At 46.7% G+C, this 47,163-nt stretch carries 48 protein-coding genes and 2 riboswitches; of the genes, 47 read left to right on the forward strand and 1 reads right to left on the reverse strand.

The window, feature by feature from the left end; all coding sequences use genetic code 11:
• The first annotated feature begins 148 nt into the window (after positions 1–148).
• From pruA to pyrR, 16 genes are all read left to right on the forward strand, one after another.
• A complete protein-coding gene (gene pruA / locus VN447_RS16835) occupies positions 149–1,696 on the forward strand; it encodes an L-glutamate gamma-semialdehyde dehydrogenase (RefSeq protein ID WP_325526506.1) in 1,548 nt (515 codons plus the stop codon).
• 263 nt (positions 1,697–1,959) lie between these two features.
• Positions 1,960–3,126, forward strand: a complete 1,167-nt coding sequence (locus tag VN447_RS16840; RefSeq protein ID WP_325526507.1) for an ABC transporter substrate-binding protein — start codon at positions 1,960–1,962, stop codon at positions 3,124–3,126.
• 193 nt (positions 3,127–3,319) lie between these two features.
• On the forward strand, positions 3,320–3,991 hold the full coding sequence (locus tag VN447_RS16845; protein WP_325526508.1) for a YggS family pyridoxal phosphate-dependent enzyme: 672 nt from the start codon (positions 3,320–3,322) through the stop codon (positions 3,989–3,991).
• A gap of 17 nt (positions 3,992–4,008) precedes the next feature.
• The gene (locus VN447_RS16850) at positions 4,009–4,458 is read left to right on the forward strand and encodes a cell division protein SepF (RefSeq protein ID WP_325526509.1); all 450 of its coding nucleotides are present in this window, start codon (positions 4,009–4,011) and stop codon (positions 4,456–4,458) included.
• A 24-nt stretch (positions 4,459–4,482) separates the two neighbouring features.
• The gene (gene proC / locus VN447_RS16855; protein WP_325526510.1) at positions 4,483–5,295 is read left to right on the forward strand and encodes a pyrroline-5-carboxylate reductase; all 813 of its coding nucleotides are present in this window, start codon (positions 4,483–4,485) and stop codon (positions 5,293–5,295) included.
• Entirely contained in the window at positions 5,295–6,089 is a 795-nt protein-coding gene (locus VN447_RS16860; protein ID WP_325526511.1) for an RNA-binding protein, read from the forward strand. The genes proC and VN447_RS16860 overlap by 1 nt, the downstream gene beginning before the upstream one ends.
• A 21-nt stretch (positions 6,090–6,110) precedes the next feature.
• Complete coding sequence (locus VN447_RS16865; protein WP_325526512.1) at positions 6,111–6,563, forward strand: DivIVA domain-containing protein; 453 nt, start codon at positions 6,111–6,113, stop codon at positions 6,561–6,563.
• Positions 6,564–6,565: 2 nt separating this feature from the next.
• Positions 6,566–6,871, forward strand: coding sequence for a DUF167 domain-containing protein (locus VN447_RS16870; RefSeq protein ID WP_325526513.1), 306 nt, complete (start codon positions 6,566–6,568; stop codon positions 6,869–6,871).
• 291 nt (positions 6,872–7,162) lie between these two features.
• Complete coding sequence (gene ileS / locus VN447_RS16875) at positions 7,163–9,964, forward strand: isoleucine--tRNA ligase (protein ID WP_325526551.1); 2,802 nt, start codon at positions 7,163–7,165, stop codon at positions 9,962–9,964.
• A 76-nt stretch (positions 9,965–10,040) separates the two neighbouring features.
• On the forward strand, positions 10,041–10,367 hold the full coding sequence (locus tag VN447_RS16880) for a DUF5665 domain-containing protein (protein WP_325526514.1): 327 nt from the start codon (positions 10,041–10,043) through the stop codon (positions 10,365–10,367).
• 22 nt (positions 10,368–10,389) lie between these two features.
• A complete protein-coding gene (locus VN447_RS16885) occupies positions 10,390–10,917 on the forward strand; it encodes a nitroreductase family protein (RefSeq protein ID WP_325526515.1) in 528 nt (175 codons plus the stop codon).
• 15 nt (positions 10,918–10,932) lie between these two features.
• Positions 10,933–11,607, forward strand: coding sequence for a TraR/DksA C4-type zinc finger protein (locus tag VN447_RS16890; protein ID WP_325526516.1), 675 nt, complete (start codon positions 10,933–10,935; stop codon positions 11,605–11,607).
• A 151-nt stretch (positions 11,608–11,758) separates the two neighbouring features.
• Positions 11,759–12,463, forward strand: a complete 705-nt coding sequence (locus VN447_RS16895) for a TVP38/TMEM64 family protein (RefSeq protein WP_325526517.1) — start codon at positions 11,759–11,761, stop codon at positions 12,461–12,463.
• A 102-nt stretch (positions 12,464–12,565) separates the two neighbouring features.
• Entirely contained in the window at positions 12,566–13,036 is a 471-nt protein-coding gene (lspA, locus tag VN447_RS16900; RefSeq protein WP_325526518.1) for a signal peptidase II, read from the forward strand.
• 39 nt (positions 13,037–13,075) lie between these two features.
• Positions 13,076–13,999, forward strand: coding sequence for an RluA family pseudouridine synthase (locus tag VN447_RS16905; RefSeq protein ID WP_325526552.1), 924 nt, complete (start codon positions 13,076–13,078; stop codon positions 13,997–13,999).
• A gap of 4 nt (positions 14,000–14,003) precedes the next feature.
• On the forward strand, positions 14,004–14,567 hold the full coding sequence (pyrR, locus tag VN447_RS16910; protein ID WP_325526519.1) for a bifunctional pyr operon transcriptional regulator/uracil phosphoribosyltransferase PyrR: 564 nt from the start codon (positions 14,004–14,006) through the stop codon (positions 14,565–14,567).
• Here the strand turns inward: pyrR and VN447_RS16915 are convergent.
• Positions 14,554–16,308, reverse strand: a complete 1,755-nt coding sequence (locus tag VN447_RS16915; protein ID WP_325526520.1) for an Rqc2 family fibronectin-binding protein — start codon at positions 16,306–16,308, stop codon at positions 14,554–14,556. The genes pyrR and VN447_RS16915 overlap by 14 nt on opposite strands.
• Before the next feature lie 146 nt (positions 16,309–16,454).
• Between VN447_RS16915 and VN447_RS16920 the strand changes: the two genes are divergently transcribed.
• From VN447_RS16920 to hslO, 31 genes are all read left to right on the forward strand, one after another.
• Positions 16,455–19,211: a calcium-translocating P-type ATPase, SERCA-type gene (locus VN447_RS16920; protein WP_325526521.1), complete on the forward strand. Its 2,757-nt coding sequence runs from the start codon at positions 16,455–16,457 to the stop codon at positions 19,209–19,211.
• 23 nt (positions 19,212–19,234) lie between these two features.
• Positions 19,235–20,068, forward strand: coding sequence for a diaminopimelate epimerase (gene dapF, locus VN447_RS16925; protein WP_325526522.1), 834 nt, complete (start codon positions 19,235–19,237; stop codon positions 20,066–20,068).
• Positions 20,069–20,332: 264 nt separating this feature from the next.
• Positions 20,333–20,863: a hypothetical protein gene (locus tag VN447_RS16930; protein ID WP_325526523.1), complete on the forward strand. Its 531-nt coding sequence runs from the start codon at positions 20,333–20,335 to the stop codon at positions 20,861–20,863.
• A gap of 147 nt (positions 20,864–21,010) precedes the next feature.
• The gene (locus VN447_RS16935) at positions 21,011–21,895 is read left to right on the forward strand and encodes a YicC/YloC family endoribonuclease (protein ID WP_325526524.1); all 885 of its coding nucleotides are present in this window, start codon (positions 21,011–21,013) and stop codon (positions 21,893–21,895) included.
• A 48-nt stretch (positions 21,896–21,943) separates the two neighbouring features.
• Positions 21,944–22,210 (forward strand): extracellular matrix/biofilm regulator RemA, encoded by a 267-nt coding sequence (gene remA / locus VN447_RS16940; RefSeq protein WP_325526525.1) that lies wholly within the window; start codon positions 21,944–21,946, stop codon positions 22,208–22,210.
• 21 nt (positions 22,211–22,231) lie between these two features.
• Positions 22,232–22,879, forward strand: a complete 648-nt coding sequence (gmk, locus tag VN447_RS16945; protein ID WP_325526526.1) for a guanylate kinase — start codon at positions 22,232–22,234, stop codon at positions 22,877–22,879.
• A 16-nt stretch (positions 22,880–22,895) separates the two neighbouring features.
• A complete protein-coding gene (rpoZ, locus tag VN447_RS16950; protein WP_325526527.1) occupies positions 22,896–23,102 on the forward strand; it encodes a DNA-directed RNA polymerase subunit omega in 207 nt (68 codons plus the stop codon).
• A gap of 9 nt (positions 23,103–23,111) precedes the next feature.
• Positions 23,112–24,314, forward strand: a complete 1,203-nt coding sequence (coaBC, locus tag VN447_RS16955) for a bifunctional phosphopantothenoylcysteine decarboxylase/phosphopantothenate--cysteine ligase CoaBC (protein ID WP_325526528.1) — start codon at positions 23,112–23,114, stop codon at positions 24,312–24,314.
• A 53-nt stretch (positions 24,315–24,367) separates the two neighbouring features.
• Positions 24,368–24,479: riboswitch (SAM riboswitch) on the forward strand.
• A gap of 67 nt (positions 24,480–24,546) precedes the next feature.
• Positions 24,547–25,737 (forward strand): methionine adenosyltransferase, encoded by a 1,191-nt coding sequence (gene metK / locus VN447_RS16960; RefSeq protein ID WP_325526529.1) that lies wholly within the window; start codon positions 24,547–24,549, stop codon positions 25,735–25,737.
• Positions 25,738–25,810: 73 nt separating this feature from the next.
• Positions 25,811–26,038 (forward strand): heavy-metal-associated domain-containing protein, encoded by a 228-nt coding sequence (locus VN447_RS16965; protein ID WP_325526530.1) that lies wholly within the window; start codon positions 25,811–25,813, stop codon positions 26,036–26,038.
• A gap of 11 nt (positions 26,039–26,049) precedes the next feature.
• Positions 26,050–26,178 carry a hypothetical protein gene (locus tag VN447_RS16970; RefSeq protein ID WP_325526531.1) on the forward strand — a complete coding sequence of 43 codons (129 nt, stop codon included), beginning with the start codon at positions 26,050–26,052 and terminating at the stop codon, positions 26,176–26,178.
• An 83-nt stretch (positions 26,179–26,261) separates the two neighbouring features.
• Positions 26,262–28,682 (forward strand): primosomal protein N', encoded by a 2,421-nt coding sequence (priA, locus tag VN447_RS16975; RefSeq protein ID WP_325526532.1) that lies wholly within the window; start codon positions 26,262–26,264, stop codon positions 28,680–28,682.
• An 81-nt stretch (positions 28,683–28,763) separates the two neighbouring features.
• Positions 28,764–29,216, forward strand: coding sequence for a peptide deformylase (gene def / locus VN447_RS16980; protein WP_325526533.1), 453 nt, complete (start codon positions 28,764–28,766; stop codon positions 29,214–29,216).
• Between the two features lie 4 nt (positions 29,217–29,220).
• Positions 29,221–30,162, forward strand: coding sequence for a methionyl-tRNA formyltransferase (gene fmt, locus VN447_RS16985; RefSeq protein WP_325526534.1), 942 nt, complete (start codon positions 29,221–29,223; stop codon positions 30,160–30,162).
• Positions 30,163–30,175: 13 nt separating this feature from the next.
• Positions 30,176–30,958, forward strand: a complete 783-nt coding sequence (locus VN447_RS16990) for a DUF116 domain-containing protein (RefSeq protein ID WP_325526535.1) — start codon at positions 30,176–30,178, stop codon at positions 30,956–30,958.
• A gap of 30 nt (positions 30,959–30,988) precedes the next feature.
• A complete protein-coding gene (gene rsmB / locus VN447_RS16995; RefSeq protein ID WP_325526553.1) occupies positions 30,989–32,332 on the forward strand; it encodes a 16S rRNA (cytosine(967)-C(5))-methyltransferase RsmB in 1,344 nt (447 codons plus the stop codon).
• A gap of 13 nt (positions 32,333–32,345) precedes the next feature.
• Positions 32,346–33,398 carry a 23S rRNA (adenine(2503)-C(2))-methyltransferase RlmN gene (rlmN, locus tag VN447_RS17000; protein WP_325526536.1) on the forward strand — a complete coding sequence of 351 codons (1,053 nt, stop codon included), beginning with the start codon at positions 32,346–32,348 and terminating at the stop codon, positions 33,396–33,398.
• Positions 33,399–33,493: 95 nt separating this feature from the next.
• On the forward strand, positions 33,494–34,255 hold the full coding sequence (locus VN447_RS17005; RefSeq protein WP_325526537.1) for a DUF3662 and FHA domain-containing protein: 762 nt from the start codon (positions 33,494–33,496) through the stop codon (positions 34,253–34,255).
• A 1-nt stretch (position 34,256) separates the two neighbouring features.
• A complete protein-coding gene (locus tag VN447_RS17010; protein ID WP_325526538.1) occupies positions 34,257–34,736 on the forward strand; it encodes an FHA domain-containing protein in 480 nt (159 codons plus the stop codon).
• 5 nt (positions 34,737–34,741) lie between these two features.
• Positions 34,742–35,455 carry a Stp1/IreP family PP2C-type Ser/Thr phosphatase gene (locus VN447_RS17015; RefSeq protein ID WP_325526539.1) on the forward strand — a complete coding sequence of 238 codons (714 nt, stop codon included), beginning with the start codon at positions 34,742–34,744 and terminating at the stop codon, positions 35,453–35,455.
• Positions 35,456–35,457: 2 nt separating this feature from the next.
• Positions 35,458–36,723 carry an FtsW/RodA/SpoVE family cell cycle protein gene (locus tag VN447_RS17020; RefSeq protein WP_325526540.1) on the forward strand — a complete coding sequence of 422 codons (1,266 nt, stop codon included), beginning with the start codon at positions 35,458–35,460 and terminating at the stop codon, positions 36,721–36,723.
• The gene (locus tag VN447_RS17025) at positions 36,713–38,137 is read left to right on the forward strand and encodes a peptidoglycan D,D-transpeptidase FtsI family protein (protein WP_325526541.1); all 1,425 of its coding nucleotides are present in this window, start codon (positions 36,713–36,715) and stop codon (positions 38,135–38,137) included. Before VN447_RS17020 ends, VN447_RS17025 begins: the two co-directional genes overlap by 11 nt.
• Positions 38,138–38,149: 12 nt before the next feature.
• A complete protein-coding gene (gene pknB, locus VN447_RS17030) occupies positions 38,150–40,036 on the forward strand; it encodes a Stk1 family PASTA domain-containing Ser/Thr kinase (protein ID WP_325526542.1) in 1,887 nt (628 codons plus the stop codon).
• Positions 40,037–40,210: 174 nt separating this feature from the next.
• Complete coding sequence (gene rsgA / locus VN447_RS17035) at positions 40,211–41,086, forward strand: ribosome small subunit-dependent GTPase A (protein WP_325526543.1); 876 nt, start codon at positions 40,211–40,213, stop codon at positions 41,084–41,086.
• Positions 41,087–41,743, forward strand: coding sequence for a ribulose-phosphate 3-epimerase (gene rpe, locus VN447_RS17040; RefSeq protein ID WP_325526544.1), 657 nt, complete (start codon positions 41,087–41,089; stop codon positions 41,741–41,743).
• Positions 41,744–41,801: 58 nt separating this feature from the next.
• Positions 41,802–41,937, forward strand: a riboswitch (FMN riboswitch).
• Between the two features lie 105 nt (positions 41,938–42,042).
• A complete protein-coding gene (ribD, locus tag VN447_RS17045; RefSeq protein ID WP_325526545.1) occupies positions 42,043–43,179 on the forward strand; it encodes a bifunctional diaminohydroxyphosphoribosylaminopyrimidine deaminase/5-amino-6-(5-phosphoribosylamino)uracil reductase RibD in 1,137 nt (378 codons plus the stop codon).
• Positions 43,142–43,795 carry a riboflavin synthase gene (gene ribE / locus VN447_RS17050; RefSeq protein ID WP_325526546.1) on the forward strand — a complete coding sequence of 218 codons (654 nt, stop codon included), beginning with the start codon at positions 43,142–43,144 and terminating at the stop codon, positions 43,793–43,795. Before ribD ends, ribE (VN447_RS17050) begins: the two co-directional genes overlap by 38 nt.
• A 44-nt stretch (positions 43,796–43,839) precedes the next feature.
• On the forward strand, positions 43,840–45,054 hold the full coding sequence (locus VN447_RS17055) for a bifunctional 3,4-dihydroxy-2-butanone-4-phosphate synthase/GTP cyclohydrolase II (protein ID WP_325526547.1): 1,215 nt from the start codon (positions 43,840–43,842) through the stop codon (positions 45,052–45,054).
• On the forward strand, positions 45,054–45,524 hold the full coding sequence (ribE, locus tag VN447_RS17060; protein ID WP_325526548.1) for a 6,7-dimethyl-8-ribityllumazine synthase: 471 nt from the start codon (positions 45,054–45,056) through the stop codon (positions 45,522–45,524). Before VN447_RS17055 ends, ribE (VN447_RS17060) begins: the two co-directional genes overlap by 1 nt.
• A 60-nt stretch (positions 45,525–45,584) precedes the next feature.
• The gene (yfcE, locus tag VN447_RS17065) at positions 45,585–46,142 is read left to right on the forward strand and encodes a phosphodiesterase (protein WP_325526549.1); all 558 of its coding nucleotides are present in this window, start codon (positions 45,585–45,587) and stop codon (positions 46,140–46,142) included.
• Between the two features lie 15 nt (positions 46,143–46,157).
• Positions 46,158–47,027: an Hsp33 family molecular chaperone HslO gene (hslO, locus tag VN447_RS17070; protein ID WP_325526550.1), complete on the forward strand. Its 870-nt coding sequence runs from the start codon at positions 46,158–46,160 to the stop codon at positions 47,025–47,027.
• The last annotated feature ends 136 nt before the right edge of the window (positions 47,028–47,163 follow it).

Genomic DNA, 47,163 nt, shown 5'->3' on the forward strand with positions numbered 1-47,163 from the left:
GCGGTTTGTTTGCCGTACCCAAAAACCACATAGCGACCAGCTTAGCCAGTCTATCCGGGGGAGTAGGCTCTATATTATCAATGTGAAATACTGTGAATACACGAGAAAAACGAAGAAAAGTTTTTGATTATTAAGGGAGGTTATAACAATGTTAGTAGAATACAAAAATGAAGCACTCGTCAATTTTGCCCTACCCGAAAACCGCGCCGCTATGGAGCAGGCGCTCGCCAACGTCGCTGCGCAAAAAGGCAGTCACTTCCCACTGGTCATTGGGGGCAAAAAAATAGATACCGAAGCTCGAATAACTTCAGTCAACCCCTCTAATTTTGAAGAGGTCATCGGCACCACCGCCAGAGCCAATACTGAATTAGCTGAAACAGCAGTCCAAAGTGCCCTGTCAGCCTTCGCCGATTGGCAATATGTCAGTCCGGAAGAACGGGCTCGCTATCTGTTTAAAGCCGCCGCTATTATGCGACGTAAAAAATTCGAGTTCTCAGCATGGCTGGTAGAAGAGTCAGGAAAAAATTGGGTAGAAGCTGATGCAGATACCGCCGAAGCCATTGACTTTTTGGAATACTATGCTCATCAGATGCTCCACTATGCTGCCGGTATGCCTGTTGTACCCAATGCCGGCGAGCAAAACGAGTGTTTTTACATTCCGCTGGGCGTTGGCCTTATTATTCCTCCTTGGAATTTCCCTTTGGCTATTCTGGCTGGCATGACAGCCGCCGCCATTGTCACCGGTAACACCGTTATTATGAAACCGGCCAGCACCACACCTGTCATTGCCGCTAAACTTATGGAACTGTGGGAAGAAGTCAGCCTGCCGCCCGGAGTCGTCAATTTCCTGCCAGGCAGCGGCAGCGCCATTGGCGATTACCTTGTCAGCCATCCTAAAATCCGGTTTATCAACTTTACCGGTTCTAAAGAAGTTGGCCTCAGAATTAATAAGCTAGCCGCCGAAGTTGTGCCAGGACAAAAATGGATAAAACGTGTTGTTGCCGAAATGGGCGGCAAGGACGCCATCATTGTTGACAGTGAAGCCGATATTGAAGACGCTGCCAATGGCATTGTCGCCTCAGCGTTTGGGTTCCAGGGACAAAAATGCTCAGCCTGCTCGCGTGCTATCATCGTCGCAGACGTATATGAGGAAATTGTTGCTAAAGTCGCCGCCAAAACCAAAGCCCTTAAAATGGGACCTGCCAGCGATCCAAACAGCAACGTGGGGCCGGTAATTGACAAGAACGCCTATGGAAAAATCCTCGAATACATTGAAATTGGCAAAAATGAAGGCCGGATCGTGGCCGGTGGTGTTAAAGGGGCTGAAAACGGTTACTTTATTGAGCCGACAGTTGTTGCTGATGTTGACTCAAAAGCCCGCGTCGCCCAGGAAGAAATCTTTGGGCCGGTCGTTGCCCTCATCAAAGCTGAGGATTATGACCAGGCTATTGCCATTGCCAATGATACTGAATATGGACTGACAGGAGCTGTATACTCCAAAAACCGGGCCAAGCTCGAGAAAGCCCGCCGGGAGTTCCATGTCGGCAACCTTTACCTCAACCGTAAATGCACCGGTGCACTTGTTGGCGTCCATCCGTTTGGTGGCTTTAATATGTCAGGTACCGACTCCAAAGCCGGTGGTGCCGACTATCTATTGCTCTTTATGCAGGCTAAATCGGTAGCGGAAAAACTGTAAATAACTTCTTCACAAATAAAAATACCTCTTGCAAATTTCAATAAACCGTAATACAATGTATAATCATAGGAAACAAAAGTATAATTAAATTTTTGGTATAAACAAGCAAAGTTGCTTTTTGGGGAGAGACATTTTTTGTCATTCTCTCCAAAAAGCTATTTTTTAACCCAAATTGACATTTAACAAACAGATTTATGGTGGAGGTGATATGTAAAACAAAGTTGGGGTGTCTTTATAATTTTGAGTGAATAGGGGAGGATATTATGAGTAAAATCGGATTAAAAATGGCGTGTCTATTAACAGTGCTGGTAATGTTGGCAGGGCTGGTCACAGGCTGTGGTGACACCGCCAGCAAAGACATCAAAATCGGTGTAGTTTACGAACTGACCGGCAATACTGCCTCTTTTGGAACAGCAGCCGCTAACGGCGCAAAAATGGCGTTTAAAGAAATCAATGCCAAGGGTGGCGTTCTCGGCAAGCAAATCCAACCGATAATGGCCGACAATAAAGGCGAACCTTCCGAATCTTCCAATGCGATGACCAAAGTTATTACCCAGGATAAAGTTATTGCCGTAACCGGTTTTACTACCAGCTCTAACGGCATCGCTGGCTCGACTGTAGCCGAAGCCAACAAAATTCCGTTCGTTGCTGCGGCTACTACCAACCCCAAAGTTACTCTAGATGAAAAAACCGGCAAAACCAAAGATTACACCTTCCGCGTCTGTTTCATTGATCCGTTTCAAGGCACTGTTGGCGCCAACTTTGCTTTAAACAGCCTTAAGACTAAAAAAGCAGCTATCATGATTGATAATTCCAGTGACTATAGCAAAGGTCTAGCACAATTCTTTAAAGACGCCTTTACTAAAGGCGGTGGTCAGATCATCTCTGAAGAAGCATACTTACAAAAAGACCAGGATTTTAAAACAATCCTGACCAAGATTAAAGCAACTAACCCTGAAATTCTTTATGTACCCGGCTACTATGAAGAAGTTGGAAAAATCGTTAAGCAGGCTCGCGAAATGGGTATTACTATTCCGGTAGTCGGTGGCGACGGCTGGGATTCTCCGAAGCTTACTGAAATTGGCGGACCGCAGGCCCTTAACAATACTTATTTCACCAATCATTATTCTGTAGAAGATACCAGCCCACTGTCAAAGGCTTTTGTTGAAAATTACAAAAAAGAATTCGGCCAAATGCCTGACGCTATGGCAGTACTAGGTTATGATGCCGCTTACGTACTTGTTGACGCCATCAAACGCGCCAACAGCACCGAGGCAGCCAAAATCCGCGAAGCGTTAGCCGCAACTAAAGACTATAAAGGTGCCGCTGGCGACCTGACTCTAAACAATAACCATGATGCCGTGAAAGGTGCGGTTATCCTCGAAATGAAAGATGGCAAGCAAGTATATAAAGAGACTGTAAAACCATAAGAAAAATTGCTGCGAAAATCGCCATCTGGTTATACCAGATGGCGATTTTTTAAATTTTGTCCGCATTTGTTAAACTATTTGGCGAAAACAAATTTTTTAATAGTTTTTATGTTAAAAAGATAGAATAAATATATCATTTTTAGAGGAAAATTTTGTTTCTGGGCGAATAAATTACTAGAATGGAGGGTTTGCCATGTCTATAGCGCAAAACATTGCTGAAATACAAAAAAAAATAGATATAAACAAGGTAAAGCTTGTGGTAGTCACTAAGAACCACAGCGCTTCAGCCATATTAGAAGCAATGGCCTCAGGGATAATAGCTGTGGGGGAAAATAGGGTTCAGGAAATGCTGACCAAGTATCCCGCAATACAGGCTGCAGGCAAATTGGCTGAGTGGCATCTTATCGGGCATTTGCAAACAAACAAGGTGCGTCAAGCAGTACCACTGGCTGATCTCATTCACTCAGTCGACAGTGAGCGCCTGGCCATCGAAATTGACAAAGTAGCCGGCAAACTGGGCAAACGTCAGGATGTGCTGCTTCAGGTTAACATCGCCGATGAAGAGAGCAAATTCGGCATTGAAGCTGGACAAGCCCTGCCGCTGGCTAATTTCATTAGCCGGCTTGAGCATATCAGGCTGTGTGGTCTTATGACAATTGCACCTTTTAGCGAGAATCCCGAAACAGTACGTCCCGTATTTAAGGAAATGTACCGACTGTTCAGCGAACTAAAAACGCTAAAATTAGCCAATACTGAGATCAAGTGGCTATCGATGGGCATGACGAATGATTATATGGTAGCTATCGAAGAGGGAGCAAACTTGGTGCGTATCGGCACTGGAATATTTGGCTCGCGTCAATATTAAGGAGGAGAGAGGAAGCTATGAAGTTCATGGAGAAAGTTTGGGGCAGCCTTGGTCTGTTTGAACCATCAGAACAAGAGGAAGATCGTCCGAAAATAGAGGAAGCCGAGTCGAGAACCAGACAGAAGAGTAACAACGTAGTGTCACTGCCTATGGCCCAGAACAACAGCCAGCAGCAAACTAAACAAGTTAAGGTTATGGTTGTTGAACCGTTTTCCTTTGATGATGCTCAGCATGTCGCCGACTATCTAAAAAGCCGCAAACCGGTTGTTGTCAATCTTGAAAACACAGATCCTGACATTGCCAAACGCATGATTGACTTTATTAGCGGCACAACTTATGCCTTAAATGGCCAAATTCAAAAAGTCGGCAATAATATCTTCCTATGCGCCCCTAATAACGTGGATGTTGCCTACAGTCCGCGGGACGATGGCGGCGACAAGACGCTGCTTCCTTGGACGAATAAATAGTTTTATATACCAGACGGAGGATTTATGCTGACAAATAAACAGATTGGTTTTATCGGCGGCGGCGCAATGGCCGAAGCACTTATCCGCGGCATCTTACACGCCGGATTAGTGACGCCGTCACAAATAGTAGTAAGCGATGTTTCGCCTGAACGTCTGGGCTACTTACGCGGCACTTTTACAGTGTCGACGACGACTGACAGCCAGGAAATCGCAAAACAGTCCGACATACTGTTTTTAACAGTAAAACCACAGGTTATTAATGGTGTGATTGATAACATTGCGCCAGTGGTTGCCAAAACGACTGTTGTGGTTTCAATCGCTGCCGGAGTAACCATTGCCACCTTCCAGGGTAAAATGCCAGGAGTACCTATTATCAGAGTTATGCCCAACACGCCTGTTGCTGTGGGCGAGGGTATGTCAGCTATGGCGCTCGGTAAATACGCTACCACTGCCGTAAGTGAACCGGTAGCCGAGGTATTTGCCTCAGTCGGTAAAGTAGTCACAGTAAATGAAGACGCTATGGATGCTGTAACCGGCCTCTCCGGCAGCGGTCCGGCCTACGCCTTTGTGTTAATTGACGCGCTCACTGACGCTGGCGTTAGAGTTGGGTTCTCCCGCCAGACAGCAGTATTGCTAGCCGCTCAGACACTTATGGGCGCGGCCAAAATGGTATTGGAAACAGGCGAACACCCGGCAAAACTGCGGGATATGGTTACTTCACCGGGCGGTACAGCCATTACCGGTGTCCATGTGTTAGAGCAAAACGGCATCCGTGCCGCGCTTATTGACGCTGTTGTTGCAGCCACGAACCGCTCTCGCGAAATGGGGAGACGGTAATGAGCGAACGAGATAAAATATTGCGCTATTACCGTTCTTCCGGTGATGTCGAGTTGGCTGCCAAACTCCTGGACTTAGCTGAAGTAACGCTCAAAAATCGCAAATATAAAGTCAGCGAATTTCTTGATCCCTATGGTCAAAGCATTGCTGAAACCATAGCCGCCCACTATGATCGGCTGACTATGGAAACAAATGGCGGGTACGCCGGTGCTGAGCGAATGAAAGCAGCTTTTGTTGATACAGATTTTCTTGATTATGCGGGGTCACTTGATTATTGTATAGATACCCTTGTTATACAATGGGACAGCCGTTATTATCGTCCGTCGCACAGGGATGTTCTCGGAGCGCTCATGGGCCTTGGGATTAAACGCGAAATTCTAGGCGACATTATTATGGCTAGCGAGCAGTGCTATGTCATAACTGACACAGCTATGGCCGCCTATATTGTGCAAAATCTAACCGAGATAGGACAGGCTGCTGTCTCTGTTTCACAGGCATCACTTGACGATATTCCTGCCAAGGAGGAAAAAGTCAAGGAAATCCGGTCGACAGTCGCCTCATTGCGCTTAGATGCCGTGGCTGCATCAGGTTTTGGAACCTCACGCACCAGAATGGCCGAAGATATTGCCGCCGCAAAGGTAAAAATTAACTGGCAGGAAGCCAAAAGCTCATCCCAAGCCGTAAAGGTTGGAGATGTTATCTCAATGCGCGGTCGCGGCAGGGTTGAAGTCATTGAAGTCCCTGGTCAAACAAAAAAGGGCAGATACAGTGTTCTACTTAGAAGATTTATGTAATTAGAATAGGGGTGGGGAGTTATGCTTACACCGTTAGATATCCACAGTAAAGAGTTCAAACGCAGCTTTCGCGGGTACAACGAGGAAGAAGTGGATGAGTTTCTTGACAGAGTCATTAAAGACTATGAAACTCTGTACCGCGAAAACATTGATTTGAAAGAAACAATTGAACGTCTTAACAGCAAACTCGAACACTATCAGCATATGGAGAATACTCTCCACAGTACGCTGGTTATTGCGCAGGAAACAGCCGAAGAAGTCAAACTCAATGCGAAAAAAGAAACCGAGCTCATGGTTAAAGAGGCAGAAATACGCGCCCAAAAACTAGTTGACGAAGGGCTGTCCAAAGTCCGTAAGATGACTGGAGAGTATGAGGAACTGAAAAAACAGTCGCAGGTTTTTCGCACCCGACTGCGTACCCTCTTACAGGCTCAAATGGAAATGCTCAATAATGCCGAAGAAGATGAAAACTAGCCTTGTCTGAAAATAAGCTGGATATTAAAGAGCTACCGGACGGTATTTCCTTTAAAGTACGTGTCCAGCCGCGTTCAAGCAAGAGCGCTGTTGGCGGTATTATAGGCGACAGCCTAAAAATCAACCTTACATCGCCACCGGTTGACGGTGAAGCAAATGCAGCCTGCATTGCCTTTATCGCCAGTTTATTCAAGGTGGCCAAAAGTACTGTTATTATCACCAGTGGGCAAACGAGCCGTTCAAAAATTATCAAAGTGATCGGCCTTGATAAAAATAATTTTTTCACAGTATTAGCTGCCTATATTTGACTTTGTTCGCCAATCATGTATAATATATGCGTACATGATAATATTTTTATCAGTAATGACGGAGACACGCCTCGATGGCGGTTTACAGCGAACCAGGACATGGTGTAAGCCTGGTAACCAAAGTCATGGTCTGACATCGCTCCCGAACTGCGGACTGAACATTCAAGTAAGCTCCGCCGTTTGACGCCCGTTACAGCGTTATAAAGTGGCTATATTAGCCAGTAGGGTGGTACCACGGGAACTTATCTCTCGTCCCTTTTCAGGGATGAGAGTTTTTTTATTTTTATGGAGGTGCTAATTTTGGATTACAGCAAAACACTTAACCTGCCACAGACAGAATTCCCTATGCGCGCCAATCTTCCTGAACGAGAGCCCAAATTGCTCGAATATTGGCGTGAACAACAGATTTATGACAAAAAGACGACCCAAAGTAAGGGCAAGACCAAGTTTGTCCTACATGACGGCCCGCCATATGCCAACGGTAATATTCATATTGGTACGGCTTTAAACAAAATCCTCAAGGATATAATTGTCAAATATAAATCATTACAAGGCTTTGACACCCCATACGTGCCAGGCTGGGATACCCACGGCCTGCCCATCGAACACGCTGCCATCAAGATTCTTGGCTTAAACCGTCATGAGCTAAATCCGTTAGATTTGCGCCGTGAGTGCAAGCAATATGCCCTCAAGTGTCTTGACCTGCAGCGGGAAGACTTCAAACGTCTGGGCGTTGCCGGCGACTGGGAAAACCCGTATGTAACACTCGTTCCTGAATATGAAGCCAAACAGATTGAAGTGTTTGGCACTATGGCTAAAAAAGGCTATATTTACAAAGGTCTTAAGTCGGTTTATTGGTGTACTTCGTGTGAAACAGCGCTGGCTGAAGCCGAGATTGAATACGCTGAGAAAAAATCCCACTCAATCTATGTTAAGTTTCCACTTATTGACGATAAAGGCAACCTGCCGGTAGGCGTCGACTCTGCGAAAGTATACGCCGTTATCTGGACGACAACCCCCTGGACGATGCCCGCAAACGTTGCCATCAGCGTCCACCCTGAGATTGAATATGCCTGGGTGGAGATAAACGACGAAATTTACCTCCTAGCAAGCGAATTGGTTGAAAGTGTTGTTAAAGCCAACAACCTAGGAGAATATTCTATCCTATCGACAATGAAAGGCTCCGACATAGAGGGCATGGTATTCAGCCATCCGTTCTTTGACCGTGAATCTCCCGTCATCCTGGGTGAGCATGTTACACTGGAAGCCGGTACCGGTTGCGTACATACTGCCCCCGGCCATGGACAAGAAGACTTTGAAGTCGGTATGAAATACGGTCTTCCTATCATCAACCCGGTTGACCCGGCAGGTAAGTTTACTGCCGAAGCCGGCAAATTTGAAGGTATGACAGTATCTGACGCCAATGTGCCTGTCATTAAAGAATTGGCTGCACTTGGCTTACTACTGGGTAAAAGCTCGATTAAACACCAATATGCTCACTGCTGGCGCTGCAAAAACCCCATTATTTACCGTGCCACTGAGCAATGGTTTGCTTCGGTCGAAGGGTTCAGAAGCGAGGCACTTAATGCTATTGCCAATGACGTTAAGTGGATTCCGGCCTGGGGCGAAGACCGCATTCATAACATGGTGGCAGACCGCCAGGACTGGTGTATCTCACGCCAGCGCGTGTGGGGCGTTCCTATTCCGATTTTCTACTGCACTAAGTGCAACGAGCATATAATTAATGACGAGACGATTGGTGCTGTTAAAGAAATTTTCCGGCGCGAGGGCTCAGACGCTTGGTGGGCAAAAAAACCAGAAGAAATCTTGCCCCAAGGTTTTGCCTGCCCGCACTGCGGTCACAGTGAGTTCCGCAAAGAAACCGACATTATGGATGTGTGGTTTGACAGTGGTTCCAGCCATGCCGCTGTGCTTGAACAGCGCGAGGAGCTACAATGGCCAGCCGACCTTTATCTTGAAGGCAGTGACCAGCATCGCGGCTGGTTCCAGTCATCACTCTTAACCTCAGTGGCCACCCGGGGAACGGCGCCATATAAGGCGGTATTGACCCATGGTTTCGTTGTAGACGGCGATGGCCGGAAAATGTCCAAGTCAGTCGGCAATACAATCTATCCGCAGGAAGTTATCAAACAATATGGCGCCGATATTCTCCGCCTGTGGGTAGCGTCTGCGGATTATAAGGCTGATATCCGCATCTCCAATGATATTCTAAAGCAGTTAGCTGAAGTATATCGTAAAATCCGTAATACCTTCCGCTACATTCTAGGTAGCCTGCATGACTTCAACCCAGACACCGACAAAGTTGCCTATAATCAGCTTCTTGAAATTGACCGTTGGGCGCTCATGCGTCTGGAACAAGTCCGGGCTAAGGTCACCCAAGCCTATGAAGATTATGAGTTCCATCTGTTATACCATACTGTCCATAACTTCTGCGCCGTAGATTTAAGCGCTTTCTACCTTGATATCCTTAAAGACCGAGTATACACCGCGCTGCCTGGTTCTGTTGAGCGCCGTGCTGCTCAGACAGCCATGTACGAAATCCTAAATACCTTGGTAGCCGTTGTGGCACCGGTATTGACCTTTACATCCGAAGAGGTATGGCAGCATATGCCTAAAGAGCAGGGGCGTCCTGAAAGTGTACAGTTGACTAGCTGGCCGATAGCCCATCCTGAATATCTTGATGCTGCGCTGGGAGCCAAATGGGATAAAATCCTCGAAATGCGCGGCGAAATTACCAAAGCACTCGAGACTGCCCGCCGCAACAAAGTTATTGGCCACTCCTTAGATGCTGCTGTTAGTCTCTATGCTGCTGGTGAAGAACTAACTGCTCTTTCGGCTGTTAAGGACGATTTAGCCACACTGCTCATTGTTTCTGACGTAACTTTATCTAATACATTTGAACAAGCTCCAGGTGAAGCTTATCGTGCCGCTGACATGCAACTGGCCGTTGCTGTGGCTCCGGCGCAAGGCGTCAAATGCGAACGTTGCTGGATTTATAGCTCAACAGTGAACCAGGACACAGAGCATCCATCTCTCTGTCACCGGTGCGCTACTGTAGTAAAAAATATGTAAGCATGATAAACCGGGAGTTTAATCCCGGTTTATTTTTATTAGCCGGGGAATAATAATACAGGTGGGGGACTGTTGTATGGACAATAAAAATCGGGTAAATACTATTAAGACTGACGAGCAACAGCCTGAATTTGTAGCCAAACAGCTCGAACGGCTTGTCAATCGGCTGGAAGCCATGCGGATTGCTGATTACATGGAAATGCTTGAACGTCCGGCCAGGCTGATTTTCACAAATTTTGTTGCTGGCATAGCCCGTGGTTTAGGAATTGCAATTGGAGCCAGCTTGGTGTTTGCCTTGCTGCTCGCTTTTCTCAAGCGGTTGATCATGCTCAACATACCAGGTATCGGCGGTTTTATCGCCGATATTGTCCGGTTTGTCGAGACTAAAAACGGTACGTTCTAATTCCATCTAGGGAGGCTGGAACATGACAAAAGACATCTTTGACTGCATTCGTGAAAGCCACAGTGTCCGTAGTTTTAAGTCCGCGCAAATTCCTGAGCCAACCTTAACAAGAATTTTAGAGGCAGGGAATATGGCACCAAGCGCCGGTAATCTGCAACCTTGGTACTTCTTTGTAGTGCAAGACTCATCAGTAAAGGACAAACTGGCTTCTGCCGCTTTTGACCAAGAGCAGGTCAACGACGCGCCAACCGTTGTCGTTATCTTAGCTGACCCAGCTCGTTCCAATGAGCGGTACGGCGAACGAGGTGCCCAGCTATATTGTCTTCAGGACACGGCAGCGGCCACTCAAAATATCCTATTAGCTGCTGAGGGACTGGGTATTGCGGCCTGCTGGGTCGGTGCTTTCGACGAAACCAAAGTTGAAGAGGCAGTAGAAGCTCCACCGCGCCTCAGAGCTGTAGCCATGATTTGCTTGGGCTACAGTGATGAGCAGCCTAAAGAATATAAAGAGCGGCTGCGTTTGGCTGAAGTCGCCAAATTTATTCATTGACAAGGGGGCTTCATCTTGCACCCTGAAACAATAACAAAGTTCAAGTTGCAGTTAGATGCTAAAAAACGTGATTTAGTTCATACAATTTTAAAACTAGAAGATAACGGTCTCCGGTCTGCTTTATCCAATACAACAGGTGAACTATCCAGCTATGATAATCATCCAGCTGACCTAGGCAGTGAGACTTTTGAGCGAGGCAAGGACTTAGGACTTCGGGACAATGAGCGTGTACTCTTAAGTAGTGTCGAGCGAGCGTTAGAAAAAATCCACAATGGCACCTATGGACGTTGTGACCACTGCGGCGCGGAGATATCGCCTGAGAGGCTTGAGGCGCTGCCATGGGCCACCCAGTGTATAGATTGCCAAGAGTCACTCGAACAAACAGACGTTACCCCCCGACCACTGGAAGAAGAATCACTCGAGCCGCCGTTTCATAGAAGTTTTCTGGACTCGGCCAAGTTTGAATTTGTCGGCTATGATGGCGAGGATGCGTTGCAGGATGTGGCGCGGTACGGAAGCTCAGACACGCCGCAGGATATTCCGGGTTCATACAATTACAAGGCGCTGTTTCCCAATAGCAACGAGCACCAGGGCATTGTTGACCTGGCAGATGCTATCCCCAACGAACCGGGCAGCACCAGCCACCACGCCAGAAGACGACAGAAAGAGGAAAAACAAACCGGGCGCTAACTGCCTGGTTTGTTTTTTTGTGTGCAGGATTTTACCTGCTTTTGTTTAATTATAAACGTGCAAGCGGGTATACTATTTAGGTTGATAAACTATTAACATCATGGCTTTCAGCCGAATATTTCTATAGAAACCAGGGCATGGAGGTGGCTTTATGACCCGTCCGGAACCCAAGTGCATAGTGTTTGCCAAAATTAGCGTTTTGGGCCTGGTTATAGCCGCTTATTTTTGGTTGCCTGGAGTACAGCAGTTTGCCACCGAAGGTATTACATATCTAAGATGCCGCAACTTTGAAGGCCTGCGTCAGTTTATTCTATCTTACGGCCTATGGGCTCCTTTGACCAGTATTGCGCTTATGACCCTGCAATCTATGGTACCGCTGGTACCAGGGCTCATTATAACTATCACCAACGCCTGGATATTTGGCTGGCAGTACGGCACTTTGTATTCCTGGGCAGGCGCTCTCCTGGGCGCAGCCCTTGATTTTGGTATTGCCCGCTGGTATGGCCGCCCGGTAGTTGAGCGATTTATCAGCGTCAAATATTTAATTTTTACTGATACCTTTTTTAGGAGACAGGGTGTATTGGCCGTGTTTATCACCCGGCTAATCCCAATCGTTCCCTTTAAAGTCATAAGCTATGGGGCAGGACTGACAAAAATTTCACTGCTTCAATTTACTGTAGCTACAGCCATCGGCCAGACTCCGGCTATTGTGCTATATTCGATACTAGGGCAAAATCTTACCCATAATTTTAGATTGGCCGCAGCGATTACGTCACTCCTTATAGCCTCAGGGCTCATTGTCTATTACTACCGTGATACCTTTGAACGCTACTTTATTCCCAACAAAGACAAGTAAAAAACGCGGCAATATTCGCCGCGCTTCTTTACGTTTGGAAAATTTTCCGGTATCATATTATCATAGTTTAAGGCATTTAGATAAGGATAGGAGAGAAGTTTGGTGCCGATATTATTACTAGGAGTTATCGCAGCCGCAGTTATCGTCCTTGATCAGTGGTCAAAACAATATGTACAGGCCCATATGCTGCCCGGAATGTCGATACCAGTGCTAGACAACATTTTTCATATAACTTATGTGTTAAACCCAGGCGCTGCTTTTGGCATTTTAGAAAACCAGCAGATGTTTTTTATTGTAATTGCTTTGGTTATGTTGGGACTTACTGTTTATTTTTTCAAACAGATCCCCAAAAACTTCATTCTCATGCGACTGGGCTTAAGCTTGCTTTCAGGTGGTGCTGTCGGTAATGTTATTGACAGGGTACAAACCGGATATGTGGTGGATTTTTTTGATTTCCGCATCTGGCCGGTATTTAATGTGGCCGATATTGCTATTGTAACAGGTGTCAGCTGTGTAATTTACACACTTGTATTTATGTCTTTTCCAAACCAAAACCAAGAAAACTCAAGATAGGATGATATTGTGGAACACAACCAATGTAACGACAGTAACATGGCTAGCATCGAGGCAACCAGCCAAGAACAGGGTATCAGACTGGATGTTCTATTAACAAACCGGTTTCCCGAGTTATCCCGCTCTCATCTACAAAAATTAATTGCCGACAGGCTGGTAACCGTTAATGGTAAAGCAGCTAAGGCTAACTATAAGGCCCAGGCCGAAGATAACATCACGATCACTTTCCCTGAAGCTAAACCTGTTGAAATTGCGGCGGAAGCTATCCCGCTTGACATCGTTTACGAAGATGCCGATATTATAGTCGTAAACAAAGCCCGCGGCATGGTTGTCCATCCGGCAGCCGGCAACTACCAGGGCACACTGGTCAATGCACTGTTAGAACACTGCACAGACTTATCAGGTATCAACGGCGAAATCCGCCCCGGCATTGTGCATCGCCTTGATAAAGATACTTCCGGCGTCATGGTAGCCGCCAAAAATGACCGCGCCCATCTCGATCTGGCTGAACAAATCAAAAGCCGCACCGCCAGTCGCAAGTACCTAGCTATTGTTCATGGTAACATTGCTGAAGAACAGGGCATCATTAACGCTCCTATTGGCCGCCATCCGTCTGACCGAAAAAAAATGGCTGTTACCTTTAGTAACAGCAAAGAAGCAATAACCCGCTTCCGCGTTGTCGAGCGGTTTGTTAATTTTACACTTGTCGAATGCAAACTGCAGACCGGCCGTACACACCAAATCAGAGTTCACATGCAGTACATAGAGCACCCGGTTGTGGGTGATCCCAAATACGGACCTGAGAAAAAGCGGTTTGAAATTGAAGGCCAAGCGCTTCATTCGGCAGAACTGTCACTTAAGCACCCTGTTACTGGCGAGATCATGGTGTTTACTGCACCCATGCCAGATGATATGATTAATATACTTAAACAATTAGAAGCGATAAAGAGAGAGGAGAAATAAGAATATGGCAAATCACGTAAATATGGCGGATAAAGCTGTCATCATGGATTCACAAGCCATCAAGCGCGCACTCACCCGGGTAGCCCACGAAATTGTTGAGCGCAATAAAGGGGTCAGTGACTTAGCGCTGGTCGGTATCAGAACACGCGGTGTTCCGTTAGCACAGCGCATAGCAGAGGAAATCAAGAGGATTGAAGGTGTTGATCTGCCTGTAGGCATCCTGGATATCACGCTGTACAGGGATGACCTGTCAACACTGGCATATCAGCCCATTGTCCACGAGACGCTCATTCCGTTTTCTATTAACGACAAAAAAGTTGTTCTTGTTGATGATGTCTTATTTACTGGGCGTACTGTACGAGCGGCGCTAGATGCTATCATTGATATTGGCCGTCCATCTGCTATTCAGCTGGCTGTGCTTATTGACCGCGGCCATCGAGAACTCCCCGTTAGAGCCGACTATGTAGGGAAGAATGTACCGACTTCAGGCAAAGAAATAGTCAGCGTGCAGCTGACCTCAATTGATAGCAGTGAGCAGGTTGTCATTAAAGAAATTATTGAGGACTAATCAGTTGTTGTACAAGTGTTTCATCCGGTGTTACATATACTGTGTTCTGATGATCATAAATGACAAAACCAGGTTTAGCACCAGAAGGTTTACGGACATGGCGCCGCTTGGTATAGTCGACAGGAACATTGGCCGATTGACGGCCTTTACTGAAATAGGCGGCTAACTGCGCTGCCTCTTTGATCGCGTGTGCTGTAATTTCTCGGTTATCACCACGAATAATGACATGTGAACCAGGTATATCTTTGGTGTGCAGCCAAATGTCATCAGGTTGGGCTTGTTTAAATGTCACCTGGTCATTTTGGCGATTATTTTTACCAACGATAAGACTAAAGCCATCGCTGGTCTTCGCAGTTAGAGGTGATGATGGTGCCGTTGGCAGACGACGCTTTTCGGATGTTTTTATATAGCCAGCTGTGATTAGTTCCTGACGTACTTCGTTCACCTCGGCACTCGCGACCGCGTGGGTAAGAGCTACAGCAATGCTCTCTAAATAGGTGATCTCTCCCTGGCATTCTTTGAGCTGACAGGCCAAATGCTCCCCAGAGCGTTTGGCCTTATTGTATTTTACATAATACTGCTGCGCATTTTCCAGTGGTGACAACGCAGGATCTAGGTTGATAACAATCTGCTGAGCATTAGGCTCCTCACTATAGATGTCTAGCAAAGCTTGTTCATGAACGCCAGAGGTAACAGCATATAGATTAGCCATCAGAATATCGCCATATTTTCGGAGTTCATTTGCGTTTTCTGCCTGGGACAGTTCTTCTGTTAAGACAGCATGCTTGCGGGTTAGCTTGGCCAATTCCACCGTAAGTAACTTGGTTAATAGTTCTTTTTCGGGCAAGGACGGACGACCCCTGAATTTGTCAAAGTACTCGACAGCAGCGCTCATACTTGAAAAATTGTTAAGGTTATACTGGCTGAGATGCCCGGGTACAAAGGCAGCAATGGCCAATGGCCGGCTCTGCCCCTCGACTATAACACTGGGTGTGACCTGCCCCTCCTTAAGGGGTATAGCGATACTGGCAACCGCTTCGCTCAGTGCGTCTACATCAGCGTTATCAAGCTCACCGAGGCGAATGTCTGGAGAAAATCCGCCGCGCCATGCAATCTCCTGCGCCGTGAGCGGGCCAAGACCAATCCCGGTAGCAATGATTGCTTTGCTGAGTGAAGCGGCAGGAGCCGCTAATACCCGCCCCGCAAACAAGGACGGCTCAATCTCCAAGATGTTCAGGCGGTCTTGGCCTGGCGGGTAGACATACTCTTTTCCAGGCAGTACCTGACGGTAGCGACTTACATGAGCGGTCACCCGTTTAATAGCATCAATAATGGTATTATCCTGTGTTAAGATAATATTACTATGTTTACCCATAATTTCGACCACCAACCGTTTGGTCACAATTATCCCGCGTTCGCCGCGCACATCAATATTGATATTTACAATACGGTCAAGACTGTGCTGCTCAATGCTGGCAATGCGTCCGTCTTCCAGGTGTTTTCTAAGTAGCATGCAAAAATTAGGAGCCACAGCCGGGTTTTCCGGAGCCGATGCCGTAAGGAGCAATTTGGGGCGTTCCGGATTAGCTGAGAGAAAAAGACGCAGGTTTTCTCCCGGTTGACGCACCCACAGTAAGAGCGAATAGGAGTCTGGCTGAAACACTTTATCAATACGACCGCCGGTGAGGGCCGCGTTAATCTCACCCACGAGCGGTGCGAGAGACAATCCATCAATATTCATTTCGAAACCTCCGTCAGTCTACAGAACTTAAGCAATTTGCCAATAGTATATCACCCTTGGCAATTAGCGGTCAAACTCGGTCTAATTCGCCACCTAACAGAATAACATGGTTAATAAAGCAAAACGCATGTTAGCGAGGTGGCTGCATGGATAGGGAAAAATGGTATACACGTACGTCAGATGAAGCGGTTCAATTCTGGCAAACAAGCTTTGTAGACGGGTTATCTTCCTCTGAAGTTAACACCAGACTGGACAAATTCGGATTTAATGAGCTGGCCGAAAAAGAAAAAACCGCATGGTGGAAACGGTTTTTAGCACAGTTTCAGGATTTCATGGTATTAGTCTTGTTGGGGGCCACGCTGATATCCGCCTTTCTGGGCGAATATGCCGACGCGGTCACTATCTTAATCATTGTGCTGATGAATGCCGTTTTAGGGTTTGTCCAGGAATACCGGGCCGAACAGTCGCTGGCTGCATTAAAAAAGCTGGCTTCGCCCACTGCAAGAGTAGTGAGGAATAGCATGGTTCAGCAAATTCCAGCCAGAGAACTTGTGCCTGGAGACATTTTAGTACTTGAGGCGGGCGACAAGCTGGCTGCTGATGGCCGGCTCATTGATGTTCATAATATGGAAGTAGAAGAGGCAGCGCTTACAGGCGAATCCATGCCTGTGCGCAAAGTAGCTGACAGAAGCTTTAGTGAAGATGCTCCCCTGGGTGACAGAAGGAACATGGTATACGCCGGTACCAGTGTAGTCAGAGGCCGTGGCAAGGCCGTCGTCTGCGCGTCCGGAATGGCTACAGAAGTTGGTCATATTGCCGGTATGATTCAATCAACAACAGAAGAAGCCACTCCACTGGAACGGCGGTTGGACCATCTTGGTAAATGGTTGGTTTGGGGCTGTTTGGCTATTTGTTTGATCGTTGTCATTACTGGTGTGGCAAAAGGCGAATCCTTATTCCTGATGTGTATGGCTGGCATAAGCTTGGCTGTTGCGGCTATCCCTGAAGGCCTGCCTGCCATCGTAACAGTGGCCTTAGCTCTTGGTGTCCAGCGTATGATTAAGCAGCGGGCAATTATCCGGAAACTACCAGCGGTGGAGACGCTTGGCTGCACTACAGTAATCTGCTCTGACAAAACAGGAACATTGACGCAAAATGCGATGACAGTGCGACAGGTATTTACTGACGGCAACAAATATGAAATTACCGGAACAGGTTATGATATTAAAGGTGATATTCTACTTAATCAGCAGTCGTTTACTATCAGTAAGGATAAAGCCCTTCAGCAATGCCTCACCATTGGTGTTCTCTGTAATAATAGTACCTTAAAACAAAACAATGTTGCGATTACAGGTATCTGGCGCAATAAAACCGAAACCAGCTGGTCGGTAGAAGGCGACCCAACTGAAGGGGCCATTATTGTAGCTGCTGCCAAAGCTGCTATTTGGCAGGCTGAGATAGAAAAAACACAAAAGCGGGTGGCTGAGATTCCATTTGAATCCGAGCGACGCCGCATGTCGGTTGTATATCGCGATGTAAATAATAATAATATTCTATATATTAAAGGCGCCCCTGATACTATTCTCGAACTGTGCCGGTATTACCATACGGCGGCAGGTCCTACTTCTATGACTAATGAGCATATTACCAGAGTAAATAGTATTAGCGAACAAATGGCATCCCAGGCCCTCCGGGTACTTGCGGTGGCTTATCGCCGCCTGACACCGGCTCAAGCAAAGAATCCTGACGAAACCATCGAGAATGATTTGGTTTTCGCTGGGCTAATCGGTATGATTGATCCACCTCGCGAAGAAGCCAAATCCTCAATTGCCTTATGTCGTGAAGCCGGTATTAAAACAGTAATGATTACCGGCGACCACAAAAATACAGCAGTTGCTATCGCCCAGGAACTGCAAATTTATAAAGAAGGACAACATAAGGCGCTCACCGGCAAGGATCTTGACGCTATGAGCGAAGGGGAACTTGACGCCATAGTTAATAAAGTCACTGTGTATGCCCGAGTCTCGCCTGCCCATAAATTAAGTATCGTCCGGGCGCTTAAACGCCAGGGCCATATAGTAGCCATGACCGGTGACGGAGTTAATGATGCACCAGCCATAAAAGAAGCCGACATTGGCGTAGCTATGGGAATTTCCGGAACCGATGTCACCAAAGAAGCCTCGGCTATGGTTTTAGCTGATGACAACTTTGCCACAATTGTCGCAGCAGTAGAGGAAGGCCGCGGTATTTATGATAATATCAGAAAATTTATCAGATACCTGCTGTCTTGCAATATTGGCGAAGTACTGACCATGTTTTTAGCTGCGCTGCTAGGTCTACCGATGCCACTACTGCCTGTACAAATACTTTGGGTAAATCTTGTCACTGACGGGCTGCCAGCCATGGCGCTTGGCGTTGATCCCAATAACCCTAACATTATGCAGCGCCCACCCCGCCATCCTGGGGAAAGTGTTTTCTCCCGCGGCCTAAGCCGGAAAATTATTGGGCGCGGCATTCAAATTGGTTTAAGCACACTTTTTGTCTTTAGTGTGGTATACTATCTACAGAATGATTTGGCGCTGGCCCGGACAGCTGCATTTGCTACACTGGTTTATTGCCAGATGTTCCATGTATTTGACTGCCGGTCGGAAACTGCTACCATATTTGAACTTAAATTTACTAGCAATAAATATTTGCTGGCGGCCGTAACATTCTCGACAGTTATGCAGCTTTCAGTTATGTACATACCGTTTTTAAGCGCTATTTTTTCCACTGTGCCGCTTTCATTGGGCAACTGGGCGCTTGTCCTGACAGTATCCGGCTGGACGCTCATACTAAACGGCTTTAAACACCTATTCAGACGTCGTCCTGCGCGCCGCGCAGTTTTACCGCAAAACCGGTAACTACAATATCTAGGGGGAATAGCATGCAGTTCACAAAGTGGCATGGATTGGGCAATGATTTTGTAATTATCAATAGCCAAACAGAACATATTACTGATTACCGCAAACAGGCGTTAGCCGTCTGCGACCGTAATTTCGGCATTGGCGCTGACGGGCTTGTCGTCATGATGCCATCAGACATTGCTGATTTTAAAATGCGCATATTTAACTCTGACGGTAGCGAAGCCGACATGTGCGGTAACGCTACCCGCTGCGTAGCCCGTTATCTCTATGAAACCGGGATGACTGATAAAACAGTCATCACCCTAGATACCTTAGCAGGAATTATTACGCCTGAGCTTATTTTTGAAAACGGTAAACTGGTGACAGTCAAGGTTGATATGGGCGAACCAAAACTTACCCGGGGTGAAACCCCGATGGCCGGCAATCCTGCAGAAAAGGCAATCAATGTGCCGATTGAGGTGGACGGCCAAACCTACCAAGTTACTGCTCTGTCAATGGGAAACCCGCACTGTGTCATTTTTGTCGATGACGTATCCAAAATCAACTTATCGATGATTGGTCCCAAAATCGAGGCACATAGCCTGTTTCCTAAAAAAACCAATGTTGAATTCATCCAAGTGATAGACCGGCATACCCTTAAAATGCGTGTTTGGGAACGCGGTGCCGGCATTACCAAAGCCTGCGGCACTGGTGCCAGCGCCGCCTTAGTTGCCGCTGTGTTAAACGGTCATACAGACCGTCAGGCAACCGTAAAATTAGACGGCGGCGATCTGTTTATCCTCTGGGCCGACAACAACCACATTTATAAATCGGGCCCAGCCGTTGAAGTATTCAGGGGAAAGTACTTACTGTAAAGAAAACACGGCTTGCGCCGAGCCTTTGGCGAAAGAGGAAGCCGATGTTGCCCTTATCCAGGAACAGGATAAAGAAAACCGGCTCACGCTGAGCCGGTTTTTATATAACTTATAAATTCAGAAAAAAGGGATTTTTTACACTTATGCGTAATATAAATACGCGAGGATATTTTGGTCATCGGAGGTGTTAAGGTGAGGTTTCTTTCTGCTTTTCTTAGCCTAATACTCCTGCTCTCAAGCCCTTGGCCCGCCGGGGCAATATCGTTGGTAAACAAAGAAGTCATCCTCGAAGCTCAAGATTATGGCGTAAAACGTAAACTACTGGCGCTTACCGATTTTCTTGCGCCCTGGCTTGTTTATGAAGAAAAGGCTCCTATTCTAAATGAAACAACGGAAAAGGCATATTTGTATACACCCTTTCTGCTTATAGCTAATGACGCCCGGGATAAAGTCAGGAGTAAGCAAGTCGTGGAGCTTGCCGACAGCGAAAAAATTTTAGCTGATTATGCAGGGTGCCTGGTTTTTAGTATAACAGCAAATGGTAATAGTCCAAACTTTACTGAAGGTATTCAAACAATCCTCAAGCAAGAAAAGAAAGTGGTCAAACCCTACCACGTGGTAGCCAACTCTCCGGTCAAAACACCCTGGTTTCCTGATGAACCACAATATACTGCCCATTCATATTTTTACTTTTCGGATAAAGACATTATGTTAAACAAACCTCTTACATTAATAGTCACGACCAAAGACAAACAGGAGCGCCGCTTTTACTTCGATTTGCCGAATTTTAAATGATTAGCTACCATAAATGGGGTTTATCTCCATTTATTTTTTTGGTAAAAAGGGATTTAGGACAAGCAACGCGAATTAACAGTAAAAATCTACGGGTTAAAATTGTATTATCAGTCAATAATAACATACGCAAAGGAAGGTGCAGTTTTCGTGCTAAAAAGTATGACCGGATTTGGCCGGGGTGAATATATCGATTCGACCCATCGAATTGTTGTTGAGATTAAAGCGGTAAACCACCGATATAACGAAATTGTTATTCGTATGCCCAAAGCCTTAGGCAGTCTGGAAGACAAAGTCCGCCGTGGTATTGCTAATACGATTTTGCGTGGCCGGGTGGACGCCTTTATTACCGTCGATGAATATGGTGAAAAGAAACGGACGGTAAGGGTTGACAAAGAATTGGCAATGGCTTACCATAATGCAATGAGAGAATTAGCCGGTATTCTTGAAATGCCAGCCAGCGATAATATCTTCCACCTTTCCAAATATCCTGATGTACTCAAGGTTGAGGAAGTATCTGAAGATGTTGAGAAACTGTGGCCCAAACTAGCAACTGCTATTGAGTCAGCAGTTATAAATCTTATGAAAATGCGCGAGGCCGAAGGAGCTAATATTGAGCGCGACCTCTTGGAGCGGGTTGACAAACTGTATAAGTACATTGCAATTGTTGAAGAGAGAGCGCCGCAAATTCTGGTTGAATACCGCGAGAGACTGCTAAACCGCATGCGGGAATTGTTAGCGGCTGTAGGAGCAGAGCCTGATGAAACCAGACTGCTCCAGGAAACAGCCATATTTGCCGATCGAACTAATGTTACTGAAGAAATCGTTAGACTTAAAAGCCATTTATCTCAATTCAAAGCGGCTGTTACAGCGCCTGAAGCAGTTGGACGAAAACTTGATTTTATTGTCCAAGAGATTAACAGGGAAACAAACACTATTGCTTCTAAAGCAAATGATTCTACAATTGCCAATGTGGTCGTTGAAATTAAAAGTGAGATTGAGAAGGTCAGAGAGCAAATCCAAAACATAGAGTAATATAGGAGCTTACGTCTAAATACCTATAAACGTATAGGAGGAGTCTTAATGGACATAAAATTAATCAATATTGGCTTTGGCAATATAGTATCTGCGAACCGGATTATCTCTATCGTCAGCCCAGAATCTGCTCCCATCAAGAGGATTATCCAGGAAGCGCGAGATCGGGGTATGCTTATTGACGCTACATATGGACGCCGTACCCGCGCAGTAATTATTACCGACAGCGACCACGTCATTCTATCGGCCGTACAGCCGGAAACAGTGGCCCACCGTCTAACTAGCAAAGATACCAGTGATGACTCTGCCGAATAACTGCTTGAAAGGAGATTGACTATGGCGCAGCAAGGAATTTTAATCGTTATTTCCGGTCCTTCCGGCACCGGTAAAGGTACTATATGCCGTGAGTTGCTGCGTAGCAATCCCCATCTGAAATACTCGATATCAGCCACTACACGCCCGCCGAGAGTGGGAGAGGTAGATGGGGTAAACTATCTATTCATTGGCAAAAATCAGTTTACGACCATGATTGATAATGGCGAACTGCTGGAATGGGCCGAAGTTTATGGCAACTTCTACGGAACACCACGCCATTATGTACTTGATCAGCTAAATAACGGGTATGATGTCGTGCTGGAAATTGATACCCAGGGAGCCATGAAGGTAAAGGATAATTTTCCGCAAGGTGTTTTTGTATATATCATCCCTCCCTCGCTTGATGAACTGGCTGATAGAATTTATAAACGCGGCACTGACAGTCTTGACGCAATCCAAAATCGTCTGAACTGCGCAAGCGGTGAACTTAGCCTAGCGCACAATTATCACTATATTGTGGTTAATGACCAAGTAGCCGCAGCTGTTCAAAAAGTCGAAACCATTATTACCGCTGAGAAATATCGGGCAGAACGCAATACTGATTTAATTGACAGCCTCTGTCATACAAAATGTACATGTAACGAGCACTGGGTACCTTCAAGTAAATAGGCAAGGGGGAGACATAATGATTAATCCGTCTTTAGATGTTTTAGTACAAAAAGTTGATAGTAAATACACACTGGTGGTACTTGCCGCCAAACGGGCGAGAGAGATTATGGACGGACAGCCAACTTTAGCTGAATCCAAGTCCAACAAGCCGGTAACAATTGCCCTGGAAGAAATTGCGCAAAACAAAATTACGTACGAACGTACTAAAACTGGAATTAAATAGGAGGAAACAATGTCCTCAGGTCATACTATTGTCATGGGGGTTTCCGGTGGTATTGCGGCCTATAAAGCCGTAGATGTTGTTAGCCGTTTAAAAAAGGCCGGCTGCAATGTTTATGTCATTATGACTAAATCCGCCACAGAATTTGTCACTCCGCTCACCTTCCGCGAGATAAGCGGCAACCCGGTTATTACCGACATGTGGGAAGAACCCAAAACCTGGAACGTTCAACATATCGCGTTGGCTTCTCGCGCAGATTTATTTCTCATTGTCCCGGCAACTGCCAATGTCATTGGCAAAATAGCGGGCGGCATTGCGGACGACATGCTTACAACTACAGTCATGGCCACAACAGCGCCGGTTGTACTTGCGCCAGCCATGAATACGAATATGTTTCTTAACCCGATTACTCAACAGAACTTAGCCAAATTAAAAGGGATAGGGTATCATATCATTGAACCTGCCTCCGGCATGTTGGCCTGTGGTATCGAGGGATCTGGCCGCTTACCAGAACCAGCAGTCATTGTGGAGAAAATAATTTCCCTATTACATACCCGCCATGCTCTTTCAGGCAAACGACTACTGGTTACTGCGGCTGGCACGAGGGAACCCATCGACCCTGTCAGATTTCTCGGCAACCGCTCCAGCGGAAAAATGGGGTATGCACTGGCACAGGCAGCAGCTGCACGCGGCGCTGAGGTTATTCTGGTTTCCGGCCCTTCTAGCTTGCCTACACCGCCCGGCATTACCGTGAAACGTGTAGAAACGGCCGCCGAAATGCGTGAAGCTGTTTTAGCTGAATTTGACACTGTTGATATCGTAATTAAAGCGGCTGCGGTTGCCGACTACCGACCCGAATTGGCAGCCGAGCAGAAGATAAAGAAAACCGGCGACACGCTGACCCTGAATCTGGTCAAAAACCCGGATATCCTGCGCGAGTTAGGACAACGGAAAAAACAACAGCTATTGATCGGCTTTGCTGCTGAAACAGAAGATCTTATGGCACACGCTCACGAAAAATTGATTAATAAAAATCTTGATATGATTGTTGCCAATGATGTTACATTACCCGGGGCCGGCTTTAACATAGACACTAATATTGTAAAAGTCATCCACAAAAATGGTGTGGTGGAAGAACTGCCTCAACTGAGTAAATACCAGGTGGCAGAAATCATTATAGACAAAATTTGTGCAATGTTGACAAAATCTACTTGATTTTTTTAAATAATTGGATTAAACTTTTTTTGGTGTGAAAATTGCATATCTTATACTCATCAAGAGTTGGTGGAGGGACTGGCCCGATGAAACCGCGGCAACCATTTAGCATTTTTACCTGCTAAAAACGGTGCCAATTCCGACGGCAAGACCGTAAGATGGGAGCGAAAAATCACGCCTCCCTTGCGGGGGTTTTTCTTTTTTAGATTAAAAACTAGGAGGGATAGTTATCATGGAAAAAAAACGTGTGCTCTTTACATCTGAATCTGTAACCGAAGGCCATCCTGATAAGATTGCCGACCAAATTTCTGATAGCGTGCTTGACGCTATTCTGGCTCATGACCCATCAGCCCGGGTAGCCTGCGAAACACTGGTGACTACCGGTATTGTGCATGTAGTGGGCGAGATTACCACTAATTGTTATGTGGACATCCCCAAGATTGTCCGTGAGACCATCAAAGAAATCGGCTATACTCGCGCCAAATACGGTTTTGACAGCGAAACCTGCGGTGTTTTGACCTCGATTGACGAGCAATCACCAGATATTGCTATGGGTGTAGATAAGGCGTTAGAAGCCAAACAAGGCGACATGGATGTTATTGAAGCTATTGGTGCCGGCGACCAAGGCATGATGTTCGGCTATGCCACCAACGAAACACCCGAGTATATGCCTCTGCCAATTGCCTTAGCTCATAAGCTGGCTCGCCGCCTGTCGGAAGTCCGCAAAAACGGTGAACTTGGTTACCTCCGTCCTGACGGCAAAACGCAGGTCACTGTTGAGTATGAAGATGGCAAACCGGTGCGCATTGACACCATTGTCGTGTCCACCCAACATAGCCCGGAGGTTGACCGTGAAACCATTGAGAAAGACCTAATCGCTAAAGTCGTCGTTCCTATCGTTCCCGGCGAACTCTTAGACGCCAAGACCAAATACTACATCAACCCGACCGGACGGTTTGTAGTTGGCGGTCCACAAGGTGATGCCGGCTTAACCGGACGTAAAATCATTGTAGATACATATGGTGGTATGGCCCGTCACGGCGGCGGCGCTTTCTCAGGCAAAGACCCAACAAAGGTTGACCGCTCAGCTGCTTACGCTGCCCGCTATGTGGCCAAGAATGTGGTTGCCGCTGGCTTAGCCGATAAGTGCGAAATCCAGTTGGCTTATGCTATCGGTATTGCCCGTCCAGTGTCTGTTATGGTGGAAACTTTCGGCACAGCTAAAATTTCCGAAACCAAAATTGTTGAACTCATCAACAAACACTTTGATTTAAGACCGGCCGGCATTATCAAATCTCTTGACCTCAGACGTCCCATCTACCGTCAGACTGCTGCCTATGGTCATTTCGGTCGCACCGATGTTAACCTGCCATGGGAGCAGACCGACAAAGCTGAAGTTCTGCGTAAAGAAGCTAATATATAAACTAATTAATTAGTGACCAATGGTAATACTAACTATGCTGGACACTCAATTCAGTAAAAAGGGAGGTATTCCGTTGGCTACACAGAAAAATACCAAACAATCCATTTACCGTGTTGGGGGCCTCAAAGGCGACCACTGCCGGGACCGTATTGAACATACGTTATCCCACCTTCATGGTGTCTCTTCAGTCAAGGTGGACTTAGCTTCCAAGCAAGTTGCGGTCAACCATGACGAATCACTTACCTCTAGCGGATATATTGAAGAAACCTTACAATCACTTGGCTACTCCATTCAGGGTTAGGGAGTGTGCTAATGAAGCTCCATTTTTCTCCGCTAAGAAGGCACCGGACTAAACGTTTTTTTAAGCGTTTGCCTATGGATACCGGGCTTGACTGGGAAATGGCCGCTCATTACCCCGAAAAACCGGTAGCAGGTATTTGACAATTAAAAGCGAATATATACTTTAGTTAAAAAGGGGACTTTACAAGTCCCCTTCTCTTTATTCGATAATAAGTGGTGAAAACATGTCAAATACTGCCCAAGTTATTGTTAATATTCCGGCTCGCAGCCTTGATAAGCCGTTTTCCTATATCATTCCCGCCCATTTACCAAATGTTGAGGTAGGCTTTCGGGTCCTTGTGCCTTTTGGTAACCGTAAGGTCGAAGGCTTTATTGTTGGTTTAGCGGAAGAAAACACTGAAAGCTTAAAACCCATTCTTGATGTTTTGGATAATTATCCCTGGTTTGACGGCAATATGCTGGAAACTGCCAAATGGCTGAGTGAATACTACCTGTGTTCGTTGGGTGAAGCCATGCGGCTATTTATTCCTGGCCAATCGGGTATCAAAACGCAAAAAGCTTATCAGGCACCTGCTGAGGTTAATTTTGAACAGGCTGCTGCTTTGCTGAACAACAAACCGGAAGAGTACCGTACTGCGCTTACTTACATATATGAGCGAGGCCCTGTCACACCGATTGACCTTACTAAGCTAACAGATAGCCCGGATGCTATGATAAAATTCTTTTTACAGCATAAGCTAATCGTGAACGCCGACACTGTTAGCAAACGCGGCAAGGCCAATGTAACCACAATGATTAATTTGGCTGTAAGCAGGGAAGTGGCCGCTCAAATTGAGCTAACACTGCCCAAAACCAAGGGAGCACAACGGCGGTTGCTCAATGCGCTGTTAACTACCGAAGAACTTAGCACCTCTCAATTGCGCAGTCTCAATATTACCCAAGACACTGTGAAAAAACTAGCGGAGCAGGGTCTCGTCAACACCCGCCGTGTGCCGGTGTTCCGAAACAGCTATGCCGGAGGGAGCCAGCAAGCGTCCGAAGTAACCTTGACACAAGAGCAGTCTCATGCGCTAAATTTAATTATTCCAGCAATTAAATCCGGACTCCACTCATCATTCTTAGTCCATGGTGTTACCGGTAGCGGTAAGACGCTGGTCTATATCAAGGCAGTCGCCGAGGCGAGACAGCTTGACCGCCAAGCCATAGTTTTAGTACCAGAGATTGCCCTGACAAGCCAAATTGTCGCCCGTTTCAAAGCTGCATTTGGTGAGGACGTAGTTGTCATGCACAGCAAGCTGTCGGTAGGCGAACGGCATGACGCCTGGCGCCGCCTGCAGGCAGGCGACGCTGGAATTGTCATTGGCGCGCGCTCTGCGTTATTTGCCCCAGTAAGCCGTCTAGGCCTAATAATCATAGACGAAGAACATGAATTTACATACAAACAGGAAGAAACACCCCGTTACCATGCCCGAGAGGTGGCGTTAACAAGAGCCAGACTGGCAGGAGCAGCTGTTGTGCTTGGCAGTGCTACACCTGCCGTGGAAACCTATTACAAGGCATTGCAAGGGGAACACTCACTAATTCCCATGAATAAACGGGTGGACGACACCCCCATGCCGGTGGTTACTGTTGTGGATATGCGTCAGGAACTGGCACAAGGCCGTCGCAGCGTCATCTCGCAGGCCCTGCAGGAAATGCTGACCGAAGCCTTAGCAAAAAAAGAACAGGCCGTTATCCTGCTTAACCGCCGCGGCTACTCCACATTTGTCCTCTGCCGTGAATGCGGCCATGTCCTCAAATGCCGCCACTGTGACATCTCGCTGGTTTATCACGCTCCGGCTAATGTTTTGCGCTGCCACTACTGCCAGGAGCGTCACGCCATACCAGACACCTGTCCGGAATGCAGCAGCCGGTATATTCGCTTTTTTGGTGCCGGCACGCAAAAGGTAGAAGAGGCTCTGGCCGCCCTATTCCCGTCAGCTCAAATTGTCCGCATGGACCAAGACACTACTGGCGGCAAAATGGCTCATGACAAGATATTGTCAGCATTCGCCGCCGGAACGTATGATATTCTCCTTGGCACCCAAATGGTGGCAAAAGGCCACGACATTCCCAATGTAACGGCAGTCGGCATTATCTCGGCCGATACTGCCCTCAATTTACCCGACTTCCGAGCAGCCGAAAAGACGTTTGCACTGCTGACGCAAGCGGCTGGCCGAGCTGGACGCGGCACCAAAATAGGCCGGGTAGTCATGCAGACCTATAATCCAGAACACTATGCCGTCACCGCCGGGGCAGACCATAATTATCAGGCGTTTTATCAAAATGAAATTGCTTTCCGCCGTCAGTTAAACTATCCGCCTTACGCAAATTTGATAAAAATAACTGTTCAAGCATCTGATGAAGTAACCGTTCACCGCAATGCTAACCAATTAGCGGCAGAACTTACTCAGTCACTTGCCGTGACAGATGCGTCAATTATTGGGCCATTTCCGGCTTCAGTCAATAAGATAAAAGATATCTTCCGTGTTAATATTCTCATAAAAACTCAGGTTTTGCCCACTATAACCAGACAGCTAGCCACCTTAGGTATAGCCAGCCGCCGCGACATCATTGTCGACATTGATCCGGTTAATGTCCTTTAGTCTGAGCTAGCTACTTTCATGACAAACGAAACTGTGGTAAAATTTTTCTAATGGTCTGATAGGTAAGAGGAGGTATACACATTGCCGGTAATGGAAATTAGAAAAGCAGGCGACAAGGTATTAAAAATAATGGCTATGCCTGTCGACAAAATTGACCGTAAAATTAAACACTTACTTGATGATATGGCAGAAACCATGTATGCCGCTGACGGCGTAGGGTTAGCCGCGCCACAGGTTGGAGTGTCTTGGCGCATAGTCGTCATAGACGTAGGCGAAGGTATTATTGAACTAATTAACCCTGAGATTGTTGCAAAAGAAGGTTGCGAAATCGGCACCGAAGGCTGCTTAAGTGTTCCCGGTATGTACGGTGAAGTTGAGAGATATGCTACAGTTACCGTTGAGGCCTTGAACAGGAACGGCAAGAAAATTCGGATTAACGGCTCAGGTCTGCTGGCTCGTGCTCTGCAGCATGAAATAGACCATCTTGACGGTATTTTATTTATTGAATTAGCAAAAACCATGCACAAGGGGTAGTTGAATGGGAAATTTACGTGCAGTATTTATGGGAACACCGGATTTCGCAGTGCCTTGTTTAGAAATGCTGGTCAAAGAAGGTTACCACATATCCGCGGTTGTCACCCAGCCTGATCGGCCCAAAGGCCGTGGTCAGAAACTTGCTTATTCGCCTGTTAAAGAAGCAGCGCTGGCATATAATTTACCAGTCTTGCAGCCTGACAGCATTAGAACTGATGAATTTTACAACCACATAGCAGAACTCTCTCCTGATGTAATCATTGTTGTCGCTTTTGGTCAATTCCTTCCCAAGAAAATTTTAGACATGCCGGCCTATGGCTGCATTAACGTGCACGCCTCACTATTACCCAAATATCGAGGCTCAGCGCCCATTCACTGGGCTATCATCCATGGGGAAACAACTACCGGTATTACCACTATGTATATGGATGTCGGCATGGACACCGGCGACATGATTTTAAAAGCTGAACTGCCAATTCTGCCAGCTGACACAACCGGCAGCCTTCACGATAAACTCAAAGTTTTGGGCGCTGTCGTACTTGCAGACACACTAAAACAGATAGAAGCTGGCCTTGCGCCACGTCATCCGCAAAACGAGGCTGAGGCTACCTACGCCCAGATGCTTAACCGAGATACCGAACGCATTGACTGGCATCAGCCGGCAGTAGCCATCCATAACCTGGTGCGAGGACTAAATCCCTGGCCAGTAGCATACTGCAGTCTTCAAAATAAATCACTGAAAATCTGGAAGACTAAAGTACATAACGAGTCACAACCCTGCACAGAACCAGGTAGAGTTGTGCAAATAACCAAAGAAGGGCTTGTTGTCGAAACCGGTAAAGGGACAATAGAGATGCTTGAGGTACAGCCTGAATCTAAACGGCGGATGAAGGCCAGTGACTGTGTTTGCGGCTATTGCCTTACAATAGGCAACCTATTTGAATAGAAGGTGGCAAAACGTGATTGAAGTAGTACATAGGCCCCGCAAACGACTTTTTTTGGCGCTCATTCTTATTAGTCTATTTTTAGCAATAGTATCCAGCTACGGTCTGTGGGTTGTCAGTTCACCGGGCTTAACTAATATCAGCAGCTATTTACCCATGATACTAGGCTTCCTTTTAGCAGCAGTCATTCTGGCCGCCGCCTGCGGTGTCTCTGGTATCCTGCTGGCTATTCTTGGATTTAGGACACTCGGCATCTTCCAGGGTCTGGCGTGGTCAGCCATCAATCTTTTATTCCCAATAGCCATCTGTATCGGGAAATTGTTTGATGTTGACAAAGAACGGATTGAACGGTCATTCATCGAAGTCAGTAACCATTTAATCTTGCAAAAAAACATAACTGTACAACCGGCCAAATTGCTAATTATGACACCTCACTGCCTACAGCAGGAGACTTGCCCTCACAAAATTACGCGCAACGTGTCCAACTGCCATCACTGTGGTCAATGTCAAATTGGCGATTTGGCAATACTTGCCGAGAGCTATGGTGTCCATCTGGCTGTCGTGACCGGGGGTACCTTGGCTAGAAAAGTAATAAAAAGTATCCGCCCGCACGCTGTATTGGCCATTGCCTGCGAACGTGACCTCACGAGCGGTATTCAGGATGTCTTCCCGCTGCCAGTAATTGGCGTACTCAATGACCGGCCGTTCGGGCCATGCTGCAATACACGAGTTAATCTCGCTAAAGTTGAACAAGCTATTCAGAGCTTTTTATCGAACACTCCTCAGAGAAAAATTTAAAGATGAGGCATCTACATGACTGCAAAAAAAATTGACGCCAGGGACGTCGCTCTCAAAGTGATTAACGACATTGAAGTAAATGGCGCTTACGCTAATATTGCCTTAGGGCAAGAGATAAACCGGCGGACATCCCAGGGGCAGCTTTCTGATCAAGACAGGCGTTTTATAACTGAACTGGTATACGGTACCGTTAAAGCCGGCGCTACTTTGGACTGGATGCTTAGCAATTACCTGAGTCGTCCGCTTACTAAAGTAGCGCCCATTATTAGAAACATCTTGCGATTAGGCATGTATCAGCTATTTTTTTTGGAAAAGGTTCCTGCTTCTGCAGCTTGCAATCAAGCAGTTGAATTGGCCAAGAAATACGGTCATGCCGGCACAGTTAAATTTGTCAACGGTGTTTTGAGGAATGCCGCCCGCAGCCCAGAAAAGATTGTTTATCCTGATCGTGATAAACAGCCCATAAGATACTTGGCACTCAAATACTTTCACCCCGAATGGCTTATTGAACGTTGGGTTAAACGTCTGGGCGCAGCCGCGTGCGAAGAGTTGTGTCAAATTAATAATAATACACCGCCATTGTCGGTACGCACTAATACAGTTAAAATTAACCGTACTGAACTCATGCAGCGTTTGACAGACGAGGGGGTAACGTGCCAGGTCTCAGACTGGACTCCAGAAGGTATAGTATGCTACGAACACCCAGGCCTAGGCTCACTTGCATCACTGCAAGAAGGTCTTTTTCAGGTACAGGACGAAAGCTCCATGCTTGTAGCGCATATCCTTGGCCCGCAACCTGGCGAGTTTGTTATCGATGCCTGCGGCGCTCCCGGCGGTAAAACCACCCACATTGCCGCCCTCATGAATAATACCGGAAAGGTATTATCTACCGATATTTATGAACATAAGCTGACTCTGACTCGAGAAAACGCTGGACGCCTAGGCTTAACCAACATTGAGACAAAAGCGCTTGACGCTGTCAACTTGGATAGCATGTACCCGCTCAAGGCTGACAGGGTTCTTGTAGATGCCCCCTGTTCCGGGCTGGGTGTATTGAGGCGTAAACCTGATTCACGCTGGCGTAAATCAGATGAAATCTTGCAGGATTTACCCAAATTGCAAGCCGCCATCTTAGCCAGCGCCGCCCAATGTGTAAAACCTGGTGGTGTTTTAGTCTACAGTACCTGTACGACCGAGCCTGAAGAAAACCAGAATATTGTCAATGCATTCCTACAAGCCCATCCTGCGTTTGCCCTTGAACCGGCAGGTCAATACTTGCCTGGCCAAAAGCGGTCTGATTCTATGCTGCAGCTCTGGCCGCACACCGACGGCGTAGACGGTTTTTTCATAGCTCGCATGACAAGGCAGAAATAAGGCGGTATCTACTATGGTAACTCTAGCAAAAACTGAATTATTTGGCTTGTTTGCCGCTGAGACTGCTGAGGCCATGAAACCATTGGGCCTTGAGCCGTACCGCGGTAAACAAATTGTTGAATGGCTATATAAACACGGGGTACGTGAGTTTGACGCAATGACCAATCTCTCCAAAGACCAGCGCGTCAAACTCGCTCTCAGGTTTACCATCATGAAACTTAGCCAAAAGGCCGCACAGCACTCCGTGGACGGCAGAACGAGCAAATTTTTAATAGCCTTTCCTGATGATATGGCCGTTGAGACTGTCCTCATGCGTCAGCCCTATGGCAATAGTGTCTGCATATCGACCCAGGTAGGTTGCGCCATGGGTTGTTCGTTCTGTGCCTCAACACTGGGCGGACTGGCCAGAAACCTCACTGGCGGCGAAATCCTGTCCCAAGTTCTATATATTAACGAATTATTAAAACAAGAAGATCATAAAGTCGATTCTATTGTCATCATGGGTTCAGGCGAACCCTTGGCCAATTACGACAATGTTCTTAGATTTATCCGCTTGATCCATGAACCATACTGCCTAGGCTTAAGCTATCGCAGCATAACGCTGTCCACCTCGGGACTTGTTCCGGAAATCAACAAGTTAGCTGAAGAAGCGATTCCAATTACCTTGTCGATCTCCTTACATGCTCCCAACAATGAGCTTAGAACCAGGCTTATGCCTATCAACAAACGATATCCAATTGAACAAGTGCTGGCGGCAGGGAATAGATACGCCGAAATCACAGGCAGACGTGTTACTTATGAATATACCCTGATTGCCGGCATCAACGACCAGCCAGTGCACGCCCGTGAGCTGGCTGCACTTCTCAAGGGGCGACTAGCTAACGTCAATTTAATCCCTATCAACCCAGTGCCTGAGCGCGGCTTGCTCCGTCCGGCACAGACCGATATTGTCCGGTTCGAGCAACTCCTAAAAAGCGAACATCTCAATGTTACTCTCAGACGGGAGATGGGGACAGATATTGACGCTGCCTGTGGCCAACTGCGGCACAAAGTATTGTCGAAATAATGGTTACTTTTGACTAGATTGGCAATATCGCGTATAATTAGACTAAGTTTTTTATAGATATCTAATTTACGCAATAATAGCGGGAGTGTTACAACTTGAAGTTTGTCCGCAATATCGAAAACTTTTTCGAAAAATACATTGAAGGTTTCTTTAATAAGCAATTTACCAGCGGTTTGCAGCCGGTGGAGATTGCCAAACAGTTGGCGCGAATAATGGAAGACGAGCGTACTGTTGGCGTTTCCCACGTGTATGTACCTAATCATTATTCCGTATATTTAAGCCGTGAAACCTATGAGCGGCTGGAGCCCTATGCGTCGGCTGTATGCGGTGAGCTTTCAGCTTATTTGACCGAAGAGAGTAGGCATAAAGGCTATACCATGGCCGGTGGCCCCCAAATTGAACTTTTTGCTGATGAAAATTTAATTAAGCAAGCGTTCCGGGTTACATCAAGTTTTACCGATGCTCCCTACGAGGAAACTTCCAGTCAGGCTGAAAGCGTGACCAGCGATACCAGGATATTTGATAAACTCAACCCGGCGCTCTTGGACCGTTCTCCGCCGCAACTCCTGCATGGACTCTTAACAGTGATCGAAGGACTTGATGCCGGTCTTAAAGTTGACTGCACCACAAACAGAATAAACATTGGCCGCCGTAATACGAATGAATTGCCTCTTACGGACATGAATACTTCGCGCTTACACGCATATATTGTTTACGAAGACGGCTGTCATGTTCTTCATGATGCCAAGAGTCTTAACGGCACTTATGTTGGTAACCATCGCATCACACATAAACTGCTAAAAAACGGTGACAGGATAAAAGTAGGCAACACTGTGATTTTATACGAGGTGAAGTGAATTGCCTGGTAAAATACAGGTCCTCAGTATTGTTATAATAGCCTTACAGTATAGTCTTGTACTACTGCTCTATTACTTTTTATACCGCGTAGTAAAGATAGCGTCCCAAGACTTAACCAAACTTACCTTGGAACCCCAGGCTTTAATAGTTCATTCTCAGCAAGAGGAGGGCGCTAGTATAAGTCAGCCGCCTAAGCTGATTGTTATTGATGACAGCAAAGAGTTATTGTCACAAACTGTATATCCCATAGTTGAAAGCTTAGCCATGGGGCGCAGTCAGCATAATGATTTAGTTATCAATGATACTTTTGTTTCCCATGAACATGCCTGTATATCTAAGTCGAAACACGTCTACCTTATAGCTGATTTAAACAGCACTAACGGTACATTGCTCAATGGTCAACGGATTGAAGAAGAGACTGCTCTGGCGGACGGCGATGTAATACAAATCGGGGCGGTTACTCTTAAGTTTGAGAGGTGACTTCCATGCTGGCATTTGCACAGTCAGACATTGGTATGGTACGCAAAACCAATGAAGATAGTTATATTTTTTCGCCGCCGCACTTATTTTTAGTTGCCGACGGCATGGGCGGGCATGTTGCCGGAGAAATTGCCAGCAACTTAGGAGCCAATACTATCCAGGAGTATATAAAAAAATGCAAACAACAATTTGATTGGGAACAAATTCTAAAAGAAGCAATTATTCAGGCCAATGCCATTATTTATCAAATGTCTCAATCTAAAAGCGAATGTCTTGGAATGGGTACTACGCTTACAGCGATATATGCGGAAGGCTCTGAAATATTCTGGGGGCATGTAGGCGACAGCAGACTGTATCTTATTCGAGATAATATACTCCAACAAATAACTAACGACCATTCGCTGGTTGGGGAATTAGTGCAGAGCGGCAGTATTACAGCTGACGAAGCACTTGTTCACCCGCACCGCAATATCTTGACCAGAGCGGTAGGAACCAGTGATACAATTTGCGTAGATTCAGGCAGGTTTTTACAACAACCAGGTGATCGCCTGTTGTTATGCACAGACGGACTTACTAATATGATGTCTGAACAAGAAATACTTAGCATCTGTTTGAGACCTGAGAACCCGCAGACAATTGTTAACAAACTTGTCGAACAGGCTAATCAGGCTGGCGGCTACGACAATATTACTGCAATAGTCGTAGAGTATAGGGATTAGCCATGAACCATACAAAATTATCCGAGTTTGGTCTTTTGGTTATGGCTGGTCTCGTTTTGTTAAACGGATACCTTGCAGTTTCATTAGCAAATAATCAATTTAGTTACCAGGGTCTTGGCGTTGTAGCCTGCTTGATTCTTCTATGGACGGTGACTGCGCTCGTGATTCGCCGTTCCTCAGGCTGTGCAGATCCGGTGCTATTACCTTTGGCTGTATTTTTAGCGTCCATCGGGTTAACAATTATCCTAAGGCTGCGCCCAGAACTTTTTTTGCCGCAAGCCTTATGGATGACTGCAGGACTAATCGCTTTTACTATTACTGTCATTGTTTTTCGCCAGGCCGAAGTTATCGCCAAATATAAATATTTATGCGGCATAACCGGTATAGCGCTTTTATTAATCACCATCACCTTTGGCGTTGACATTGGCGGCAATAAGAACTGGGTTATTTTAGGCCCAGTCCGATTTCAGCCGTCCGAGTTTGCTAAACTATTTATTATAATATTTCTAGCCGCTTATTTAAGCGAGCGGCAGCAGCTCTTAACCTTTGCCACCAGGCATTATGGTCCTTTTACCTTGCCGCATCCTCGTTTTATAGCACCACTTCTGGCGCTATGGGGGCTAACGATGACCATGCTTATCGTTCAGCGTGACCTAGGCTCAGCTCTGTTATATTTCGGCACTACAGTAACCATGGCTTATATGGCAAGTGGCCGACTAAGTTATGTATTTTTAGCACTTGGTCTATTCTGCGTAGGATCTACTGTATGTTATTGGTTGTTTCCTCATGTACAAGTCCGATTTGATATCTGGCTTAATCCTTGGGCTGACCCTACTGGGCGTGCCTATCAGATTGTTCAGTCATTATTTGCTTTCGGCTCAGGCGGAATCCTTGGAAGCGGTCTAACTTTTGGTTATCCTAATACCATCCCTGAGGTACATACAGATTTCATCTTTGCCGCTATTGGTGAGGAACTGGGACTAGCAGGCGCAGCTGCCGTAATCATCGCCTATATTCTTATGGTATATCGTGCCTTCCGTACATCGTTGACTTCACAAACGCCATTTACCATGCTGCTCTCCGGCGGCCTAGCCATACTTACGGCGCTTCAGGTTTTTCTTATAATTGGTGGAGTTACCAAATTTTTGCCACTGACCGGTATAACCCTGCCGCTCATTAGCTATGGCGGCAGCTCAATGGTCTCAAGCTTTATTCTTCTGGGTATGCTATTTGCCGTATCGGAGGCGACAGTGCCCAATGAAAAATAATACCATTCATGATCAGGCAATTCGCCGGAATATCCGTAAAGTAGCGCTGTTTTCTATGGGGTTACTTATTACACTGCTTGGTTATGTAACATATCTCCAAGTTATTGAAAGTAATAATCTTACCTTTAATCCGCTTAACCGACGCACAGCCGAGGCTTCTCTCAAGGTTGAGCGCGGCCAAATCACCGACAGTCATGGAAAAATAGTTGCGTTAAGCAAACTGACAGCCCAAAAGGAATATAGACGTGAATATCCTTATGACGTATTATTTGCTCATGTAGTCGGCTATGACAGCCCTAAGTATGGAAAAACAGGGATTGAAAGCATCTATGACGGCTATCTATCCGGACAGATAAATCCTGAGCGCCGGTTAGGAGCTATCAGTCAGTTATTTAAAAGTACCGCCGGGAACAATGTCACACTTACCATTGATGCACGGCTTCAGCAGGTTGCATATCAGGCACTTGGAACTAATCGCGGCGCCATTGTAGCCTTATCACCCAAAACTGGCGCAATTTTAGCCATGGTTAGCCGCCCCGGGTTTGACCCGGATAGTCTTGAAGCCGACTGGAATAATATCTCGCAATCTGCGAGCAGTCCTCTCCTAAACAGAGCGACGCAAGGATTATATCCGCCAGGTTCAATTATCAAAGTACTTGTAGCCGAAGCAGCATTAGCCGAACAAACGGCTAACAGCAAACGCGAGTTTAATTGTACCGGATCGCTTAAAATCGGGCCTGATTATGTACTGCCTGAGTCTGGTAACAGAGCTCATGGAAAACTCAACCTGGAAGAAGCTTTGGCAGTATCCTGTAATGTAACTTTCGGCCAGTTAGCGCTAGATCTTGGCCGAACCAAAATGGCTAAAAGCTTTGAACGTTATGGGTTTTCCCAGCCACTTAGAGGCGATATCTTAGAAAGCCCAAGTAAATTGCCTGATTTCAGCAGATTGGGTGATGGCGATTTGGCCCAATCAGGCATTGGTCAAGGAAGTCTACTGGTCACACCGCTAAGGATGGCCATGCTGGCATCAACTTTTGCCAATAGAGGAATTATGATGAAACCTTATCTAGTACAGAAAATTACTGCTCCTGACGGAACGGTAATTAGCGAAACTTCACCGGAAAAATGGCTGTCACCTGTAGATGCTAAGCTTGCCAACCAAGTAGCCCACATGATGGTCACTGTAGTAAAAGAAGGAACAGGAAGTGGTGCGGCAATTCGGGGCGTAGAAGTTGCCGGAAAAACCGGTACTGCCGAAAACCCGCACGGCTCTCCTCATGCATGGTTTATTGGTTTTGCGCCAGCTGATAATCCACAAATAGCTATAGCCGTAATTGTCGAAAACGCCGGTTCCGGTGGCAGCATCGCCGCTCCGGCAGCTCGACAAGTATTAGTACAGGCATTACGTTAAGGGGGTGAATTAATGCTCAATCGCACACTTGATGATCGTTACACAATACTAGAACGTATTGGCGGCGGGGGAATGGCCGATGTATACCGCGCTCACGATAAACTGCTTGACCGTTCCGTAGCCGTTAAAGTACTTCGCTCTCAGTTTACAGACGATGATGAGTTTGTAAGCCGTTTCCGACGTGAAGCGCAAGCAGCCGCCAAGCTTTCGCACCCTAATATCGTCAATATTTATGATGTTGGCCTTGATGAACAAGCCTATTATATTATTATGGAGTATATCTCTGGCGAGACGCTTAAGGATAAAATTGAACGAGAAGCGCCATTGCCTGTCGAGACTGCTGTACGGATATCCATTGAGATAGCTGAAGCGCTTGAACATGCCCATCAAAATAATTTGGTGCATTGCGATATAAAGCCGCACAATATTCTGGTTACCCGTTCAGGCCGCATTAAAGTGACTGACTTCGGCATTGCCAGAGCAGTTACTTCGTCAACTATGACTAATTCCGGCACAATTATTGGGTCAGTCCATTATTTTTCTCCCGAACAGGCCAAAGGTACTGCAGTAGGAGCCAAGTCAGACATTTATTCTCTTGGTGTCGTTCTCTACGAAATGCTGACAGGCCATGTGCCGTTTGCAGGCGAATCACCTATAAGCATCGCCCTGAAACATCTACAGGAAGAGCCCAAACCGCCCCGGGAACTAAACCCCGATATACCGCCACTCGTTGAGGCCATTGTACTTAAAGCAATGGCTAAAGATCCTGTAGCCCGGTTTAATGATATCGGCGAAATGATTGCAGATTTTAAGCTAACCCAGCATTATCTCAGAGATGATAGCACCCGTCGGTTGTCCCGCAATGACTTCCCCACACAGGTTCTACCGCAGGTAACAGCGCTGCCGGACCAAGGGAACCCCAATAAACCGGTGCAATCACATGTTACCACCCCTAATCCTGACGGAACAAAACTTACCAAATCGTGGATGTGGGGAATACTACTCTTTCTCTTAGTTGGCTCAGCACTTGCCGCTTTCTTAGGGTTCGGCAAATTTTGGAGCCTTAATGAAGTTACCGTACCGGACGTTGTCGGCAAACAGGTAGATACAGCCCGCAACATCTTAATTAGCAATAACCTCCGGGTTTCGGTTTCTGATGCCTTTAGCGACAAATTTCCGGTAGGCTATGTCATTTCCCAACAGCCAGAACCTGGGACAACTGTTAAAGAACAGAGAACCGTCACAGTCATTGTAAGCAAGGGCGGTGAGGTAACTGTAGTCCCCGATTTACGCGGACTTAACCGACGCGACGCTGAGTTGCAAATCAAAAACGCTGGGCTAAAATTAGGCCGGATTGACGAGCAATTTGCTCAAGATACACCGCTAGATACTGTTATCAGCCAGAATCCCCGGCCGCCGGCCCAAATCACTAAAGGTACAGCCATTGACATTGTTATAAGTAAAGGCGCCGGTCCTAAAAAAGTATCGCTGCCTGATTTCCAAGGATCACTCTTAAGTACTGTCACTACTCAACTGGAAAGCTTGAAACTAAAACAAGGAAAAGTAACCGAAACGCCTAATGACAAATATCCGCCTGGAACCATTATCGGCCAGAATCCGCCCCCAGCTACTGAAGTAGCTGAAGGTACAGCAATCGACTTTTCTGTCGCCAAAGGCGTACCCGGAGCTGTCAAAAGAGCAATGGTTCAGATAACAGTACCTGATGGCCCAAGCCGTCAACCACTGCAAATCGTGGTTACAGATGCCAATGGCCGCCGTGTTGTCTATGAAGGCACACACAAACCTGGAGAGCGAGTAGAAAAAACAGTAGAAGGTATCGGCCAAGTTCGCGTTCAGGTTTATATAAACGAGAAGCTATTACAGGAACAAACAATATAGAGACTGGTTGAAAACGCCCATCTGCGTCGTTGCTCCTGCGAGCACTCACTCAGCGTACTACCCCTGTACGCCTTCGTTCGTGTTCTCGTCGCGCCTAGCATCTGAACATTTTGAACCAGTCTCCGAAGATTAAAGTAGCGTGTTTTGCAAACACGCCCGAATTGGGAGGCCCATGTGCTGAAAGGTATTGTAGTAAAAGCCTATAACAGTTACTACTATATACAGTCAGGCAGTAAGATTGTTACCTGCAATCTGCGCGGCCGGTTTAAGAAGGAACGCTTTTCACTCCTCGTGGGTGATGAGGTGACCTATACATTAACCGGCCCGGACAAAGGCGTCATTGAAGAAATACTGCCCCGGCGCAGCATGCTAAAACGACCAATGGTAGCCAATGTCGACCAGGTAGTATTGACTTTTGCGGCTATCAATCCTAACATCAACCCTGCTTTAGTGGACAAGTTTTTGGTCATCGCAGAGTTTTCTGAGCTTGAGATAGTTTTGTGTATTAACAAAATTGACCTAGCTGACTCAGAACAAGTTGCTAAATTGGCAGAGCGCTATGAGCAGATCGGTTATAGAGTACTCACTGTATCTGCCAAGATAGGAACAGGTGTTGACACGCTGCGCTCGCTTCTTTATGACAAAATTTCTGTATTTGCCGGGCCGTCAGGCGCTGGTAAGTCAACAATACTTAACGCCGTTCAGCCCGGACTGGAGCTCATGACAGGCGAAGTCAGCCACAAAATTGGCCGCGGCAAACATACCACTCGGTTTGCCGAGCTCTTACCAGTGACTGGTGGCGGCTTTGTCGTCGACACTCCAGGGTTTAGCTTCACAGAGTTTAACGATATCGAAGAAGCCCACTTAATGGACTACTTTCCCGATATATCCAGGATAGCGCCAGAGTGCAAATTCAGTACTTGTCTTCATTACAAGGAACCGCAGTGTGCTGTTAAACAAGCGACGTCCGACGGTCGCATCCATCCTGAAAGATATCAGTCCTATCTTGAGATACTCACTGAAATTAGAGAAAGTAAGAAGGGATACTAGATGACTAATACGATCAAGGTAGCTCCATCCATCTTATCTGCCGATTTTTCACGGTTGGCTGATGAAATAATTAAGATAGAACAGGCCGGGGCCGACTGGGTACATATTGATGTTATGGACGGTCATTTTGTCCCTAACCTAACATTTGGTCCGCCTGTTATCGCGGCAATTCGTAAAGTAACCAAACTACCTTTTGATGTTCACTTAATGGTTACCAATCCGCAGGAATTAATAGAACCGTTTGTAAAAGCAGGCGCAGATATTATTACTGTTCACGCTGAAACTGCCCCGCATCTGCACCGCTTGATTCAAACCATTAAAGAGCAAGGCAAAAAAGCAGGCGTGTCATTAAACCCATCAACACCACTAACCGTAGTAGAAGAGGTGCTTGGTGACGTTGATATGGTCCTCATCATGAGCGTCAATCCAGGATTTGGCGGACAGAAGTTCATACCAGGTGCTGTCGACAAAATTGCCCGCTTAAGAGCTATGCTTGCTGAACGGAGACTTACCGTAGATATCGAGGTTGACGGCGGTATTAATGAGGCTACTGCCCGACAGGTAGCGGCAGCTGGTGCCAATATTTTAGTTGCCGGTTCAGCGGTGTATGGCGCACCAGATATAGCAGAAGCAATTAAGGCAATACGAGGGGCTTGATTAATTTGCCGCTTGATGGTAACATATACAGTAGATAATAAATTGTTACAATTACATAGTAAGCCTTTGGGGCAAGGTGAAAAAGAGAAATCTTTTAATTCCTGACCGGCGGTACAGCCCGCGAGCCGTTGTTATACGGCTGATCTGGTGTAATTCCAGAGCCGACAGTATAGTCTGGATGGTAAAAGGCGTAAGTTCTGCCATGATGGCATTTCCTAAATTTGCCTATTTAACTGTTGATAGCCCCAAAGCTAATCAACAGTTTTTTTATTTTACCATATCGATACTGGGGGACTTCTATGGATGAATATTACATGCGTCAGGCACTGACCATCGCTCAGTATGCCGAAGGTCGCACCAGTCCTAATCCGTTGGTAGGTGCCGTTATTGTAAACGAGGGACGAATCGTCGGCCAAGGCTGGCATCGTCAAGCTGGCACACCACATGCCGAGATTCATGCTTTAGCCCAAGCAGGCGATTTAGCAAAAGGTGCTACTGTGTACGTAACACTTGAGCCGTGTTCCCATCACGGCCGGACCGGTCCCTGTGCCGATGCTTTGATACAAGCCGGTGTCAAGAAAGTCGTTGTTGCCATGACAGATCCTAATCCCCTAGTCGCTGGCAATGGTCTCACCCGCTTGAGATCCGCTGGTATCGACGTGGTTGAAGGTGTTCTGGCAGCAGAAGCCGCGAAAATAAATGAAGTGTTTATTAAATGGATTGTTACAGGAATGCCTTGGGGCGTTCTCAAAACAGCCATGTCACTTGACGGCAAAATCGCCGCTTATACCGGCCATTCCAAATGGATAACATGTTCAGCTGCAAGAGAACATGTCCATAAACTTAGAGATACCTATGATGGCATCCTGGTAGGTATCGGTACAGTCCTTGCTGACAATCCTGAACTGACTACCCGCTTGCCGTCAACTGGACAAAATCCGGTGAGAATCATTGTTGACAGTATGGCTCGCACCCCCCTGAGTGCTAAAGTGGTTACAGACGGGCAGGCACAAACAATCATCGCCGTCAGTTGGGCGGCACCTGCTGAACGAGTGGAGGCTCTCAGGAGTAGAGGTGTCGAAGTGCTGACCCTTGAACAAACGCCTACAGGTATCGATCTGCGCCACCTGTTTAAAATATTAGGCGAACGTCGGATTACTAGTGTTTTGGTTGAAGGCGGCGCTGCCATTAATGCTTCAGTGCTGGCAGCCAACCTAATTGATAAAGTTCACTGCTTCATTGCTCCCAAAATACTTGGCGGCAAAAATGCGCCAAGTCCGGTAGGGGGTATGGGCATCCCAGCCGTAGATCAAGCCATCATGCTTGAGGAAACAACTGCTGAATCAATTGGCACTGACATATTAATTACCGGCTATATAACCGGGAGGGAGGGACGAGATGTTTACCGGTCTTGTGGAAGAACTTGGGAAAGTTAAACAGATAGCAAGAGGTGCCAAATCTGTTCGCCTGACTGTGGCTGGCAATAAAGTGCTGACAGATGTCAAAATTGGTGACAGCATTGCCGTCAACGGCACATGTCTGACAGTCGTCGATTTTAGCCGTGATTGGTTCACTGCCGATGTCATGCCAGAGACAGTTGACCGAACTGCTCTGTCTGGACTCAAATCAGGTGATACTGTCAACCTGGAACGTACACTCCGGGTAGGTGATCGTCTAGGAGGACATATTGTCAGCGGTCATATTGATGGGGTAGGGCAGATTCTAGCCAAAGAGCAAAATGACAACGCCGTTATTGTCAGAATTGGTGCCGGCCCCGAAGTCATGCGCTACATTATCCAAAAAGGTTCCATCGCCATTGATGGTACAAGCCTCACTGTTGTCGACTTCGGCCCGGACTGGTTTACAGTTTCACTTATTCCACATACTGCGGCCCGGACTACCGTAGGACTTAAAGCAACAGGTGAGCCAGTAAATTTAGAAGCAGATATTATTGGTAAATATGTAGAGAAACTGCTTGGTTTGGGTCAGGACGTCAAACCATCGGACAAGATAACACTCGGGTTTCTCGAACAACACGGGTTCACATTATAAGCGTTTTTTATATGCCGGATAGGCAACGAAACGGAGGATTTTATATGAAATTCAACACCATTGAAGAAGCTATTGAAGATATAAAAAATGGCAAAATTGTTGTGGTGATAGACGATGAGGACCGCGAGAACGAAGGCGACCTAATTATGGCCGCCGAAAAAGTAACACCCGAAGCCATCAACTTCATGGCTACCCACGCCCGCGGTCTTATCTGCATGCCCATCATCGGCAGTAGGCTGGATGAACTGGGTATTGGTGCTATGGTCATTGAAAACACCGATAATCATTGTACGGCCTTTACAGTCTCTATTGACGCCAAATCAGTGACGACCGGTATATCCGCCCACGAAAGGGCCGAAACCGTACAAACAGTACTTGATTGCCAAACAGTGGCCAGCGACCTCAGGCGGCCTGGTCATATCTTTCCGCTCAGATACTGCGAAGGTGGTGTGCTGCGGCGGACCGGCCACACCGAGGCGGCTGTCGATTTGGCCATGCTGGCCGGTCTATATCCGGCTGGCGTGATTTGTGAAGTCATGAATGAAGACGGCACTATGTCCCGTACACCAGAGTTAATGGACTTTGTAAAAAAACATGATCTAAAACTAATCACCATTGCTGACCTAATAAAATACCGGAAAAAGCACGAACGGTTTGTCACCAGAGCGGCAGAGACCAACCTGCCAACCAAGTACGGTGATTTTAGACTCATTGCCTATGAAAGCCAGCTGGATAATCAGTGCCATATCGCCCTGGTAAAAGGTGATGTCACCAATAAGCAGGATGTATTAGTCCGGGTTCATTCCGAATGTCTGACAGGCGATGTTTTAGGCTCTCTGCGTTGCGACTGCGGTGATCAGTTGGCCCATGCCTTAAAACGTATTGAAAAAGAAGGCTGCGGTGTACTGCTCTATATGCGTCAGGAAGGCAGAGGCATTGGTTTGGCTAATAAAATTCGAGCCTATGCGCTGCAGGACAAAGGTAAAGATACTGTTGAAGCCAATGAATTGTTAGGCTTTGCTCCAGACCTTAGAGATTACGGTATTGGCGCACAGATATTGGCTGATCTAGGCTTAACCAGCATCAAGCTACTCACCAACAATCCCCGCAAGCGGGTAGGGCTTGAAGGCTACGGCTTGACAATTACCGAACGAGTACCGCTTGAAATACTAGCCAATAAATTTAACAACCGGTATTTATCTGCAAAAAAATCCAAGCTAGGACATTTACTCAAACAATATGAGGAGGCGCAAAACTAATGGAAAACATCAAAACGTATGAGGGAAATTTAGTTGCCGAAGGATTAAAATTTGGTATCGTTATTGCACGATTTAACGAATTTATTACCAGCAAATTACTGGGTGGCACCCTGGACGCACTCAAACGTCACGGCGCTGCCGTCGAAAATGTGGAAATTGCCTGGGTCCCTGGTGCCTATGAGATTCCCCTTATTGCTCAAAAAATGGCAATGAGCAAAAAATATGATGCTGTCATTTGCCTCGGCACAGTTATCAGAGGCAGTACCAGCCACTACGACTATGTTTGTGCTGAGGTATCCAAAGGCGTAGCCCATGTCGGATTAAACAGCGGAGTCCCTACCATATTTGGCGTACTTACCACCGATACCATCGAGCAAGCCATTGAACGGGCCGGTACCAAAGCTGGAAACAAGGGCTTTGACGCCGCCGTGTCAGCCATTGAGATGGCTAACCTTATCAGGGGACTATAATTTAAATCCTGGGGTTTATTGAGAGCGATAGCGCACAATCTCACCCTATTGGAGGTTCATATGAAAGTAGGCATAATCAGTGATACTCACGGCTGTCTGGAAACCTGGCAAGAAGTATTTAACCGGTATTTCCATGACGCTGATTTAATTATCCATGCTGGTGACGTACTATATCATGGCCCGCGTAATGTTATTCCTGCCGAATATAATCCCAAGCAACTGGCCGAAGTTCTTAACAGCTGTCCTGTGCCTATTGTTACGGCCTGCGGCAACTGCGACGCTGAAGTTGACGGTATGGTGCTTAAGCTACCCATCCAATCGCCGTACACCTATCTAATGCTAAATGGCCTAAGAATAGTCGTAACCCATGGCCATAATCTGACGGATGAAGCCAGACAAGAAATTGCAATACGGTTAAAGGCCGATATCTTTATTACCGGCCATACCCATATCGCCGCCATGGAGAAGAATAATGGGATCATTTATTTAAATCCAGGCTCACCCGGTATGACCAAACGCCCAGATGGCCGCGGTACCATCGCTTGGATAAAGGACAATAAAGTTGAAATACTAGATATAACAACAGGCCAACCCCTTATCTCAGAATTACTGGCCTAGTACCGGAGGTTACCTATGCACGACCATCTGATTCGGGCTACAGCGCCTGGAATCCGCGCCTTTGCCGCTGTTACTACTAACCTGGTGGAAGAAGCGCGCCGACGTCATGATTGTTTTCCGGTTGCCACAGCAGCGCTGGGCCGTACCATGACTGGCGCGCTGTTAATGGCTGCTAATTTAAAAACAGCAGAAAGACTCACTATTAGAATATCAGGTAATGGGCCACTTGGCGAAATAGTAACTGATGCCTCCCCAGACGGCTCGGTGCGCGGCTATGTCAAAAATCCATTTGTGGACTTGCCGCTAAACAACGGTAAATTGGCTGTCGGCCAGGCAGTAGGAAGCGGTCATATCTATGTCACCCGCTTTGTCGGCCTCAAACAGCCGTTTACCGGCAGCGCCGCACTAGTGTCAGGTGAAATAGCCGAAGACATAACCCAATACCTTACAGTATCTGAACAAACACCGTCAAGCGTTGCTCTGGGCGTACTGATTGCCCCTGATACAACAACATTAGCAGCTGGTGGATTCTTTATACAAGCTTTGCCAGGTGCAGAAGAAGACGCTCTCATGAAGCTCGAAGATAATCTGCGCCATATACCACCTGTTTCGCATATGATACATAGCGGCCAAGATGCCAAAGGAATCTTAGAAACCGTTTTTTCCGGACTGCCAACCACAGTCTACGATTCGCTGAACCTTAGATTCAATTGCCAATGTTCACGCGAAAGGGTGCAGAGTATGCTGGTTAGTCTTGGTGCTGACGAGATAAAAGAAATGGCTGCCGAAGGTCAAGCCGAAGTATGCTGCCATTTCTGCAATGAGAAATATCAGTTTGACGCCCGGGAGCTTGCCGATATTTCAAAACAACTTGAGGCAAAATAAAGTAGACTTAGCTTCAGGTGGGGTTTTAACCCCATCTGAAGGTTAGTCGCCCTTATCCAGGGACTTAGCCGCTCGCCTGTGCCCTTTGGGTATAACTCCCACTTGTAGAAGATGGGAGTCTTAGAGCGGGTTAGTC

It is taken from the genome of Sporomusa sp. (genome assembly GCF_035561155.1).
In the GTDB taxonomy this organism is placed as follows: domain Bacteria; phylum Bacillota; class Negativicutes; order Sporomusales; family Sporomusaceae; genus Sporomusa.

Bases quoted from the DNA above. Each gene is read 5' to 3' on its own strand.
- pyrR (WP_325526519.1), top strand. From the start codon at position 14,004: ATGGCAAATCACGTAAATATGGCGGATAAAGCTGTCATCATGGATTCA.
- ribE (WP_325526548.1), top strand. From the start codon at position 45,054: ATGGAAAACATCAAAACGTATGAGGGAAATTTAGTTGCCGAAGGATTA.
- ribE (WP_325526546.1), top strand. From the start codon at position 43,142: ATGTTTACCGGTCTTGTGGAAGAACTTGGGAAAGTTAAACAGATAGCA.
- VN447_RS16905 (WP_325526552.1), top strand. From the start codon at position 13,076: ATGGCTAGCATCGAGGCAACCAGCCAAGAACAGGGTATCAGACTGGAT.
- VN447_RS16895 (WP_325526517.1), top strand. From the start codon at position 11,759: ATGACCCGTCCGGAACCCAAGTGCATAGTGTTTGCCAAAATTAGCGTT.
- VN447_RS16845 (WP_325526508.1), top strand. From the start codon at position 3,320: ATGTCTATAGCGCAAAACATTGCTGAAATACAAAAAAAAATAGATATA.
- pknB (WP_325526542.1), top strand. From the start codon at position 38,150: ATGCTCAATCGCACACTTGATGATCGTTACACAATACTAGAACGTATT.
- VN447_RS16920 (WP_325526521.1), top strand. From the start codon at position 16,455: ATGGATAGGGAAAAATGGTATACACGTACGTCAGATGAAGCGGTTCAA.
- VN447_RS17025 (WP_325526541.1), top strand. From the start codon at position 36,713: ATGAAAAATAATACCATTCATGATCAGGCAATTCGCCGGAATATCCGT.
- VN447_RS16850 (WP_325526509.1), top strand. From the start codon at position 4,009: ATGAAGTTCATGGAGAAAGTTTGGGGCAGCCTTGGTCTGTTTGAACCA.
- VN447_RS16865 (WP_325526512.1), top strand. From the start codon at position 6,111: ATGCTTACACCGTTAGATATCCACAGTAAAGAGTTCAAACGCAGCTTT.
- rpoZ (WP_325526527.1), top strand. From the start codon at position 22,896: ATGATTAATCCGTCTTTAGATGTTTTAGTACAAAAAGTTGATAGTAAA.
- proC (WP_325526510.1), top strand. From the start codon at position 4,483: ATGCTGACAAATAAACAGATTGGTTTTATCGGCGGCGGCGCAATGGCC.
- rpe (WP_325526544.1), top strand. From the start codon at position 41,087: ATGACTAATACGATCAAGGTAGCTCCATCCATCTTATCTGCCGATTTT.
- pruA (WP_325526506.1), top strand. From the start codon at position 149: ATGTTAGTAGAATACAAAAATGAAGCACTCGTCAATTTTGCCCTACCC.
- VN447_RS16840 (WP_325526507.1), top strand. From the start codon at position 1,960: ATGAGTAAAATCGGATTAAAAATGGCGTGTCTATTAACAGTGCTGGTA.
- VN447_RS16970 (WP_325526531.1), top strand. From the start codon at position 26,050: ATGAAGCTCCATTTTTCTCCGCTAAGAAGGCACCGGACTAAACGTTTT.
- priA (WP_325526532.1), top strand. From the start codon at position 26,262: ATGTCAAATACTGCCCAAGTTATTGTTAATATTCCGGCTCGCAGCCTT.
- coaBC (WP_325526528.1), top strand. From the start codon at position 23,112: ATGTCCTCAGGTCATACTATTGTCATGGGGGTTTCCGGTGGTATTGCG.
- metK (WP_325526529.1), top strand. From the start codon at position 24,547: ATGGAAAAAAAACGTGTGCTCTTTACATCTGAATCTGTAACCGAAGGC.
- rlmN (WP_325526536.1), top strand. From the start codon at position 32,346: ATGGTAACTCTAGCAAAAACTGAATTATTTGGCTTGTTTGCCGCTGAG.
- ribD (WP_325526545.1), top strand. From the start codon at position 42,043: ATGGATGAATATTACATGCGTCAGGCACTGACCATCGCTCAGTATGCC.
- dapF (WP_325526522.1), top strand. From the start codon at position 19,235: ATGCAGTTCACAAAGTGGCATGGATTGGGCAATGATTTTGTAATTATC.
- yfcE (WP_325526549.1), top strand. From the start codon at position 45,585: ATGAAAGTAGGCATAATCAGTGATACTCACGGCTGTCTGGAAACCTGG.
- VN447_RS17020 (WP_325526540.1), top strand. From the start codon at position 35,458: ATGAACCATACAAAATTATCCGAGTTTGGTCTTTTGGTTATGGCTGGT.
- remA (WP_325526525.1), top strand. From the start codon at position 21,944: ATGGACATAAAATTAATCAATATTGGCTTTGGCAATATAGTATCTGCG.
- VN447_RS17055 (WP_325526547.1), top strand. From the start codon at position 43,840: ATGAAATTCAACACCATTGAAGAAGCTATTGAAGATATAAAAAATGGC.
- VN447_RS16915 (WP_325526520.1), bottom strand. From the start codon at position 16,308: ATGAATATTGATGGATTGTCTCTCGCACCGCTCGTGGGTGAGATTAAC.
- hslO (WP_325526550.1), top strand. From the start codon at position 46,158: ATGCACGACCATCTGATTCGGGCTACAGCGCCTGGAATCCGCGCCTTT.
- VN447_RS17015 (WP_325526539.1), top strand. From the start codon at position 34,742: ATGCTGGCATTTGCACAGTCAGACATTGGTATGGTACGCAAAACCAAT.
- fmt (WP_325526534.1), top strand. From the start codon at position 29,221: ATGGGAAATTTACGTGCAGTATTTATGGGAACACCGGATTTCGCAGTG.
- VN447_RS16885 (WP_325526515.1), top strand. From the start codon at position 10,390: ATGACAAAAGACATCTTTGACTGCATTCGTGAAAGCCACAGTGTCCGT.
- VN447_RS16860 (WP_325526511.1), top strand. From the start codon at position 5,295: ATGAGCGAACGAGATAAAATATTGCGCTATTACCGTTCTTCCGGTGAT.
- VN447_RS16880 (WP_325526514.1), top strand. From the start codon at position 10,041: ATGGACAATAAAAATCGGGTAAATACTATTAAGACTGACGAGCAACAG.
- gmk (WP_325526526.1), top strand. From the start codon at position 22,232: ATGGCGCAGCAAGGAATTTTAATCGTTATTTCCGGTCCTTCCGGCACC.